Genomic DNA, 57,671 nt, shown 5'->3' with positions numbered 1-57,671 from the left:
ACATCCTGAGGAATATTCTCGTCAATCTTGTGAAGATTGATTGTTGGAGGAATAATTCCATTTTGAATCGCTTTAATAGAAATAATCGCTTCAACGGCTCCTGCAGCACCCAATAAGTGGCCTGTCATAGATTTTGTAGCACTGATGTCAAGGTTTTTACTTCCTTTAAATAATTTATTAATTCCGTTCAACTCAACCAAATCTCCAAGCGGAGTAGAGGTTGCATGCGGATTAAGGTAATCAATATCATCCACGTTGATTCCTGCTTCATTAAGGGCTAGCTGCATTGCTTTGATAGCTCCAACACCATCAGGATGAGGTGCTGTCATGTGATAAGCATCAGCTGTCATTGCAGCCCCTACTAATTCTGCGTAAATTTTTGCCCCTCTTGCTTTGGCGTGCTCATATTCTTCCAGAATCAATGTTCCGGAACCTTCACCCATTACAAAACCATCTCTGTCTGCATCATACGGGCGGCTGGCTGTTGCAAAGTCGTCATTTCTTGTAGACATGGCTTTCATAATGGAAAATCCACCGATAGAAGCAGGAGAAATAGCCGCTTCAGAACCACCGCTGACGATTACTTTAGCTTTTCCCAGACGAATATAGTTGAAGGCATCCATTAATGCCGTATTTCCGGTGGCACACGCAGAAACAGTTGTATAATTGATTCCCTGCAGACCATATTTCATAGAGATCATTCCCGATGCCATATTGGCAATGAATTTTGGTACAAAGAATGGATTGAATCTTGGAGTTCCGTCTCCGGCTGCAAAATTCATGACTTCACTTTCGAAAGTCCACATTCCGCCTTGTCCGGTTCCCCAGATTACTCCAATATCGAAAGGATCCATATTTTCCAGTTCAAGACCAGAATCTTTTAGAGCTTCCGCAGTGGAATACATGGCATATTGTGAAAATAAATCACTTCTTTTGATTTCGTTGTGTGTTAAATGAAGTTTTGGATCAAAGTTCTTAACCTCACATGCGAAATGTACTTTAAATTTTTCTGTATCAAAAAGGGTGATTTTATTAGCTCCACTCACTCCGTTGATACTATTTTGCCAAAATTCTTCGACATTATTTCCCAAAGGCGTCACTGCGCCCAGACCTGTAATGACAACTCTTTTCATAATTAGCTATTGATTTTGAATAAATTAGAGGTTCCTCTTGCGATTAAGCGTGTTTTGTCTGCATTCCATATTTCGCATTGTGCATTGACAAATTGCTTACCTCTTTTAATGATTTTAGTTTCAGCTACAATATTATCATTTTCTTTTGCAGTTGAAAAATAATCAATGACATTATTTATGGTGGTAATGAAAGAATTTTCATTTAAAGAAAACATGGTGGCACCAATGATATCGTCTACTATTGCGGCTGTAACTCCACCATGAAGATTTCCTATGGGATTCAGCCATTCCGCTCTTACCGTATACTGAAATGCCAGTTGTCCCTCATCTGCAGAAAGAACGATGGGGTTTAGCCATTTCATAAAAGGGGATGGTGACTGATGGAATTCTTTTCCAATGAATTGCTGTAATTGTGCTAATCTATCCATACTTTCAATTTTTATTTTTCTAAAATCATGGTTACTCCCTGCCCACGGGCTGCACAGATGGATATGAATCCTTTTCCGCTGCCTTTTTCATGAAGTAATTTTGCCAGGGTTGCAATAATTCTTCCGCCTGTTGCTGCAAAAGGATGTGCCGCTGCAAGGCTTCCTCCTTTTACATTCAATTTACTTCTGTCTATCTTTCCAAGTGCTTTCTCCAGTCCGAATTTTTTGGCAAGTTCCTCATTTTCCCAGATTTTTATGGTTGTTAAAACCTGTGCAGCAAAAGCTTCATGGATTTCATAATAATCAAAGTCGGATAGATTCATCCCTGCTTTTTTAAGCATTCTCTCTGCGGCAAAAACAGGGGCAAGAAGTAGATCCTGTTTATTTTCAACATATTCTATTCCTGCCAGTTCAGAAAAACTGATATAAGCTAAAACAGGAAGATTGTTAGCTTTTGCCCATTTTTCACTGGCCAGTAAAACTGCGGAAGCTCCGTCCGTAAAAGGGGTAGAATTTCCAGCGGTTAACGTTCCGTTCTGTTTATCAAAAGCAGGTTTTAGCTGTGATAGTTTTTCAATACTGCTGTCACGTCTTAGATTATTGTCTTTATCTAAGCCAAAAGCAGGAGTAATCATATCATCAAAGAATCCTTCATCATAAGCTTTAGCCATATTCTGATGACTTTTTAAAGCCAGTAAATCCTGTTCTTCTCTGGGAATATTGTAGTATTTGGCAGTAATTTCTGTGTGTTCGCCCATTACCAGACCTGTTTTAGGCTCCTGTCCTTTGTAAGGAATAGGCATCCAGTCTTTCAGTTTCGGACTTAAAAGCTGTTTTATTTTTCCAAAAGCAGATTTTTCTTTATTGGCTTTTAAAAGCGCTTTTCTTAATCTTGGTGAAGACTCAAACGGAATATTGCTCATTGCTTCCACACCGCATGCAATCCCTGATTCTATCTGGCCCAATGCAATTTTATTTCCGATATAAATAGCCGCTTCAATACCTGTGTCACATGCCTGCTGAAGATCACAGGCAGGAGTTGCAGGATCAAGAGAAGTATTCATTACGGTTTCTCTGATGAGGTTGCTTTCAGAGATGTGTTTAATAACAGCTCCGCCGGCAACTTCTCCGAGGCGTTTCCCCTGAAGATGATAACGGTCTATTAATCCGTTCAGAGAAGCAAGCAGGAGATCCTGATTACCCTGCTCCGAATAAGCGGTATTCATTCTGGCGAAAGGAATTCTGTTGTATCCTACAATAGCCACTTTTTTTGTTTCCATATGATATAATTTATGATGGAAGAATATTGAGTTCATGATCTATCATGCTGGTGATTTTGTCTAAAGCATTGTTTAGAAAGCTTTGATCACCCATTGTTTTTGAAAGCAGGATTCCGCCTTCAATAAGCATGATGAATAGAGATGCGAATTGTTCTGCATTTACATTGCTGTTAATTTCCCCTTTCTTTTGTCCTTCCATAATAGCTGATGAAATTTTTGACATCCATTGTTCAAAAGACTTTTTAACCTGATTTTTTAAAGCAGGGAAAGAATCATCTGCTTCCGTTGCTGCATTCATGATGGGACAGCCTCCGTTTGAGAAAACAAACTTCCAGTTTTTGCGATAGAAATCTACAAAAGCATGAAGCTTATCCAGAGAAGTGGGGAACTCATCACCAAAAGAACGGCTAAGGGTTTTGCCCAGCAATCCGGCATTGTATTTATAGACTTCAATGGCTACTTCATCTTTGTTTTCAAAATTTCCGTAAATACTTCCTTTCGTTAATCCGGTTGCTTGTGTAATGTCGGACAGCGATGTGGAAATATAACCCTTTGTATTAAAAAGAGTTGCTGTTTTCTCGATGATATGCTGTTTTGTTTTTTCGGCCTTCGACATTATAAATGGTTAAATACTATGCAAATATACAAAAATATACCACTCGGTATATTTTATTTTAAAATTTACGGATACAGATCTTCTGTGTCTTTAAGTTTTGGCTAAAGCCAATAGAATTGTTTTAAAATAAAAAACGGGCTAAAGCCCGTTCCTATTGATATTGAAATTAAGATTTTTAATTTTCCAAAGTAGCATTCAATGTAATCTCAAAGTTGAATGCTGCACTTACAGGACATCCTTCTTCGGCGATTTTAGCAAATTTCTGGAATTCTTCTTCAGAGATTCCCGGAACTTTAGCAGTCAAAGTCAGTTCAGATTTTGTAATCTTTCCAATATTGGGATCAAGAGTGATGACCGAAGTTGTTTTTAATTCTTCAGGATTGTATCCGGCTTGTGAAAGCTCAGCATCTAATTTCATGGTGAAACATCCTGCATGAGCTGCTGCCAGTAATTCTTCAGGATTTGTACCTACACCATCCGCAAAACGGCTGTTGAAAGAGTATTGAGTCTGGTTTAAAGTTGTACTTTGTGTTGTTAAATGTCCTTTTCCTTCTTTGATGGTACCGTTCCAAACGGCTGTTGCGTTACGTCTCATAATGTTTGTTTTTTTGTATTTAGTATTGTTTGATTTTGATGTTACAAAGGTATGTCTGCAATGAGGTATATTCAATAGATAAAAAGACTTAAATATTGTACTTTTTTCCCGAAGAGTAATTTTTTTTAAAATTTGCAGGAGTGCTTCCCGTTTTATTGGTGAAAAGGCGGTTAAAATAAGCCGGATCTTCATATCCAAGAGTATAGGCAATTTCTTTAACAGGTTTATCAGTGTAGAATAATAATCTTTTAGCTTCTAACAAAATTCTGTTGATGATGAACTGGTTGGGGGAATCCAGATTTAAACTTTTAAATTTATGGGTTAATGTTTTTGGTGCCATATGAAGCAGGTCTGCATACTCTGCCACATTATGTTTTTTTCTGAAATGAATTTCCAGATGTCTGCTGAAATCTCTGAAAACATCTAGTTCAGTACCCGGAATTCGGACGGCGTTATTGTCTAAATTCTGTTGTTTCCATTTTCTGGTTGCTCGGATGATCATCTGTTTTACATAGGTTCTGATCATTTCCTCGGCAGAAGAATCTTTCCATTCCAGTTCATCCTGGATATTTTGAAACAGTCCTTTTATAAGACTCGTTTCTGAATCATCAAGCTCCACATAAGGTATTTCGAATACATTATGAAAGAGAAGCCCATCACAAGCTACTTCTTTATCATGAATCTGGATACAGTAGAAATCACGGTTGTAGAAAAGAAGAATAGATTCGTCTTTTCCTTTCAGAATGTTCAGATGCTGATTGGTTAGGAAAAACAGTGAGGGTTTCTTTGTTATGTAATGATTAAAGTCTACGGTAAGCTCATATCCTGAAGGAATAAAAAATACTTTGATATCTGTGCTGAACCGGTTTCCATTGAAATTCTCCAGATTTTCTTCTGAAAATACTTCCAGTCCGAGTCTTTTATAGTGGTCTTCGAAAATAAGCTGTTGCGGCATACTTTAACTTTAGTTTAAAGATACAAAAAAGCATGATTTGAACTCTATTAAATTATTGAAACCCAAATTTCTGATGCCTGGCAGAGAGAATTGGGATAAAATAAATGGGAAATATGTTTTTACATTGATATTATTTTATCATTTTTACAAAGATTTGTGCTGCGACCCATATTATTAACCCTTTTTTATAACTGCCTGTATGAGCGAATTAGAAAATATTCTGAGAGAAATAACTCCACTGTCTCCTGAGGATAGTTTTCTCGTATTTGACAGGATTAAAGCATCATTTGACTTTCCCTATCACTATCATCCGGAAATTGAAATCAATTTTATCTACAAAGGAAAGGGATACCGCAGAATGGTAGGAGATCATACGGGAGAGATCGGAAATATAGAATTGGTATTGGTAGGGCCTAATTTACCGCATTGCTGGGCTAATTACAGATGCAAAAACAGAAAAACCCACGAGATCACGATACAGTTTAATCAGGATTTCTTTCACCAGTCTTTGATGGAGAAAAATATTCTTAAACCTATCAATAATCTGATGAAAGATTCCATCAGAGGAATTCTTTTTTCAGCTGAAACTGCTGAGAAACTAAAAGACTCGTTTCTCAATCTGTCAAAGATGAACAGTTTTGAATCATTCATAGAAATTATGAAAATTCTCAATGAACTGGCTGTTGCTGAAAATAAAATACTTTTATCATCCTATAGTATTGAACTGGAGACTTTTGCGGATAATGATAAAATGAAGATCATCCACGATTTTGTTCATAAAAATTTTGAAAATAAAATCACACTGGATAAAGTAGCTTCCATGGTGAATATGAGCAATGTGACTTTCAATAGGTTTATTAAGAAAAGAACCGGAAAGACTTTTATCAATTATCTGAATGAGATAAGAATCAGCTATGCTGCACGCTGGCTGATGGAAAAAAATCTTACGGTCTTTGAAATTGCTTTTGAAGCCGGATTTAATAATATTGCCAACTTCAATAAGGTATTTAAGTCTATTAAAAAGACAACTCCCACTGAATTTAAAGAACAGTTTAAAGGAGTGAAAAAAATTGAATAATATTCTTTTACAACTTACTTTTTCTGTATCATCAGTTCAAAATAAAATACAAAACCGGGTATTCATATCCGATTTTTTTTGGATAAAATGTAAGATAAATCCCCTTTTTTCTACTGATTTTAATGTGGTGTATTTTGTTGATATATAAATGTTTAGTTGCTTTTTAATAAAATTGCTGAAAAAATAATATCGTTTTATGATAAAATAGTATTATATCAGACTGGTTACAAAATTTAGATTTGTGAATGTGAATTAAATCTTAACAAAACTTTAAATTATTTAATACATAAACGATAAAATTTTGCTGAAAAAACAATAATTTTTTTGTATTGAATAACAAAGCAATGTCATTGATTCTCAATTAAATCTAACGAATCTAAACCTTATGAGAAAAGCAGTTATACCTGTTCTGTTCGTTTTTTCACTTTCTGCGAATGCACAGGAGAAAAAATCGGCCGACACTACGAAGACAAACAGTATTGAGGAGGTCGTAGTCACCTCTTTGGGGATAAAAAGGCAGGCCCGCTCTTTGACGTATTCCAGTCAGCAGATTGGTGGAGATGAGCTTACAGAAGTGAAAACTCCCAATCTATTAAATTCGATCAATGGAAAAGTATCCAACGTACAGATCAACAGAACCAATGGTGTAGGAAGCTCCGTAAGGGTGATCATGAGAGGGAATAAATCTGTAAACAATGCACAGCCATTATATGTAATTGATGGTATTCCCATTATCAACGGAACAGGAAAATCAGCAGATATCGGGCAGTATTCCAATATGCCGGATCCGGGAGATGTACTGAGCTCCATCAATCCGGATGATATTGAAAGCATGAACTTCCTAAAAGGAGCTTCGGCTTCTGCACTGTACGGTTCTGCAGGAGGTAACGGAGCTATTTTGATTACGACTAAAAAAGGGCGTGCAGGAAAAAGTTCAATTACTTACAGTTCCAGCCTTACCGTAGACAGAGCGTACAGCCTTCCAAAACTACAGCACAGTTATTTGTCTTATGATCCATCTGTTGCTGGTCAGCAGCCAGGTCAGGCAGTAGATAGCTGGGGTGCAAAAGGATCTTCAAAGGATTATCTTAAAGATTTTCTGCAAACAGGAACTACATGGGTAAACAGTCTTTCTTTCCAGTCAGGAAATGAAAAATCAACAAACTATTTCTCTATCGGAAATACAACCAATAAAGGAGTGGTTCCAATGTCGTATTTTGATCAGTATAATGTCTCTTTCAGAAACTCAAGTAAGTTTTTGGATGATAAACTGACATTGGATGCCAATTTCATCGGATCATTACAGGAAAGTAAGAACAGACAGACTCCGGGAGCTTCTTTTTCTCCTTTGACAAGTTTGTACTGGTTACCGAGAGGAGTAGATTTTGACCAATACGGAGGTGATAATTATTCTTATTTGGATAAAACGAGATTTTTACCAGCTCAAAACTGGTGGGAAGTAAACCCGGATGGAAGTTTCAAAGGAAATCCTGTGACCCAGAATCCTTACTGGATCTTAAACAGAAACCCGGTTACAGTGAGTAACAAAAATACATACGGTGCCCTTTCATTGTCTTACCAGATTAATCCATGGTTGACTGCAAGAGTGAGAGGAAACTACAGCTGGAATATTTCAGACAGCCAGCGTGATATTGCTGCTTTTTCAGCGCCTAGCTTACTGGCTAATGGTATTAATGGTAGAATGCTTAAAAATACCTATGAAAATTCTTCTACTTATGGGGATGTTTTATTAATCGGTAGCCCTAAAGTAAGTGAATCTATCTCTTTAGATTTTACAGTAGGAGGAAGTATCAATACAACAAGAAATAAGATAGGACAAATTGATAATGCTTATCTGGCAAATCCTAATCTTTTCACCTTGAATAACCTTCAGTGGAATGTAAACAGAGCGCCGGGAGATGGATATCATAATACCTATACGAACATGAAAAAACAGGTACAGTCTGTTTTTGCGAGCGCTTCCGTAGGGTACAAAAATATGTTCTATGTAGACATGACTTTCAGAAATGACTGGGATTCTACTTTAGCATTAACAGGAAGAACCGGATTTGATTATGAATCTGTAGGAGCAAATGCTATATTATCTTCTGTTTTCAAACTTCCGGAAGTTATTAATTTCTGGAAAGTAAGAGGGTCTTATGCCACCGTTGGTTTGGGATTACCTACGAATATCACCAATGCAATGGTTGAATATAATAAAGGATATGTTTATGGAGTAGATGCCGGAACGATTGTATATCCTAAGAGTTCTTTTGCTACAGGGGCAGGTTTTGAGGCATTGCTTCCAAAGCCGGAACTTAATAAAACGTTTGAAGCCGGAACTGAGTTGAGAATGCTGAATAACAAACTGAATTTTGATATTACTTATTACAATTCAAATACCAGTAACCAGTTGTTGGAAACTACAATCCCTTCTTATTTAGGAGGTTTGGCTCCGGGATCCTATTATATTAATGCCGGAAAAATCCGAAATACAGGTTTTGAATCTTCATTATCTTATAAAATCTTTGATTCGGAAAAATTCGGATGGACTGCTACATTGAATGCATCGGCCAATAAAAACAAGATCGTTGAATTATTACCAACAAGCATCAATGTTTCTAAAGACCTGACTTTTTCATTAACCGGAGGTGGTGACTATACAAGATTAAAACTGGGAGGTTCTTTTGGAGATCTTTACGGAATCAAATTTAAAAGAGATGACCAGGGCCGTGTTCTTGTGAATGAGAAAGGGGTTCCTTTAGCAGAGAGTACGCCTTCTTATTTGGGTAACCCGAACCCTAAGTTTATTATGGGATTCAATAACTCATTTAATATTGGGAAACTGGGAATATCTTTCCTTATTGATGGGAAATTCGGAGGTAAAGTATTATCACTTACAGAAAAAGCCAATGATTTATATGGGGTAAGTCAGACCACTGCTGATGCTAGAGATGCTGGAGGCGTATCAATCCCAAATGCAGTGTATGCACCGGGAACTCCTAATGCAGGGCAGGCTTATACTGGGTTGACTAACGCTAAAGATTATTATAAAGCAGTAGGAACAACCGAAGGATTTGGAAAAGGAGTTGATGAAGCCTATCTGTATAGTGCTACAACAATACGTTTACGTCAGGCATCTGTTTCATATATGTTTGATGTTAACTCAAAATATTTGAAAAATGCAACGGTAAGTTTAGTAGGAACCAATTTATTTTTCTTCTATAAGAAAGCACCGTTTGATCCTGAGCAGGTATCAGGGAATACACCTGGTGGAGTGGGAGTAGATTCATTCGGTCTGCCAGTTACCAGATCTATCGGTTTATCATTAAAAGCTAACTTCTAACTTTTACAATTACGACAATGAAAATCAATACTATTAAAACATTGGTATTTGGAGCTGCAGTTCTGTTCTCAGCTTCCGGATGTACTAATGACTTTGACCAATATAATCAGGAAAAGCTGGGAGGCCCTGAAAATTTTTACGCTGACTTTATCGCGGTTGTGAACCCTATGAAATCTATCCAGAGAGGGCTGCAGGCAGATTATCAGTTATATCCTAACCTGAGTGCAGATATGTACAGCGGAATGTTCAGTACCGCAACACCATTTAACGGAGGAGTAAATAACCTTACTTATTCTATGATGGACGGATGGAATAACAGAATTATTGCCAGACAGCAGGATATTTTCAATTATTCTATCATTATCGATAATGCTGCCAAAGGAAACTATCCAGGTGTAGATTTTACGGGAACCCTTGCTGTGAAAAAAATTCTGAAAGTTATTACAGCGGCAAGAGTTTCAGACAGCCATGGTCCTGTAGTTTACAGCAAATATGAAAAACCTAACCCTAACGGAGTTACAGATTTTGATTCTCAACAAGAGGCTTACAACTATTTTATTGCAGATCTTACTGCGGCCATTACAGATTTACAGAAAGTAATTGCAATGTCGGCAGCCCAGAATGTTGAAGATAAGACCTCATTGAAAAGTGCAGACTTAGTATATGGAGGAAATATGGCTCAATGGGCAAAATTTGCTAATTCACTAAAGCTGAGATTAGCCATGAGAATGAGTTATGCTGATCCTGCAAAATCTAAACAATATGCAGAAGAGGCTTTGGCTTCACCTGCAGGATTAATTACTGACAATGCAGATAATGCTTTGATCAGTGTAGGACAGTCAGAATTGAGCTTCATCATTTACTCATGGGGAGACTGTTTAATAGGTGCGCCTTTGATGGCTTATATGAACGGATATAATGACCCGAGACTTTCGGCATATGCAATTCCTGCAAAAGATGCTGATGTTCAGGGTAAATATATAGGAGTGCGCCAGGGAATTGATTTATTAAATGGTAAATCTACTTATGGAGCATTCTCACAACCACAGGCAAAATCTGCCAGCGGAGATTATTTTTCCGGAACTGATGGGAAAATGAAATTATTCACTGCTGCAGAAACATGGTTCCTGAAAGCTGAAGCGGCTTTGAGAGGATACGCAGGAGCGGGAGATATTCAAGCCAACTATACTACCGGAGTTCAACAGTCTTTCGGGGAATGGGGGAAAAGTGCTAATGTAGCTTCTTATCTTGCTGATACTACTTCTACAGAAGCTCCTTATGTTGATCCAAAAAATGCAGAAAATAATGTTGCTGTAGGAAATCCTCAGCTAAGTACCATTACCATTGCATGGAATAACGGGGATACCAACGAAAGAAAATTAGAAAGAATTATTACCCAAAAATGGCTTTCACTTTATCCAAACGGACCGGAAGCATGGGCTGAGCAGAGAAGAACAGGCTATCCGATTCTTTTCAAGGTAAGAAAAAATGACAGCGGTGGAGCAATCAGTACGGAAGCAATGATCAGAAGAATTCCTTTCACTATTGATACCAAAACTTCATTATATAACTACCAGCAGGCTGCACAAATGCTGAACGGACCTGATACCGGAGGCACCAAGCTGTGGTGGGATAAGAAATAAAAAATATTCAGAATCACTCATCAGTAAAGAGACATCTCAATATCAGATTTTTATTTGATCCATTCATTAAGACAGGAGAATAGAGTAGAATCTCCAAAAAAATTATAGTTTCGTTTTTAGTCTGAATGAATTTTTGAGATGTTCTCTTTTATTTAGAATCTTATTTTTAAATATGGGAAAAAACAACTCCGGAACCCGTCGGATCCAGCCAATTCTTTGGATTTCCACATTATACTTTGCAATGGGTGTTCCCTTTGTAACCATTAATGCAGTTTCAGGAATCATGTATAAAGATATGGGTGTTTCGGATTCGCAGATTACATTCTGGACAGCTCTTATCCTATTCTCCTGGACTTTAAAACCACTTTGGAGTCCGTTTTTGGAGATCTATAAAACAAAAAAGTTCTTTGTTATTTCTACTCAGTTTGCTATAGGAATTCTGTTTGCGTTAGTTGCTTTAAGTCTTCCAATGCATGACTTTTTCAAATACAGTATTGCGCTTTTTGCCGTAATAGCATTTTGTGGAGCTACCCATGATGTGGTAGCAGACGGAACATATATTGGTTTTCTTACCAATAAAGAGCAGGCGAAATATATCGGCTGGCAGGGCGCTTTTTACAATCTTGCCAAGATCATCAGCAGTGGTGCATTAGTTTATTTTGCCGGTATTTTAGAAAAAACAAAAGGAGTTACTCATGCCTGGATGATCATTATGGTGATCTATGCATTACTGTTTTTTGTATTAGCGATTTATCACTATTTCATGCTGCCAAAAGAAAACAAAGAAGAAAAGAAAGATGAGAAAACAGTAGGGAATGTTCGTACAGAACTGTTAGAAGTGATTACTTCTTTCTTTACCAAAAAGAAAATTCTATGGTGTATCCTCTTTATCATTCTGTACCGTTTTGCAGAAGGATTTGCGATCAAAATAGCTCCTTTATTTTTTAAAGCTCCAAGAACATCAGGAGGATTAGGATTATCCACTTCTGATATCGGACTTATTTATGGAACCTACGGCTCTGCAGCATTTATCTTAGGATCCGTATTGGCAGGATATTTTATCTCAGCCCGCGGACTGAAAAATTCTTTGATATGGCTATGCTGTGCATTTAATATTCCTTTTGTAGTATATGCACTACTGGCTCATTACCAGCCTTCAGATCTAATGCCTGTGGGAATTGCTGTAGTGGTGGAATATTTCGGCTATGGATTTGGTTTTGTAGGATTGATGCTTTACATGATGCAGCAGATTGCGCCAGGAAAACATAAAACTGCTCATTATGCATTTGCAACAGGAATTATGAATCTTGGAGTAATGATTCCCGGAATGTTCAGTGGGATGATCAGTGACTGGATAGGATACAAAATGTTCTTTATCTGGGTCTTGATTGCTACCATTCCTGCATTTTTAGCCACTTTATTCGTTCCTTTCCCTTATCCGGAAAATCAAAAAGAACAACAAATCAATTAATAATAATTAAAAATAAAAAGTAAAAATACTTTATGACAGCTCAATCAGTAATGATCCCTTGGCAGGATCGCCCGGAAGGTTGCAATGATATCATGTGGAGGTTTTCCGAAAACCCGATCATTAACAGATACGCGATACCAACATCTAACAGTATATTCAACAGTGCAGTAATTCCTTTTGAGGATGGATTTGCAGGAGTATTCCGTTGTGATAACAAGGCAGTACAGATGAATATTTTTGCTGGTTTCAGTAAAGATGGAATCAATTGGGATATTAATCATGACCCTATTGAAATGCAGGCAGGAAATACGGATATGATTGAATCCGATTACAAATATGATCCCCGTGTCACTTTTATAGAAGACCGTTACTGGATTACTTGGTGCAACGGATACAATGGACCTACCATCGGTATTGGATATACTTTTGATTTTAAAGAATTTTTTCAGTGTGAAAATGCATTTCTTCCCTTCAACAGAAACGGAGTTTTGTTCCCTGAAAAAATCAATGGTAAATATGCCATGTTGAGCCGTCCTAGTGATAACGGACATACACCTTTTGGTGATATTTATATCAGCTATAGCCCTGATATGAAATACTGGGGGGAGCACCGTTGTGTGATGAAAGTAACCCCTTTTGAAGACAGTGCATGGCAGTGTACAAAGATTGGTGGTGGGCCGGTTCCTATCAAAACAGAAGAAGGATGGCTGCTTTTCTATCATGGAGTAATTAATACCTGCAGAGGATTCAGGTATTCAATGGGAGCAGCTTTGCTTGATCTTGAAGATCCTACAAAAGTATTGTACAGAACGAAGCCTTATCTGTTGGCTCCGGCTGAATTGTATGAACTGACAGGAGATGTACCGAATGTGGTTTTCCCTTGTGCAGCCCTTACAGAAGGTGATAAAGTAACCGTATATTATGGTGCTGCTGATACCGTAGTGGCGATTGCCTTTGGATATATCTCAGAAATCATTGATTTTATGAAAAAGAATTCAATTTAATACAGTAATATAAAGTTTAGGAAAATAGGTTAATCATCTTAATTTTCCCGTTTTCTGGGAATTTTATAATGGTTTTCCTATTTTTAAACAAAAAAATCTCCGATACCTCTCTTATCATGAAAAAAGAACTGATTATCTGCTTTTTTACAACCCTGTTTTCTGTAGCCAGTGCCCAGCAAAATAAAAATGATGTTTTATCCTGGGTAGACCCTTTCATAGGCACAGGAGGACATGGCCATACCTTTCCGGGGGCAACTACGCCTTTCGGGATGATACAGCTGAGTCCGGATCAGAATACAAAAAGTGGCGACTGGGACTGGTGTTCCGGATATCACTACAGCAGTAAAACGATTATGGGATTCAGTCATAACCATCTTAGCGGAACAGGATGGGCAGACCTTGGAGATATTCTGGTAATGCCTACTGTGGGACAGGTAAAAATGGTTCCAGGAACGGAAGAGAATCCTGAAACAGGGTACCGTTCAAAATTCACGCATGATAAAGAAATTGCTTCTCCCGGGTATTATTCCGTAATGCTGGACAGCTATGGAATTAAAGCAGAGCTTACCGCTTCCCCAAGAGTAGGATTTCATAAATATACTTTCCCGAAAAGTAGTGAAGCCAATATCATTATTGATCCCACTAATAAAATCTTCGGAAATATCTACCATACATTAGTAAGTGTAGAAGGTAATAATAAAATCAAAGGATACTGTTACAGCAACGGCTGGGGAGGTAAACGATTTGCTTACTTCGTGATGGAGTTTTCCAAACCGTTTAAGTCTTATGGCGTGTATGCTGACGGAAAAGTCAAAAATGATGAAAAAATTGCCCTTGCTAAGGATGCTAAAGCATTCGTAAGATTTTCAACTGAAGATCAGGAAAGTATTGAAGTAAAAGTATCATTGTCTCCCGTGAGTACAGAAAACGCACAGGAAAATTTCGATACTGAAGCAACAAATGTTGATTTTGCAAAAGCGAAGGAAACTGCACAAAAGACATGGAGAGACCTTATTGGCAGATTCCAGGTGACAGGAGGTACAGACAGCCAGAGAAAAATTTTCTACACAGGAGTTTACCATACATTCATTGCCCCTAACCTTTACATGGACGTGAATGGAGACTATGTTGCCGCTCAGGAAAACATGAATACAAAATGGTTCACGAATTACAGTACCTATTCCTACTGGGACGGATTCAGAGCAACTCACCCACTGTTAACCATTATGGATCAGAAACATACAAAAGAATTTGCCAATTCCTTGATCAGCAGATATACAGATCGTAAAGACCATATGCCAATCTGGGAGCTTTGCGGCTATGATAACTTCTGTATGTTAGGGTATCACAGTGCTTCAGTAATCTGGGATGCCATTTCAAAAGGAGTTTCGGGGATTGATGCGGAAAAAGCATTTGCCGCAATGAAAGATGCTTCTTTAACAGATAAAATGAGCAGCAGCGATGGTGGCGGAGGCCTTAATGATTATATCAAATTAGGATATACACCATCAGAAAACGGAGCTTCAGTTTCAGCAACACTGGAATATGCATATGATGACTGGTGTATCCTTCAATTAGCAGAAAAATTAGGAAAAAAAGACGAAGCAGAAGTATACAGAAAACGTTCTATGAACTTCCTGAATACCTTCAATAAAGAAAACAATCACTTCTGGCCAAGACAAAAAGATGGAAAATTCTTAGCAGATTTCAAACTTAATGACTGGAAAAAACTGCAGCCACACTGGGTTTCCGGAAACATCTGGGCTTACGATTTCTTTGTTCCTCATCAGATTGACGAAATGATGAATCTGTATGGAGGAAAAAAAGGATTTGAAGAAAAACTGGATAAAACCTTTACAGAAGCGCTTCATATGGAAGGAGAGCAGCATGTGGATATCTCAGGATTCATCGGATCTTTAGGATTTGGTGATGAGCCGGGACATCATGTTCCGTATCTGTACAATTATGCAGGGAGCCCTTACAAGACTCAGAAAATGGTAAAATTTATCCGTGACAATATGTACGCCGCTAAACCTGATGGAATTGTTAATAACGAAGACTGCGGTCAAATGTCAGCATGGTATATTTTCTCTTCATTAGGATTCTATCCTGTGACACCGGGGAAACCTGTTTATGCCATCGGAGCACCACAGTTTCCTAAAGCATCATTAAAATTAGAAAATGGTAAAACGTTCACCGTAATTGCAGACAAGATATCCGACAAGAATATCTATGTACAGAAAATGTTCCTGAACGGAAAAGAATACAAAAGCTGGGAGCTGAACCACAGCGATATTATGAACGGAGGTGAGCTGAGATTTGTAATGGGAAGTAAACCGGTAAAATAAGACTAATAAAAATAAACGAAACAAAAGTATCAATGGAAAGGAGAAATTTTATTAAAACAAGTGCACTGGCAGGAGCCGGATTGCTGTTTACTCAAAATGTTTTTGCTAAAAATTTAGTATTGGACGATTTTCCTGTTGTCCGTATCCCTAAAGAAAAAAGACATTTTACCAGCGAATCTGTAGAAAATGCTATTGCAGCGTTTAAAAAGAAAGTGAAAAACAAAGAGCTGAGCTGGCTTTTTGAAAACAGCTTTCCCAATACATTAGATACTACTGTTTTCTATAATGAAACCAACGGAACGCCTGATACGTACGTAATCACAGGGGATATCGATGCTATGTGGCTTCGTGACAGTTCTGCACAGGTTTTCCCTTATCTGCAGTTTTCGAAAAAAGACGAAAAACTACATAAGCTGATCTCAGGAGTAATCCACAAGCAGACTACTTTCATCCTGAAAGATCCTTACGCGAATGCTTTCTACAACGATGATCAGAAGATCAGCAAATGGAAAGAATACGACCATACCGATATGAAGCCGGGAACCCATGAAAGAAAATGGGAAATTGACTCGCTTTGCTATCCTATCCGTCTGGCCTACCACTTCTGGAAAACAACAGGAGATACAAAACCTTTTGATGCCAACTGGCTGAAAGGAATTAAACTTACCCTGCAGACCTTTACAGAACAGCAGAGAAAACATGATCTGGGACCTTACAAATTTGAGCGTACAACAGCATGGGCAACAGATGGAGTTCCTATGGGAGGATATGGTTATCCGACAAAACCTGTAGGATTGATCAGCTCTATGTTCCGTCCAAGTGATGATGCTACCATCTATGGATTCCTGATTCCTTCCAACCTATTTGCTGTGGTAAGCTTACGTCAGGCAGCGGAAATGGTTTCTCAGATTAAAAACGAAAAAACATTGGCTCAACAACTGAACAGCCTTGCTGATGAGGTAGATGCAGCCATCAAAAAATACGGAATTTACAATCATCCTGAATTTGGAAAAATATACGCTTTTGAAGTAAATGGCTTTGGAAGTTATAACCTGATGGATGATGCGAACTGCCCAAGCTTGCTGGGACTGCCTTATCTGGATGCGGTGAAAGCTGATGACCCTGTGTATTTGAATACAAGAAAATTTGTATGGTCAGAAAACAATCCGTTCTTCTTCAAAGGTAAGCTGGCAGAGGGAATAGGAGGTCCACATATCGGATTGGATATGATCTGGCCAATGAGTATCATCATGAAGGCACTCACTACTAAAGACAAAAGTGAGATCAGATGGTGTATAGATACCTTACAGAAAACGCACGGAGGAACAGGCTTTATGCATGAATCCTTCCATAAAGACGATGCCAAAAAGTTCACCAGAGAATGGTTTGCATGGGCAAATACCTTGTTTGGAGAATTGTTATGGAAAACCTTTAACGAAAACCCTGAGCTACTGACATAGCCCACCCTTTTATATGGTGTATTCATCTGAGATTCCTTCCCAAAAAAGAAGGTGTCAGGGGAATGCTATATAAAATTCAGACACCAAAACACCTTAAAAAAATTATACAATGAAAAAAAAATCCATCTTTACCGCACTGATTGCCATGATGCTTCAGTCAGGTTCTCTGATTAACGCACAACAGCTTAGCCCTACAGGAATATGCTATGTGGAAGTGAACAACAACAACATCCTGAATGCAGGAGCGTACAAACTGCAGACATCGAACAGCTACCTGTTCAATGTGGTGAATATTTTTGCGGCTAACATTAATTATGATACCAGCCGTGGAAGAGCTTATCTCTATTCCAATAATAATGTCACGAAAGTTCTTACCAATGCAGATACCTACATAAAACCACTCCAGCAAAAAGGAATGAAAGTAGTGCTGACGATTTTGGGAAATCACCAAGGGGCTGGGATCTGTAATTTTCCTACCCGTGAAGCAGCAAAAGACTTTGCATTACAGCTTGCCAATACAGTGAATACTTACGGTCTTGATGGAATTGATTTTGATGATGAATATTCAGAATATGGAAATAACGGAACAGGGCAGCCTAATGACAGCTCTTTTGTAATGTTGGTTCAGGAGCTCAGAGCTTTATTACCGAATAAAATTATTTCATTCTATTATTATGGACCTGCAGCTTCAAGGCTTTCCTGGAACGGAGCCAGAGTAGGAGACAATGTCAATTACAGCTGGAATGCGATGTACGGAACATTCTCAGCTCCAAATGTACCACCTCTTACCAAAGCGCAAATTTCTCCTGCGGCTGTATGGATGGGAAATACTTCCAATTCTACAACCACCAGTCTGGCTACCCAGACCAAAAATGGCGGATACGGAGTATTCATGTGGTATGATTTACATGGAACTAATGAAACGTCACAACTTTCAGCAGGAACTCAGACGTTGTACGGAGAGCCAACTGTTTTAAGCACTCCTTTACAATCATGGACACAAGGAACTAATTGTGATGCACCTATCGGATTGTATACAAGCAATCTTACGGGAACAAGTGCAAAACTAAACTGGTCAGCCGTAGGAACCAATACTTATGATATTGATTATAAACCAGCATCTTCAACAACTTGGACCAATGCGGTATCAGCAACAAGTTCCACTTCCGTAACCGTTTCCGGATTAACAGCCAATACCGAATATGACTGGAGAATCAGAACCAACTGCAGCGTGAAAAGCGCTTATATGTTTGCTCCAAGATTTACAAGCACTTCAGGAACAACGCCTACAGGTTCTTATGCTCTGTCTCTGGATGGAAGCACGGAATCAGGAGCTGCCGGAAGTATGAATCTAAGCGGTTCTGCATTATCTTTTGAAGGATGGATCAAGCCTTCATCATTCAAATCAGCATCTCCATATATTTCCTCGATCATGGGAACGGAGATCAGCGACAGCAATTCTGCATTCTTACGATTAGGAGATGCAGGTCTGGCAAATAATAAACTGCAGTTTGTCGTAAGTATTAACAATGTACAGCAAAAACTGGCTTCTGCAACGGTTTTAAATGCCAATACCTGGTATCATGTGGCAGCTACTTATGATGGTAGCAATATGAAATTGTATATCAACGGAGTTCTGAATGCCACTAAAGCACAAACCGGAAGTGTGAATTCAAACGGAGCGTTCAATGTAGGATATTTGTACAATACTTCCCGAAACTTCAATGGAAAGATAGATGAGGTAAGAGTTTGGAAACGGGCTTTGAGCCAGACAGAAATCAGTCAGAATATGTGTAATGTATCCGTTCCGGCTACATCACTGGCTGCCTACTGGAAGTTTAACGAAGGCAGTGGTTCTACAGTTCAGGATACTTCCGGAAACGGAGTGACTTTAACATTAACAGGTGTTGATGCGTCTAATTGGGGAACAGATCTACCATGTACAACAGGAAGTTCAGCATTAGCAAGAACTGCAGGCCAAAAGGCGATAAATGTGGGAGAGATAAGCGTTAAAAATCAAATAAAATTATATCCTAACCCGGTAAGCAAATCTTCATCACTTACAGTCTCTGTTCCTGATGAATACAGCAAAGGGAAATTAACGGTTTATGATTTTAACGGAAGAATTGTAGACACAAAATCCCTGAACTCAGGAGACAATCAATACGAATTAAGCAGAATTTCTGCAGGAAATTATATTCTTCAGTTTGAATCTCATGATGGAAGCTTAAAACAATCCGAAAAACTAATTGTAAAATAATAACCACAGTCATTGGGCTTCGGCCCAATGATTTTTCTACTACAAAATTGATATACTATGAGAAAAAAATCCTTTTTTATTCCCCTGATGGCCTTAATGCTTCAGTCGGCTCCATTACTCAAAGCACAGCAGCTTGATCCTTTAGGTGTCTGCTATGTGGAAGTAAATAATAATAATCCGCTGAATGCAGGTTCCTATACTTTGCAGAATACGAACAGACAGCTTTTTGATGTGGCTATTATTTTTGCAGCGAATATCAACTATGATGTTTCCAAAAACCGTGCTTATATCTCAAACAATAACAATGTTACCAAAGTCCTTAATGATGTCAATACCTATGTAAAACCTTTACAGCAAAAAGGGATAAAAGTATTGCTTGATCTTTTAGGAAATCACCAGGGAGCAGGAATTTCTAATTTTCCTAACCGTGAAGCAGCAAAAGATTTCGCTTTGCAGGTGGCTCATACCGTTTATACTTACGGTCTGGATGGAGTAGACCTTGATGATGAATACGCAGGATATGGAAATAACGGAACAGGGCAGCCTAATAACAGTTCTTTTGTAATGCTGCTGCAGGAATTGAAAGCAGCAATGCCGGATAAACTGATTACATTCTACTACTATGGCCCGGCTACCACAAGACAAACTTATAATGGAGATTTAGCAGGAAATTATATTGATTATACATGGAATGCGATGTACAGTACATACAATGCGCCTGTTGTTCCTCCTCTTAATAAATCCAAAATCTCTGCAGCGGCAACATGGATCCAAAATTCGAATCCAAGTTCTACATCAGCAACTACACTGGCAAGCTTAGCAACCAGTACAAAGAATGACCAATATGGTGTATTCATGTGGTATGACCTGGGAGGAACCAATGTAGCCAGCTATCTGAGCACAGGTTCCAATATTCTTTATAATGAAAATACACTTTTAAGCGGTCAATTATACTCATGGTCTCAGGGACAAACCTGTGATCCGCCATTGGGACTTGATGTTTCCAATGTAACAGGAACTTCAGCAAAACTAAACTGGACTTCCAACGCTTCCCAGTCTTATAACATTGATTACAAACCGGCCAACTCTACAGTATGGACAAACGTAGCCAATAATTACTCAGGAAATAATATTGTCATCAATAACCTTACCCTGAACACCAATTACGATTGGAGAATACAGTCCAACTGCTCACCGACATTAACAAGTACTTATATTTTTGCACCAAGGTTTAACTCCGGAAGTGGCTGCACTACGCCATCAGGATTAACTTCCGGAAGTTTCCTTGGTAATACTGCTCAGCTATCTTGGGATGCAGGAAATGCAACTTCATATACACTGCAGTATAAAACTGCAGCAGCCACCACTTGGTCTGAAATTCCGAATATTACAACCAACTCTTACGCCCTTCAAAATCTTACCCCAAATACAAATTATGTATGGAAAGTACAGGCGGGATGTGCCGGAGGAACTACAAGTACCTATTCAGGAGAAGGATCATTCAACAGTGGCTTTGCACCTGTTACAAGTCCCGGAGCAAGATCTCTTTCTTTCAACGGAAGCACGCACTATCTTAACGCAGGACAATTTAACCTGAGCGGAAATGCGATGACATTTGAAGGTTGGGTAAAAGTGAATGCTTTCAAAACAGGATTCCCTTATATTTCATCAGTAATGGGAGTGGAAGTAGGAGATAATAACTCGGCAATGCTTCGTTTCGGAGATGGAAATCTGGCGAATAACAAACTTCAGTTTATCCTGAGCTTTGGTTCATCACAGGTAAAACTTAATACAAATACAGCATTCAATACCAATACATGGTATCATATAGCAGCCACTTATGATGGGGCAGCAATGAAAATTTATGTCAACGGAAACCTTGATGCCAGCTTTGCCGTAACGGGTAACTTTACAGCAAACGGAATCCTTTATCTGGGAAGAAATTATGACAATTCCCGTACAATCAACGGTTTCCTGGATGAATTCAGAGTTTGGAAAAAAGCACTAACACCACAGGAAATATTGAGTAACAGCTGTAATGTTCCTGCCAACTCCACAGGTCTTGAAGCCAATTGGAAAATGGATGAAGGAAGTGGCTTAGGTGCTTTAGATGCTACGGCAAACACTCATTTTGCCACCCTGATCAATATGACAGATGCCAACTGGAGAACAGATGTGGCATGTGCTTCATCTCTTGCCGTGAAAGATATTGAATCGGTAAAAGAGAACAGTACAGTCTATCCAAATCCTGTGAAAAGAGGAAATGATATTCACTTTACCATCAGCGACAACTCTGCAAGTGAAGTGGCATTGTATGATGTTTCAGGAAAATTATTCAAAAAACAGAGCATTAATCAAAATAATAATGCTGTGAATACACAGGATTTAATCAGTGGTACTTATATTTACAAGATTACATCCGCAAACAGTAAAGTAATTTCAACAGGTAAAATTATTGTAAAGTAAGATTCAGATAATGATATAGTTATCAGGATTATAAATATAAAGTCTGAAATACAAAGCAGACAGACAGGGGCATACTTCTGTTTGTCTGTTTTTTCAGTCACAGGGATGTCTTGAATTTAAAATAAAAAAATAATGCAGAATATTGTAGGAATAGATATCGGAGGGTCGCACATCACATTGGCTCAGGTAGATCCGGAAAAACGTGAAATCATTTCTTCTACCTATGTAAGAGAGCATGTAGATGCTTTCGATAAAAAAGAAGTTATTTTCACTGCCTGGGTTTCCGCCATTCATAAAGTGGCTCATGATCTGGTAAAAGAAAATCTTCTCATTGGTATCGCAATGCCGGGACCTTTCGATTATGAAAACGGAATATCGCTGATGCAGCAGGGAAAATTTATTGATATCTATCAGGTCAATATTAAAGAAGAGCTGGCAAAAAGACTGGATATTTCTCAGAAACAGATTCATTTTGTAAATGACGCGGCGGCCTTCATGGAAGGGGAAGTATTCGGAGGTTGTGCTCAGGGATTCGATAGTGCTTTTGGGGTGACTCTCGGTACAGGATTGGGAACTACCTTCTTTAATGGAGAATTTGCTTCCGATGAAGACTTGTGGGATTCTCCTTTCAGAGATTCTATCTGTGAGGATTATCTGGCGACACGCTGGTTTGTGAATCATTATAAAGAACTGACCGGAGAAGAAATCTCGGGAACCAAAGATTTGTTGGATAAACCTACAGAAATACAGACCAGAATGTTTGATGAATATGCAGACTCTTTATCAGAATTTATTGTGAAATATGTAGATCATTACAAACCGAAAGTCTTAGTTATAGGAGGAAATATTGCCAAAGCTTATCCTCATTTTGAGCAAAGATTTATTCAGAATTTAACAAAGAATAATATTAACTTGCAGGTTAAAATTTCGGCTATATTTGAAGATGCAGCCATTCTTGGAGCTGCCAGCTATGCATTAAAAAAGCTTATATAAATTAACAAACGAAAAGATACAATGAAGTTTATATTTTCTACTTGCTTACTGTTATTACAGGCCTGGGCTTTAGGTCAGAATGTATCTCCCGTAGATTATGTGAATCCTCTAATGGGAACACAATCCAAACCCTCTTTATCCAATGGAAATACCTATCCGGCCGTCGGACTTCCATGGGGAATGAATATCTGGACTCCCCAGACCGGTAAGATGGGTGACGGATGGGCATATACCTACGATGCAGATAAAATAAAAGGATTTAAACAAACGCACCAACCCTCTCCCTGGATGAATGATTATGGCGCATTTGCCATCATGCCGGGAGTGGGAAAAGTAAAATTCAAAGAAGACGAAAGAGCAAGTTGGTTCAGCCACAAAGCTGAGGTTACTACGCCTTACTTTTATAGTGTTTATCTGGCAGATATCAATGTCACTACAGAGTTTACCCCTACGGAAAGAGCCTCTTATTTTAAATTTGATTTTCCAAAGACAGACAGCGCTTACGTAGTTGTTGATGCATTAAACAAAGGATCTTATATCAAGATTTTACCGAAGGAAAGAAAAATCCTGGGTTATACAACGAGGTATTCTACCGGGAAATATGAGAATTTTAAAAACTACTTTGTCATTCAGTTTGATAAAGATTTTGAACTGACGAAAACCTGGAAAGATGATAAGCTGGTTAATGATCAGTTGGAAATTACCAGTGATCATACAGGAGCTGTAGTAGGGTTTAAGCTTAAAAATAAAGAAACGGTTTATGCAAAAGTAGCCTCTTCATTCATCAGTTTTGAGCAGGCAGAATTGAATCTGAAAAGAGAAATCGGGACCAGAAATTTTGAACAGGTAAAAACCGATGCTAAAAATATCTGGAATAAAACATTAGGAAAGATTGAGGTAAAAGGAGGAACAGACCAGCAGATGAGAACTTTTTATTCCTCTTTATACAGAACTTTATTCTTCCCGCAAAAATTATATGAAATAGATGCTCAGAACAAAATAAAACACTGGAGCCCTTACAATGGTAAAATTGTTGACGGAAGAATGTTTGCAGGAACCGGATTCTGGGATACTTTCCGGGCTTTGTATCCTTTCCTGAATCTTGTTTATCCAAGTATCAATGTAGAAATGCAGGAAGGATTAGCAAATGCTTACAAAGAAGGAGGATTTTTACCAGAATGGAGCAGTCCGGGATATTCTGATATTATGATTGGAAATAATTCCGCATCTGTAGTGGCAGATGCCTACATCAAAGGACTTCGCGGATATGATACGGAAGTGCTTTGGCAGGCTGTAAAACACGGGGCCAATAACGCAGGTCCAATAGAAGCTGTGGGTCGTGCAGGAGTAGAATATTACAATACATTAGGCTATGTCCCTTACGACGTTAAAATCAATGAGAATGCCGCAAGAACACTGGAATATGCTTATGATGACTTCTCTATTTATCAACTAGGAAAAGCACTAGGGAAGCCAGCTTCTGAAATTGATATTTACAAGAAAAGAGCCTACAACTACAAAAATGTATTTGACAAAGAAACCGGATTGATGCGTGGTAAAAACAAGGATGGAAATTTCCAGAAACCTTTCAATCCTTTCAAATGGGGTGATGCATTTACTGAAGGAAACAGCTGGCATTACACATGGTCTGTTTTCCAGGATATTGATGGTTTGTCTGAATTGATGGGTGGAAAAAAGAAATTTGAAGCCAAATTGGATGAAGTATTCTCATTGCCACCGGTTTTTGATGACAGCTATTATGGAGGAGTGATTCACGAAATCAGAGAAATGCAGATTATGAATATGGGGCAGTATGCTCACGGAAATCAGCCTATCCAGCATATGATTTATCTGTACAATTATGCAGGAGCTCCTTATAAAACACAATATTGGGCAAGACAGGTGATGAATAAACTATATCACGCTACCCCTGACGGATATTGCGGAGACGAAGATAACGGACAGACTTCTGCGTGGTATATTTTCTCAGCACTTGGGTTTTATCCGGTAACCCCGGCAACAGATCAGTATGTATTGGGAGCACCATTATTTAAAGAAGCTACCATCCATCTTGAAAATGGTAAGAAAATTGAAGTAAAAGCTCCGGAAAATAATGCGGAGAATTTATATGTAAAATCTTTGAATGTCAATCAGCAGCCTTATTCCAAAAACTGGTTAAGCCATAAAGAACTGATGAAGGGAGCTGTTCTGGATTTTAAAATGGATAGTAAGCCTAACAAAGAAAGAGGTTCACAGGAAAAAGATTTTCCGTATTCAATGTCAAAAGAAGAATCAAATAAATAATCTTTAATTTAGAAATACAAAACTGTATGAGTACAGAAAAAAAAGAAATATTCGATAGAGTAGAAAGCATACTGCAAGGACAAGGTTTTAACATCGCAGCAAAAGATGATACAAGACCATGGGGAGGATTCTTTGTGATTGATGAAACGCAGGCACAGGATTTTGCCAACCAGTATTTTGATGGGATTGATGTAGACAACCTTAGAATAGGAGGTAAGCTAAGCCCAAAAATTCTTATCGTAGCTCCTGAAGCAAGATTAAGCTGGCAGTATCACCACAGAAGAGCTGAGATCTGGCAGGTAGTGGAAGGAACCGTTGGTATTAAAAGAAGCAACACTGATGAAGAAGGGGAATTAGGAGAATATGGTCCGAAAGATCAGGTAAAACTTCAGCAGGGAGAAAGACACAGATTGATTGGTCTTGCAGGCTGGGGAATTGTAGCCGAAATCTGGCAGCATACCGATGCAACCAATCCTTCAGACGAAGATGATATCGTAAGAGTACAGGATGACTTTGGAAGATAAATAAAAAATCCGCTTCATTGAAGCGGATTTTTTATTGTAAGGAAACTTGAGGCTGGAAGAAGGAAGCTACTGGAGGTTATCAGAACCTCTAAATATCATAATTAAAATTTGTAAGATTTTATTAGAGAATACCTGTAATTTATTCCAATTAAGAATTCCATCGGCTAATAGCACTCCCAGCTTCATTCTTCCAGCTTCCAGCTTTTAAAACGTCACATCCAGTCCTACATAAAAGTTAGCTTTCATAATAGGAGCATACACCATTCCTCCGTCAAAATAATTTCCGAAAGGATTTTTAAAATCAACAATCGCATTTTTCTGATAATAAGAAGTCAGGTTTTCTCCTCCTACGTAAGCTCTGATCTTTTTATTGAAATTTCTTGAAATCTGAGCGTTCAGAACGGCATAAGATTCAGAATATGTTGCTAACTGAAACTCTGCCGGATTACTTGATGTATCAGGAAGTCTCTGTTTTCCAACCCAGTTTAAAGTGGTATCAAAACTCCAGAATCCTCCATTGTTATTTTTATTGGTAGAATACGCTAAATTCACAAAACCTCTGTGTTTTGCCATGAAAGGAACTTCTCTTCTTCCCCCAATATAATCAGCCTGTACATCATAATATTTATAGGCCAGCCTTACTTCAAGATTTTTTATGGGCATAAAATCCCATTGGGTCTGGAATGAATTGGCAAAAGACTTTCCTTCCAGATTATAGAATGTCAGCTGTTGAGGAGATTTGTCTAAATCTACCAATACCTGATCCTGAAAATCTGTTCTGAAGAAATCGGCAACAATGCTGGATTTTCTTCCGAATAATTTAAATTCCTGCTGTAAACTTGCCCCATAGTTCCATGCAATTTCAGGTTTTAAGCCGTAAATATTTCCTCCATTAGATAAAATATTGATAGCTCTGTTTGATGCAAAATACTGCTGGCTTTCCGCAAATACATTGGCTGTTCTGAATCCTCTTCCCGCGGAAAGTCTTACAATAGTCTGAGGGGTAAAATCATACTTGAAATTAAGCCTTGGCGTAAACTGAGTTCCTGCCAGATTATGGAAATCTACTCTGGAACCTGCTACTAACGTATATTTTAAACCAGTTAAAGTATACTCCGCAAAAATACCCGGTACAATTTCATTTCTTCTCATATCGTCTATCAAATACGTTTCTTTATAACCGTCATATAAGAAACTTGCTCCTGCTTTATACTTATGATTGGTATTTCCGATGATGCTTTCAAAAATTAAATTAGAGTAATAGGTGTGCTGCTGCCCCGCATAATTTCTCAATCCGAAGAAACTATCCTGCTGATGATAAACGTACTGGTTCATCCAGCCGATACTCTGGTAAGGTTTTCCTTTAAAAACATATCCTGTTTTATTCCACACCTGGAATCTTGAGATATCAATTCCTACCCCATAAAAAGGCTGTTTGTCCTGACCAAGCTTTTTATCAAAAGCAACCTGTCCTGCAGTTCTTTCATCTCTGATAAAATTAATTCCAAAGTGAGACCCGAATCCTGATTTTTCAAGGTCATTATAATTCAGCAAATAAGCGGCATTGATCTGTGTTCCTTTCGGTCTGTCCAGAAAACCGTCATGATTCATATCCGTATTCCCGAAAGTTCCGTTTCCGTGAAGAAGGAAAGTCTGCGACCATTTATCGTTGATGGGAGAGACGTTGGTAATATTCACTTCTGCTCTTCCGTTGAAATCAGAAAAAAGATTTAATGATGTTTCCGGAGTTTTTGCATTCTTCAAAAGTTCAGTATTAATCTGTCCTGTTATACTTTCATAACCGTTGGTTACAGTACTTCCACCTTTAGTAAGCTGGATACTTTCAATCCATCTTCCCGGAATAAAGTTGAGTCCATATGCAGAAGCCAGTCCTCTGATTTCAGGCAACTGTTCCTTCGTTAGGCTGGTGTATTTTTGATCCAGGCCAAGCATTTTCAGCTGTTTTGTTCCTGTAACGGCATTGCTGAAAGATACATCCACCGTAGCATTGGTCTCAAAACTTTCAGACAGATTACAGCAAGCAGCCTTTAACAGCTCTTTCTTATCAATATTAAAAACAAGTCCGGCTTCTTTTTTGCTTAAAGCTGTCGCTGCTTTGGAACCTGTTACTACCACTCCGTCAATGCTCTTCTCATGCTGGGAATGATCCTCTTTAGCTGAAGAGGTCTCATGATCTTCATGTTTTGCTTCTTCTTCATAATGTACCTTTGGATTAGGTTCACCAAAAGTAAACTCTCTGTCGTACAGACAGCATCCCGGCAGTCCATTATAAACAGCATCTGAAGCTTTGTATTTTTCATTGTCATGACCCGCATCAGCAATTGCTTTTAAAATTTTATCTGATGAGGTTTTTGACGGGTCAAAATTTAAAGTAACCGTTTGTTTTTCTGCATTCCATTCTGCAGCATTTGCACCGGCATCTTTTGATGCTTTTTCTATTCTGGCTTTACATGAAGCACAGTTTCCCCTTACATAGAATTCGTTTTCTTTTTTATCAGAAACATTAGTATTTGTATGGTGTTCGTGATGGGCTTCCGCTTGTGATGGCTGCAGATCTCTGCTATACAGACAACATCCCGGAAGGCTATTATAAACAGTATCCGGAGCTTTGAACTTCTCATTGTCGTGGCCTGCTTCAGCTACTTTTTTCAGAATATCATCTGTGGATACCTTATCTGTTTCTACAGTTAAGGTTTGAAGATCAACAGAGTAAACTGCTGTTTTTGCACCCGCTTTTTTGGCAGCACTTTCAATTCTTGTTTTACACATCTCACAGTTCCCTTTTACTTTGAACTGATTTTTTGAAAGTGTTTGAGCAGATATAAATTGTGTAAATAGGAATAATGCACCAAGTATAAACCTGGAAATAGGTAATTTCATTTTGTTTAAAAGTTTAAATTAATTAAAAAACAGCTCATTACATAGTATAATGAACTCGTGATATTTTAATTAACCTACCTTAGGAGGTTGCCAGATTTCCTTTAAACGGTCTGAAAGATATGGATCTGAATATTGAAACTGAGGATTCTTATTCGCTTTGTAATAAGACAGTTCCAAACGTAGATTTTTTGAGAAAGGAGTTTCAATAAAAGTATAGCAGGCAACGCATGATGAACAGCAGTCATCATTACATGATTTTGTTTTATCATGTTGGCTGTCTTTTTTTGAAGAATGATTTTTGCAGCAGTCCATTTTCTTGGAAGATTCTGCTTTACAGCATGTTTCCTGCATTCCTTGTGCATAGAAGTTATCCTTGGGAATCAAAAAGACTCCCAGGCAAAACACTATTGCAAGTAGGTGAAACAGCTTCATATCTGCAAAAATACAAAATTTATGGTAAAGGATCACCAACTTTTAGAGAACAGCTGTGCCAAGGCTCACCATGTGCCGGATTCAGTTTGGGTTTTTCACCCATTGCCAGATTCTGGGCAGCTGGTGCGGGAGCAGGCGCTGGTGTTGTCTGAATTACATTTTGTGCAGCTTGTGGAGCTGGAGCAGGTTTGCTGTTTAAAGGCTGTCCTACCGGAATATCACAGCGGTGTCCCGGTTGCCCGTGAGGAGGATTCATTCCGGGAGCCGTTTTTACCTGTTTCCCGTTGTTATCAAGGGTAATTTTCCCTGGAGATACTGCATTAGGATCAATTTGAATGGTGTTGGCTCCATTCACGTTTACATTCTGTGTGGTAGGAGTAGCTCCGGCAGGTTTACTGTTCAGCGGCTGTCCTACCGGAATATCGCATCGGTGGCCAGGTTGTCCGTGTGGAGGATTCATTCCGGGAGCTGTAGCCATCGGAGCAGGAGCAGGGCTGGATTGGATGCCTGCCTGATCCATCAGGGCTGTTTTTGAGGAGGTATTAAGGGCCACGTTGGGCTGGCCAGCGTTGGCTTCTTCTTTTAAATAAGTAGCTCTTTCATCCTTTTTACAAGAGGCAGCTAATAGTGATACGGCGATCAAACCTATAAATGTATTCTTCATATCCATGGGTATGAAACAAAATTAGCAAAACATTTTCAATTGTTTTGCTAATTTTATACTTATAATTTGATTTTTGGATTAATTTTTTACCAAAAGTCTAAATCCTTCTCCGTGAACGTTGATAATTTCCAATCCTTCGTCGTCTTTTAATAATTTACGAAGCTTCGCAATATATACGTCCATACTTCTTGCTGTAAAGTAATTCTCTTTTTTCCAGATCTTTCTTAACGCAAGATCTCTCGGCATGAAATCATTTCTATGGATGCAAAGAAGTTTTAATAATTCATTTTCTTTAGGAGAAAGTTTGTATTCTTTATCACCTACTTTCAGCTGTCTCAACATAGAGTCGAAGAAAATATTGCTGATTTTGAATTGCTCCTGCTCCTCATTTTCCAGTGTAGAACTTCTCTGAAGAATTGCTTTGATTTTATACAAAAGAAGTTCAGTATCAAATGGTTTTGTGATATAATCATCAGCACCCAGCTGATATCCTTTCAAAATATCTTCTCTCATATTTCTTGCTGTAAGGAATATGATGGGTGTATTTTTATCAATCTTTTTTACATCTTCAGCTAATGAAAACCCATCTTTTTTAGGCATCATTACGTCAAATATGCAGATATCGAATTCATTTTCTGTAAATTCTTTAAGTCCCTGCTCCCCATCAGTGGCAAGAGTTACTTCAAAATTATTGATTGTCAAATAATCTTTAAGCACCGCCCCGAAACTCTGATCGTCCTCTACTAATAATATTCTGTTGCTCATAACTTTTAATAATTAATAATTAACATTAAGAATGAACTTCCTCACTCTATCTTCTATATTTTGATATTTGGTTTAACCTTTTTTATAATTGATAAATGATTATTGATAATTGATGTTTTTATCACTTATCATTCATCGTTTATTTCCTAACCCATCGGCAGTTTTATCGTAAAAATACTTCCTTTTCCTTTATGAGAATCTACGATAATCTGTCCTTTGTGCAGTTCTACAATTTTCTTAACGTAGGAAAGGCCTAATCCCTGTCCTTTTACGTTGTGAATATTTCCGGTTTCTTCTCTGAAGAATTTTTCGAAAATTTTGGTTTTATTCTGGGTGTCCATTCCCATTCCTTTGTCGGAAATTTCAATGATATACCAGTGTCCTTCGTTTCTTGTTTCCACATGTATTTCCGGTGCTTCAGGAGAATATTTATTGGCATTGTCCAGTAAGTTGACCAGCATATTCGAGATATGGAACTCGTCTATTTTAAAATTATAATGAGTGGCATTGAATTTCTGAGTAAGAGAACCGTTTCTTTGCTGTACAATCAGATTGAAAGATTCGGTTGTTCTTTTAATCAATTCCCTTACATTGGTTTCTTTTAAGAATAGTTCTACTTCATTCCTTTCAAGCTTAGACATATTGAGTACGTTTTCCACCTGCTTTTTCATCCTTAAGTTCTCCTGCTTGATCAGTTCGGAGTAATATTTTACCTTATCCGGATTGGTGGCTATTTTGTCATTAGCTAATGAATCCGTAGCCACAGAAATGGTTGCCAATGGTGTTTTAAACTCATGGGACATATTGTTGATGAAGTCTGTTTTTACTTCAGCAAGTTTCTTCTGCCTCATCATATAATTGATGGAAATAATGTAAATCCCAAGAATCGTAAGAAGGGACAGGAATGTTCCCAGAAGCATTGGCCAGTTGTTCATCGCAAGGGAATATTCTTTTTTAGGGAATACTAAGGCGAGGCTGTATAACGTATTTTTCTTATCGGCAAAAAGAGGAAAGCTGTAGGTATTACTGTCTTTTTTCTCTTTGTAAGCCTTATTGGCAATGCTTGTAAGCTTATTGTTGCTGTCCAGAACTCCATATCCGAATTTAGCTGTTATACCTCGTATTTTAAGTTCTTTTGCAATAACAGAGTCCAGGGTTTTCGGATCCACTCTTTTAGTAATAGGAAGGTTGTTTCCATATACTTTGACGAATTCTTTCATGGAGTAATCTCCAGTCTCAATCTCCTGATTGATATCTTGCGTCAGAAGTTCGCGATTGGTGGTATCTCTTTTTATTTTATAGGCGGCTTCATCTGTATATAAAGTGGTCAGCTTAATAGAATCTCCTTTTTGGGAAATGGGAAGCTGTGTTTTTTCAATAATATTTTTAGAATAGATAATCTGTCTCTGAGTACCGGAATCCGCCACCTGCTGGATGGTGGTTAAAGATGGCTGTTTGCTGTTGGCAAGAATATTTTTCCTGAAATCTTTATAATCCTGATTCAGGTATTTGTCAGCCTCAATTTCTTCAATACTTTTTGAAGTACTTTCCAAAACTGCATACACTTTATTTGAAAAATCCTGTTCCAGTACGCCGTAATAGCCTTTCAGCCAATAAAATTGGAGCGTTACAAAGACAATCAGTGAGATCGTCATAAACACTGAAATTATTGGGATGAATTTGTTATTCATTATTTAATTATATAGGTTTTGGAAAAATGAATGTTAAAATTAATTGTTTTAAGAGTACATAAACAAAAAACGAGCCAAAAAATTGTTTTTTTTCTCTTAAAAGAGTGTTTTTTAACAATTTTTTATGAATTATCTTTTAGTTGTCATATGAAAAGTCCCTTTCTATAAATAAAGTGCTAACTTTATTAAAAATAAATATTTATGGAATCTAATATCATTTTCAACAAAGATTTTGATGCAGCAAGTACTTATGTCATGAAGATTTATAAAGCTGATGTTTCAACAGTGTGGAACTATTTTACCCAGGCTGAATTACTGGATCAGTGGTGGGGTCCCAAACCATGGAAATGCGAGACGATAAGTCAGGATTTCAGGGAAGGAGGAATCTGGATGTATGCAATGGTAGGACCCAACGGAGAAAAAGGACCTATGTATTCTAAAACTCAGTATGGGGAGATAATGGAACACAGAAGCCTTGACTGGCTAAGTGCTTTCGCGGATGAAGAAGGAAATATCAATGAAGATTTTCCAAGGTCAAAATGGCTGATCGGTTTTACCGGAATAGAAGAAGGAACCAAAGTGACTATTAATATTCATTACCATTCTCCTGAAATTATGAAAAAGCTCATGGATATGGGATTTGAAGAAGGATTTAAAATGGGGCTGAATCAATTGGAAGAATTAATTGGATGAATTTGAACATGTTAAAAAATACTTATTTATAAAAAAGAGGATTTTCCATTGGAAAACCCTCTTTTTATTTATCGACAGGATTAACTTCCTGTTTCATTCTTCAAACTTCCAGCCTTTATAAAAGCTCTTCTTCCTGGAAATACTGAATAATTGCCTTTTTCATAAGAAGGGTCTGCTCATTGGGTCTTAATTCCGGAAGTTCTTCCAGACTTTCAAACTGTGGCCATCCGTCTTCATAATGCGTAAACTTATAATATCCAAAAGGCTCAAGCAACCTGCATACTGCAATGTGAATCAGATTTACTTTATCTTCTTTCGTGTATTTTTGCTGGCCGCTTCCCAGCTCCTGTAGCCCTATCAGAAATAAAAGGGTTTCAATGGGCGGATTCTTCTCAGTCTGAAAATTGTCTTCGAAGAACTGTTCTATCTTTTTCCAATATTCGGATTCGTTCATATAATTGATAAATGATAATTAATAATTGATGTTTTAACGCTTTAATTCTTTACCTAATTTCCTTTTATAGGCAGAGGTCACTTTCAAAATTTCGGTGGCTTCTTTAATAAGAACATCTAAACTTTCTTTTTCAAGTAAATGTAGCTCCTCTATTAACTCCAGCCAAAATAAAGTTTTGTCAGCTTCTTCTACGACAATGCATATTTTAGAATACTTTTCTTTGCTGGATCTTGCTCTGCATATCGCTCTATAGTTACTTGCTGTTGAGGAAACAGATCTGAAAACTTGTTTTCTTATATTTGATATTTTATCAGAATATGAAATGTTAGACAACTCATTAATGATTGCTATGGTTAAAGATTTAGTCTTTTGTGCAAACATCTGATTGTAATTGTTGTCCATATTCATATCAATTATCTTTTATCATTGATCATTTATCTTTAATAGAAATGCATACTCCAGTGCATCTTCTTTCAGAGACTCAAATCTTCCACTTGCTCCTCCGTGTCCTGAGCTCATGTCCGTTTTAAAGACTAAAATATTGTCGTCTGTCTTTAATTCTCTTAGTTTTGCTGTCCATTTTGCAGGTTCCCAATACTGTACCTGAGAGTCATGGAACCCTGTAGTGATGAGCATGTGCGGGTAATCTTTAGCTTCCACATTATCATAAGGAGAGTAGTCTTTCATATAATGATAATATTCCTCATCATTTGGATTTCCCCATTCATCATATTCTCCTGTTGTCAAAGGAATTGTATCATCCAGCATGGTGCTCACAACGTCTACGAAAGGGACTTGTGCTACAATTCCATGGAATAACTGAGGTTCGTAATTAACCACAGCTCCTACCAACAGACCGCCTGCACTTCCTCCCATTGCATACATGTGCCTTGATGAAGTATAATTTTCCTTAATTAAATGCTTTCCTGCATCAATAAAGTCGAAGAATGTATTTTTCTTGAACAGCATTTTCCCATCCTCATACCATTCTCTTCCCAGATATTCTCCACCACGGATGTGAGCGATCGCGTAAATAAAACCTCTGTCAAGCAAGGATAGTCTTACATTTGAAAAACTGGCATCAACAGTATGTCCATAACTTCCATATCCATACAAGAGAAGTGGGGTATCTGCTGATTTTTTGGTGTCTTTATGATATACTAAAGAAATAGGGACTTTTGCTTCCCCATCTCTGGAGTCTGCCCAGATTCTTTCTGAAATATAATTTTCAGGGAAAAACTTTCCACCCAGCACTTCCTGTTGTTTCAGAAGCTTCGTGGTTTTGTCCTTCATATTATATTCATACGTGGAACTCGGCTGTGTAAGAGAGGTGTAGCCATAACGTAGAATCTCTGTATCAAATTCCAGATTGATTCCGATATAAGCCGTATAAGTAGGATCGGAGAAAGGTAAATAATAAGATTCCTGGGTCTTCTCATCAATAATTTTGATCTGAAGTAATCCTCTTTCTCTTTCCTCAAGAACAAGATAGTCTTTGAAAATTTCAAAGCCTTCCAGTAGAACTTCTGCACGGTGAGGGATAACATCCACCCAGTTTTCCATACTGCAGTTGTCAATCTTCGTTTTTACAATTTTGAAATTGATCGCATCATCAGCATTGGTAATGATGTAAAATTCATCTTCATAATGCTCTACAGAATACTCAAGATCATCTATTCTGGGCTGAATTACCTTCCATTCTTCAAATACATTATCAGAAGGGATAAAGCGGTGCTCATCAGAAATTGTACTTGAACTTGCAATGAAAATATACTGTAAAGATTTTGTTTTAAATACATTCACATCAAAAGTATCATCCTCTTCGTGGAAGATCAATACATCGTCTGCAGAATCTGTTCCCAGCTGATGCCTGTATACCTGGAATGCACGCAGACTCTTATCTTTTCTAATATAAAAGACATGCTGATTATCATTTGCCCAAACTGCTTTTCCTGTTGTATTCGGAATTGTGTCTGTAAGAATTTCGCCTGTCTTTAAGCTTTTGAAGTTAAGAGTATAAATTCTTCTTCCCACATCATCTGAAGAAAAAGAAGCCAGCTCATTATTGGGGCTTACTGCTACGCTTCCTACTTCAAAAAATTCTTTGCCTCCTGCCAGAATATTAACGTCAAGCACAATCTCTTCTTCGTTGTCAAGACTTTTGTGTTTTCTGCAGAAAATAGGATATTCTTTACCTTCTTCATAACGTACAATATACCAGTACTCATTAAAAAAGTAAGGCAGAGATTCATCATCCTTTTTATAACGGGCTTTCATCTCTTCAAAAAGCTCTTCCTGAAGGGCTTCCGTATCTTTCATGATGAATTCTTCGTAGGCATTTTCTTCCTCAATATATTTGATGACTTCAGGGTTTTCCCTTTCATTCAGCCAAAAGTAATTATCGGTTCTTTTATCGCCGTGGGTTTCTAATATTTTTTCTATTTTTTTTGCCTGTGGAGCTTTCATCCGGGTATTTTTATTTTTTTTTATTGAATGGAATCTTATACTTTTTCTTCTGAAAGTAAGTAATTTAAGCAGAAATCAATTCAATATTAATTTTTGTTCAAATTTAGGTAAAAAAAAACCATCTTTCCTTTATTGAAAAGATGGTTGATCGTATTTTTATAATTAAAGACTATTTATGAAGTGCTTTAATATACTTTTCAAGGGCCATTGTCATAGAAGGTGTTTCCTTCGTAGGGGCCATTAAATCTACTTTTAATCCTGCTTCTTCTGCGGCTGCCAAAGTCGTGTTTCCGAAAACTCCGATCTTTGTTTCATCCTGCTTGAAGCCAGGGAAGTTTTGTTGTAACGATTTGATACCCTGTGGACTGAAGAAAATCAGCATGTCATAATCTTTGACATTGATATCTGTAAGGTCGCTGCATACGGTACGGTACATAATTGCTCTTGTCCAGTCTACATTAGATGCATCCATGGTTTTTACAATATCCGGACTTAAAACATCTGAAGAGGGCAGCAGATATTTTTCAGTTGGGAATTTTTTGAAAAGAGGAAGCAGGTCTGAGAAGTTTTTCTCCCCAAAGCTGATTTTTCTTTTTCTGTACACAATATGCTTTTGAAGGTAGTTGGCAATTGCTTCCGACTGACAGATGTATCTCATTGTATCCGGAACAGCGAAACGCAATTCCTCTGCTAGTCTGAAGTAATGGTCAATCGCATTTTTACTGGTAAAAATAATACCGGTATACTGCGTCAGATCTATTTTCTGTGTTCTGAGCTCTTTATTGTCAACCCCTTCGACGTGGATAAATGGACGGAAATCAATCTTTATTTTTTCCTTCTTCGCTATATCCAAATATGGAGAAGACTCACTAGGCGCTGGTTGAGAAACCAATATAGACTTTATTCTCATCATTGACATTTATTAAAAAAATAACAACTTCCAAAGCAATAATAATGGTGCGATTTGGAGGGTGCAAATATACAAAAATTTATAATACCATTTCTCGGGAAGAATCTTGTTCTTGTGAAATAAATAGAAAAAAACTTTGAAAATGAATACAAAAGTGAAGAAGCAGAAATAATATAAAAACATTTTATTTCTGTCTATCGGGAAGTAATAATGGGCTACACAAAGAATTATTAGCAAAAATGAAAGAATGAAATAAAATTTTGTGGAGGTAAAATAAAAAATAGTCCATTTTTTTCCGTCTCCTATACTTTGATAAAATAAAAAACCTAATGTTGATTTTATTAAATAAAAAAATAGCACTGCCAGCAAAGTATACCCGAATTTATTAAGCTGATATCCAAAAAGCTGAAGATCGGCAATATATTTCGGGACAATAGGAACGTATTGTGAAATCAAGACGGACAGTGTAAGGGTGGTTACACATGAGGTGATAATCCAGCTGGGAAGGTTATTGCTCGCATCAAAATATTTCTGAAGCAGAAAATCTTTGAGACTGGCATCCCTTTCTATGACGTTCATCATAAAAACATACAAAAATATACAGCCCACGAGGATAAAAATTACCCAGTCATTATTCTCAGGTATTCTTACGTGATTGACAAAGTGTTGTGATGATGGCAAAATTTAAGTTTTTTATTTATTATTTAACTTCATATAACACAATACGGCACAGATTTTCCTGTCACCTGATTCGTGAATTTGCAGTTAAAATATTTGCTCTCACAGATTTTACAGAGTGTTCAGATCTATTGAATAAAAGTTTCTGTTTCATCCGCTTAATCCCTGAGAAATATTTTTGCAAAATTATAGATTATTTTGTATAAAATAAAAAGGTTAAATAAACTATCTTTGCAAACTGAAATGAAAAAACTCGTCATCATCCCAACATACAACGAAAAGGAAAATATTGAAAATATTATTTCCGCAGTTTTTGCATTGGAGGACGACTTTCATATCTTAGTGGTAGATGATTCTTCTCCGGATGGAACTGCAGAGATTGTAAAAGAGTTGCAGAAGAAAAATCCGCATTATCTTCACCTGTCGATAAGACATGTGAAAGATGGCTTGGGAAAGGCATATATTCATGGTTTTAAATGGGCAATTGAAAATAAATATGATTATATTTTCGAGATGGATGCCGATTTCTCACATAACCCGAATGATCTTCCAAAACTTTTTGAAGCCTGTAAAAATGCAGATATGGCCATTGGTTCCCGTTACTCAAAAGGAGTGAATGTGGTGAACTGGCCAATGGGAAGAGTATTATTGTCTTACTTTGCCTCAAAATATGTAAGGTTTGTACTGGGACTTCCCATTCATGATACAACAGCAGGATTTGTGTGCTTTTCAAGAAAAGTATTGGAGGAAATAGGATTGGATAATGTGAAATTAAAAGGCTATGGGTTTCAGATAGAAATGAAATTCAGAGCATTTAAAAAAGGTTTTAGAATTGTAGAAGTTCCTATTATATTTACCAACAGAATTTTAGGAGAAAGCAAAATGAACGGAGGAATTATCCATGAAGCCGTTTTTGGAGTACTGAACTTAAAATGGAAATCAATCATCAACAGATTATGAAACTGATGAAAAAGCTAATCTTTATTTTCGTTTTGCTGGGTCTGTTTTCGTGCGGAGATTATATTGATAAGCCTAAAAATCTGATCGATAAAGAGATGATGGCAGAAATTATTGCCGATCTTGCGATCAATGATCAGGCTATCTTTGTATATCCTGATAAGAATATGGAAGCAGGTACAAGAGCTGTGCTGAAGTCTCATAAAGTAAAATCTGATGACTTTGTAGACAGTTTCAAATACTATGTGATTAAAGAAGAAATGGATGGGATTACCAATGATGCACAGGAAATATTGCTGAAAAAAGATCCCAAAGCAGATAAATACATAAAGGATAAACTGAAACAAAATGGTGTTGTAATGCCTGTCGTAAGGTAAAATGACCCGGAAGTTTCTGCCCTACAAGAATCACTGGTAAAACAGTGTTTTAAAAAAGTATAGAGATGAAATTTTTTAATATAGAAAAAACCTCTGAAGGAAAAGCCAGAGCAGGGGAAATTACCACAGATCACGGGAAGATTCAAACTCCCATTTTTATGCCTGTGGGAACTGTAGCAAGTGTGAAAACAGTTCATCAGAGAGAATTAAAAGAAGACATTAAAGCTCAGATTATTCTGGGAAATACTTACCACCTCTACCTTCGTCCCGGAATGGAGACGATGCAGGATGCCGGTGGTTTACATAAATTCATGAACTGGGATCTTCCGATCCTTACCGATTCCGGAGGTTTTCAGGTGTTTTCACTGGCGAGCAACAGAAAGATGACAGAAGAAGGTGCGAGATTCAAATCTCACATCGACGGTAGTTACCATATGTTCTCTCCGGAAAGATCAATGGAGATTCAAAGACAGATCGGAGCCGATATTTTTATGGCTTTTGATGAATGTACTCCTTATCCTTGTGATTACAACCAGGCAAAATCATCTATGGAGCTTACACACCGTTGGCTGAAAAGATGTATTGAATGGACGAATGATAACCCTGAATTATACGGGTATAAACAAAGACTTTTCCCAATTGTTCAGGGATCTACCTATTCCGATCTTAGAAAAATTTCTGCAGAAGTAATTTCTGAAGCAGGAGCAGAAGGAAATGCCATCGGAGGACTTTCTGTTGGAGAGCCGGAAGAAGAAATGTACAGAATTACAGATGAAGTAACAGACATTCTTCCAAAAGAAAAACCAAGATATTTGATGGGAGTAGGAACTCCATGGAATATTCTTGAATCCATCGGGCTGGGAATTGATATGATGGATTGTGTAATGCCAACAAGAAATGCAAGAAATGCAATGCTTTTCACATGGCAAGGGGTGATGAACCTTAAAAACGAGAAATGGAAGCGTGATTTTTCGCCTTTGGACGAATTCGGAACCAGTTTTGTGGATCGTGAATATTCAAAAGCGTATCTTCGCCACCTGTTTGTATCCAAAGAATATCTGGCAAAACAGATTGCTTCGATTCATAATCTTGCATTCTACCTGGATTTAGTAAAAGTAGCCAGAGAACATATTATTGCAGGAGATTTTTATGAATGGAAAAACTCTGTAGTACCAATTCTTAGACAAAGACTGTAAGAAAATATGCTTAAAATTGTAGACAGATATATCATTAAAAAATACCTTGGAACTTTTAGTTTCATGTTGGTATTATTGTCTATAGTCGTATTGGTTATTGATGTTCAGCAAAAGATTCCAAGGATAGAAAATGCCAAGGCCATTGATCCGAAACTGGATCTGACCTATTTCCTTATCCATTTTTATCCCTTCTGGATCATCAATCTTGTAGTGACTTTCCTTTCCATTCTGGTATTTATATCGGTGATTTATTTTACCTCCAGGATGGCAAATAATACTGAAATTGTTGCTATTATCAGTAGTGGAGCCAGTTTCCACAGATTTTCCAAGCCTTATCTGGTTACCTCTATTTTTATTGGATTGATTGCTCTTGTGGTGTATCATATGGTGCTGCCATGGGCTAATATCAAGAAAAATGAACTGGAAGCTTATACCTATAATGCAGCCAATAAAGAAAAGATTTTAGGAACAGCACCCGCTTCTTCACAGCTGAGTAAAACGGAATATATTTTCGTTGATTCATGGAATAAAAGAGAAAAAAGAGGATCGAGTTTTGTCTATCAGAAATATGATAAAGACAGAAAAATGACCTACGAGCTGAAAGCAAGCGAAGTATATTGGGATAAAACAAAAAAACAGTTTGTTCTTAATAATTATCTTGAAAAAACCATCAATAAAGACAATACCGAAAAACTAGGAAACGGAATAGAATTAAGAAAAAATTACGGCCACTCACCGGAAGAGCTTTTTCCTAACGAGCTTTTGGGGCAAAATAAAACCACACCGGAACTTCTGAAATTTATTGAAAGAGAAAAGGCAAGAGGAAACAGTAACCTGAATTCCTATCTGAATGAGCTTCACCAAAGAACATCAATGCCTGTTTCCATCATTATTCTTACTTTCCTGGCGCTTTCCCTGTCATCACAAAAGAAAAGGGGAGGATTGGGAGTTAATCTGGCCATAGGGATTTCGTTAGCCTTTATTTTCGTGTTTTCATTTGAAGCTTTAAAAGTAGTTTCAGAAAATAAAAGTTTGTCTCCGGCTGTAGCGATGTGGCTGCCCAATCTGGTATTCCTTCCGCTTACTCTTTACCTTTATATCAAAAGAGCCAATCAGTAAAGTAATTTTACTTCCTTGTGATAAAAGGAATGCATTCCGTCTTCCAGTTCGATCCAGAGTTCACCCTTCTCATCTGCATTTCGGATAATGCCATTTTGTCGCTCTTTTTCAATTTCAAAGACAGATACCTGATCTTTTCTGAAAAGGTTTTTATTAAACCCATCCAGAATTTCCTGGTCAGAAGGAATGTTTTTTAGTTTTTCAGACAGGAATTCATGGAGATTTAAAGCCAGTTCTTCAAGGTCAAATTGTATTCCCGTCTGGGTCAGAAGTGATCCGGCATTGGATATTTTATCAAAATCTTCCTGGAGAATGTTGATTCCTGCTCCTATGATGAAATAATTATTTTGATTAATTTTTTTCTTTTCTATTAAAATTCCAACGATTTTTTTACCTTTAAGGATGATATCATTCGGCCATTTGATTTTTACCTCAGAGTCAGACAATTTGGCAAGGAAATCCCGGATCACCATTGCGGTATAATAATTGAATATAAAGTCGGAGCACAGGATGTTCTGAGTACTCACTGCCAGCGTATAAGCCAGGTTTTTTCCGGCAGTCTGAGTCCAAACATTTCCATACTGACCACGGCCTTTAGTTTGATTAAAAGTATGAAGCCCTATAAAATTTGAATTTCCGTAAAGTAAAAACTTTGATATTTCGTCATTAGTAGAAGAACATTCTTTCAGGTAGAAGAGTTGGCTCATTTAAGAAAAATTTAAGACATTAGGAGGGTAAAAGTAAGGTTAAAGTAAAGAAAAAACAATAAATTTGCAGATTATAGTATTTTTTTAATGAATAAAACAGCAGAAAAACAAGCGTTAATAGATAAAATCGTTGAAGCTATCCAGGATGTAAAAGGAGAAGACATTATGATCTTTGATCTTTCCAACATCGAAAACTCCGTAGCAGAAACGTTCGTGATATGTAGCGGAAACTCAAATACACAGGTAGCTGCATTAGCAGGAAGTGTAGAGAAAAAAGTAAGAAACGAACTGCAGGACAGACCTTGGCACGTAGAAGGTACTGAAAATGCGATGTGGGTATTGGTGGATTACGTTTCAGTGGTGGTTCATATATTCCAAAAACAGGTACGTGAGTACTACGATATAGAAGAGCTTTGGGGTGACGCAGTCATTACCAAAATTGAAAATGAATAATAAAAATTTAAAAAGTCTAAATGAATAATAAAGGATTCAACTGGTTCTTTCCTATTGCAATCATAGCTCTTTTGCTTTTCTTTGGCTCCAATTTCCTTGGAGGCGATACTGCAAAATCTATTGATGAAGATGGTTTCTTTAGAGAAATGCAGGCGGGCAAAGTCCAGAATATAATTATATACAAAGACATAGAGAAAGCGGATGTTTTCCTAACAAAAGAAGCAAAATCGGCAATGGTGTCCAAAGCCGGAAAAGAAAACAACCCACTTTCCGTCCTGGACATGGCTCCTAAAGCAGATTTTTCTGTGAAATATGGAGACCTTCAACTTTTCCTTCAGAAATTTGAGCAGGTCAAAGCCAGCAATCCGGTTATTAAAACAACTAAAGATTACGGTACTGGAAAAAGCGCATTAATGGATATTTTAATTCCTGCGCTGGTTTGGATTTCTATCTTAGGATTATTCTACTTCCTTCTTTTCAGAAAGATGGGCGGAGGCGGAGGCCCTGGCGGACAAATCTTCTCTATCGGAAAATCTAAAGCAAAACTTTTCGACGAAAAAGAAAGAATTCAGGTAACATTTAAAGATGTTGCAGGATTGGAAGGTGCTAAAGAAGAAGTTCAGGAAGTAGTAGATTTCTTGAAAAACTCTGAAAAATATACAAAACTGGGAGGTAAAATCCCTAAAGGAGTTCTTTTGGTAGGCCCTCCGGGAACAGGTAAAACCTTATTGGCAAAAGCTGTTGCAGGTGAAGCTAAAGTTCCGTTCTTCTCCCTTTCAGGATCAGATTTCGTTGAAATGTTTGTTGGGGTAGGAGCTTCCAGAGTAAGAGATCTTTTTGCTCAGGCTAAAGCAAAATCTCCGGCAATTATCTTCATTGATGAGATTGATGCTATCGGACGTGCAAGAGGAAAGAATAATTTCTCTGGCGGAAACGACGAAAGAGAAAATACATTGAACCAGCTTCTTACCGAAATGGACGGTTTCGGAACAGATGTCAATGTCATTGTAATGGCGGCTACCAACAGAGCGGATATTCTTGATAAAGCATTAATGAGAGCAGGTCGTTTTGACCGTTCTATCTATGTGGATCTTCCGGAACTTCACGAAAGAAGACAGATCTTTGATGTTCACTTGAAAAAAATCAAGCTTGATGATAATGTAGATAGAGATTTCTTAGCAAAACAAACTCCTGGATTCAGTGGGGCAGATATTGCTAATGTTTGTAATGAAGCAGCATTAATCGCAGCAAGATATAACCATACTTCTGTTACGAAACAGGACTTCCTGGATGCGGTAGACAGAATTATCGGTGGACTTGAGAAGAAAAATATGGCCATCAAACCATCTGAAAAGAGAAGAGTTGCTTATCATGAAGCAGGTCACGCTACAATTTCCTGGTTAGTAGAACATGCATCACCACTTTTAAAAGTAACAATTGTTCCAAGAGGACGTTCTTTAGGGGCAGCATGGTATCTTCCGGAAGAAAGACAGCTTACCACTACTGAGCAAATGCTGGACGAAATGTGTGCAACATTGGGAGGTAGAGCCGCAGAGCAGGTAATCTTCAACAATATCTCTACAGGAGCACTTTCTGATCTTGAAACAGTAACGAAGAGAGCTCAGGCTATGGTAACAATCTACGGATTAAGTCCGAATATCGGTAATATTTCTTATTATGACAGTTCAGGACAGTCTGAATACTCATTCGGAAAGCCTTACTCTGAAGAAACAGCTACCAAAATTGATGCAGAGATCAAATTGATTATCGAAAATCAGTACGAAAGAGCTGTAAGAATTCTTGAAGAAAATAAAGATAAACTGGATGCTCTGGCAAATAAATTGTTGGAAAAAGAAGTGATCTTCCGTGAAGACTTAGAAGAAATATTCGGTAAGAGAGCATGGGATCCTGAATTGACAGAGAAACCTGTTACCAATACTATTCCTGAAAAAGATCAGCCAATAGCAGAGGAAACACCTCAGATCAAAGAAAAAGAAGAAGAAAGCGAAATTCAGGCTCCAGAAAGCCCAACACAGCTTTAAGACTCTAAAAAATAGAATTAACAAAAACCTGACAACTGCAAAATTGTCAGGTTTTTTCATATTTGAAGAGATATTTTGGACACTATTGTAATTTATTTTCTATTTTTGTATAAAGTTGACTAAAAATAGATTAAGTTGAATTTATTCAAGAGGATTGTAAGCAAACTTACCAACCAGCCTGAAGAAGAGGACAAACAGAGCCTGGAGAAGCTTGGGGATTCGCTGAAAAATGCGGATCTTGACTATAAGTTTGCGCAATTATTTACGCATTCGGGGGGATTTTTTAATTATTGTGCAGATGAAGCGGAAGCTCTACAAACTTTAAATCAAATTATCAAAATAGAAGGTATTAACAACCTTTTCTGTTGGGATAAAGAACTTCAGAACTTTTTGAATGTTGTGAAGTCTACTTATACTTCAGAACTGCAGTCTTCTAATGAGGCCGCATTCATTACTTGTGAATACCTGATTGCCTATGATGGCAGAATCATGCTTTCTCATAATAATATCCTTCATTATCATTCTTCAAGGCTTCCTGACAAAATTATTATCATTGCCAATGTTTCTCAGATTGTGAACAACCTGAATGATGCAATGGGGAAAATAAAAAGAAACGGAAATATCAAGAACCTTACTTCCATCAGCGGAAGCCAGTCAAAAATGGACAGTTCTTCCAATGCCAATACAAAGCTGTTTTTATTGCTGCTTGAAGATTAAGCAACCACTTCTAAATTTTAAATTTTGGACAAAAACCTCATTCAAAGAACCGTATCAGGGATAGTGTATGTAGCCGTCATTATTCTTTGTTCTACTCCGTTGGGAGCACAGCTGCTGAACAGTATTGTACCTGGTCTCATTAAACAGCAGTATCTTTTTTATGGCTTAATGAGTCTGTTGCTGATTGTGGGAACCTGGGAATGTGTCAAAATCATGAAATTTGGAAACGGATATGAAAAATGGGTGGTATTCCCATTAGTCATGTTTATTTTCTATATTTTTTCCAAAAGATATTTTAATCACGATTTCTTTTTTGATTTCAGGCTTAGTGAAATACTGGCACTGGCGCTTATTGGGATTGCTGTGGTTACTTTATTCAAATATCCTAACGAATTATACTTCGACAGTGGGAAACTCATTTTTACCGTTATTTATGTAGCTCTGCCGTTCAGTTTCGCATTGGGGCTTCCAAAGTTCTCCAGCTATACAGACGGTTTCTCCCTGGAGGTTCTGTTTCTGTTTATCCTAATCTGGAGTAGTGATACCTTTGCGTATCTGGTAGGGAAGTTTTTCGGTAAACATAAAATGGCTCCTAAAATTTCTCCTAAAAAAACATGGGAAGGATATGCCGGAGGTGTAGTTCTTACATTGGTTCTGTCTTACTTTATTGAACATTATCAGCCTGAGCTGAGAGGAAATTGGATGATTGTAGGATTTCTGGTTGCTGCCTTTGCTCCTTTGGGAGATTTGGTAGAAAGCCAATTGAAAAGAAATTTCGGTGTAAAAGACAGTGGAAACATCATTCCTGGCCATGGTGGAGTTTTAGACAGGCTGGATAGTTTTATTATCTGCGTTCCTGTCGTATATTTGTACTTTATTTTAGAAAAATTTATTTAGTCTCATGAAATTACATAGAGAATCAAAAGGAACGATTACCGTTGCAACCCTGCTTTTTATTATTCTGGGTGCGTTAGCAATTTATTTCCTTGAAATATGGTCACTGGTGATCATTATGCCTTTGTTGGTTATTTACGGTTTAGTTTTCTGGTTCTTCAGAGTTCCGGATCGTAATATCCTTGATCACAAAGAAAACGTAATAGCTCCGGTAGACGGAAAAGTGGTAATGATCAAAGAAGTGGATGAAGATGAATTTATAAAAGGAAAAGCCATCCAGGTTTCTATTTTCATGTCTCCACTGAATGTTCACATCTGCAGGTATCCGGTTTCGGGAGAAGTGATTTATAAAAAATATCACCCGGGAAAATATCTGGTAGCATGGCATGAAAAGTCTTCTACGGAGAATGAAAGAACTACGGTAGCCATACAAACGATGACCAATCATAAAGTAGTCTTCAGACAGATTGCCGGATATGTGGCAAGAAGAATCGTTTTCTACTGTAACGAAGGTGATAAAGCAAAAGCCGGGCATGAGTTCGGATTTATTAAATTTGGCTCCAGAATGGATGTATTCCTGCCATTGGATACTGAGATCATCTGCAAGATTGGTGATATTACAAAAGGAGGTGAAGATATAATCGCCAAACTGAAAGAAAATTAATAGTATTATCGTATATAAGATCAAAAGAGAGCCTTTATAGCTCTCTTTTTTATTGAGTAAACATGAATCTCATTTGAGTGTTTTAAGTTTAAATTACGCATGAGTAATATTGCGTATCAGAAGATAGATGCTTTTTCGTTGAGATCAATAATTTTGCATGCTTAAAAACACAAGCTCATGCTTTTAAGTGATGTGAGGTAAATGCTTATTAATTTCTTGTTAAAAATGGTATTTCATTTGATAATTTTAATAAATTGTAGCTAGAAAACACCTTAATCATATCCTTTTTAATGCTGAAAAAGACGATACATTTCGTGTTGTAGATTTTTTTATTTTGCATGAAAGGTTGTTAATATTGGAAAATTTATGCTTTCAGGAGTACAAATACCAACTTAAGCTTGTGAAAGCATAAAAAAACAACAAGATGATTTATAAGTTTTTCTTTAAGATGATCAACGATGAAACAGAGAAGATGGATGACGATTTTGACAGTAATTATCTGCATCTTATCAATCGTTATCTGCTTTTACTGTTTTTCATATTTCTGTTTTATTCCATTTTTATTATTGCTTTTTTCGGAGATATGTTGATCTCAACATTTCTTACCGTAATTACCTTTTTCTGGCTGTTTCTTATGGCTATAAAAGGAAAGACCAGGCGCTTTAAAAAGGTTTTGAAAACTTCTATTATCGGTACATTCGTTTTACTGACTTTTATTGTCAACTTTTTTAATATTTATACTTACAAGAATGCAGGGGTAGAATATTTCTACTTTTGTCTTCTGTTTGCGGTTCCTTTCTTCCTGAATTATAAAAAAGATTCTTTTTCCATCTTCTTTATTACTTTCATGATCAGCATCAATTTTATAGTGTGTCTGTATTTTGATTTTGATTTTCTGCCTAAAAGCCGATTTATAGAAAAAGAAGATTTTAAAACAATAAAACTGTTGAATATTTTATTTTCTATTGCTTCCTTTTTGATGGATATTGTCTTTATTACCCAGAAGGATGCCCTTATCCATGGCTTAATTACGGACAGAAAAGAAAAAGATTCTACCATCAAGGATCTGGTGAAAACAAATACGGAACTTATGAAGCACCAGATGCTTATCAATCATCTTTCAGAAGAAAATATCCAGGAAATTTTAAGTCTGGCTGAAAATAATTCGCCTATGTTTTTTGAAAAATTTCAGGTGTTTTTTCCTCATTTTATTCCTGATATTTTAAAAATAAATCCTAACCTTATCCATTCTGAACTGTATTTCTGTGCTTTGATGAAGCTTGATTTTGATACCAAGAAAATAGCACAATGTACCAATAACAGTATTCGTGCGGTAGAAAGTAAAAAATACAGAATCCGGAAAAAACTGAATATTTCCTCAGAAATCAACGTTAATAGTTTTCTTATTAAAATTTAAACAAAATTCCGATTTTTGTTACTTATACGTAGTGTTGAGTAGTATTTGATGGCATTTTTTGTTTTTCTTGTCGATATTTTTACTTAAAAATATTGTGATGAATATTAAGAACATTCATATTGGGAGTCTGATCAAATCCAAAGTAGAAGAACATCAGATTTCAATGGAAAGAATTTCCCGATTTTTAAACAGAACGGAAGATGAAATAGAAATGATGTATCATGCAAGAAGCATGGATACCGATGTTCTGTTGAAATGGTGTAAGCTTTTAAAATTTGATTTCTTTAGGTTTTATACCAGCCACCTGATTTTATATGCTCCTCAGTCAAGAATTGATAATACAGCCATCCAAAAGGGAAAGGCGATGGTTTTCCGGAAAAGTATCTATACCCAGGAAGTAAAAGATTTTATACTTGAAAAAATCGAAAGCAGAACAATGACGGCTAACGATGTTGTGGAACGGTATAAGATTCCTAAAACCACCTTATATAAATGGATGAAAAAAATATAATATGATGCCTGACTATAAGCAGATTTATACTGATATTCTTCAAGAAAAATTCCCTGAAAAATTAATAGACAACACCATCCGGTTTAAGCTGGAAACACTCCATTCTGCCATTAATATTCTGAAATTTAATCAAATAATTTTTGGTGAACCTGAATATACGGTGGGACGCAACAGCCAAAGACTCCGTTCTTATGACGAAGAATCTATTTTGAATATTCTTAGTTATCAGAAAAGAAATGAGCTTACCAATCTTCAGCTGAGTCATCATTTTAAAATAAGCCGAAATACCATTGCCAAGTGGAAAATCATTTTTAAAGTATGAGTAATTGTGTTTCATTTAATCTCTTGGTGTTATGATTTTAAATAAATAATCAATAATGATATTTGTGTTGCTTTTGTTCTTGTTTTTGAATTTATGTTTGATATTTGTTGAATAATTCAACTTTTTCTTAGTGCTTTTTTACGATTGTAAGTTGTTGACTTTTTGTGAGTTTTACTACGCGTGAGTAGTATTGCGTAGTGGGAATTAATTAGTAATGGTCTGTGAATGATAATTTTGTGATGGTTAAATGACTGAACTGCTTAGTTGAAATTTTAATCATTAAACAATTATAATTCATACAATGATGGACACAAAATTTACAATGTTCCCAATCAAAGTCTTGCTGATAGCAATGCTCTTTGCTTTTGGAAAAATTTATTCACAGGCTAATAATGGAGCGGTAGGAATTAATACTACTGTGCCCAATTCAAACTCTGTTTTGGATGTTGTTTCAGGAAATAATAACAAAGGAGTACTTATTCCGAGGCTAACTGAAACAGAACGAAATGCAATTGTAGTTAATCAATCCAAAGATGATGGCTTGACAATTTACAATACCACCGAAGATTGTTTTAATTACTGGAGCCTTGCTGACAACGAATGGAAAAGTGTCTGCGGACAAATGGGGAAAGCTGTTTTTACCATAGACTGTTCCTCTTCCAAAGCAATGGGAAGCTACGTGAAAGGGAAAGAACTTACCAATTCGAATTACCTGAGCATTGCTGTTAATGTTACAAAACCAGGGAATTATACCATTTCCGGAACGACAACAAACGGATATAACTTCTATGGAACCGGAGTATTCCTTAATGCCGGAACACAAACCATACAGATTCCGGGACAGGGTGCTCCTCAGAATATTCAGACTGATAATGTAGCCCTTGAAGCCAACGGAACTGCTGTTACCTGTACTCCTGCCATTTCTATTGCGGTACTGAGCCCTTCAGGAACCTATACTATGAGCTGTGGAAGTGCAACGGTAAACGGAGTCTATAAAGTAGGAACAGCTCTTACAGCTTCCAATACGATTACTTTGCCAGTGAATGTTTCAACACTTGGAAGTTACACCATTACCACCAATACTGTTGATGGAATTTCTTTCAGTGGATCAGGAGTATTTGCTGCTACAGGAAATCAGAATGTTACACTGCAAGGGACAGGTACACCTTCCTCCACCACTGTAAAAACAATGACCATTACTTCTGACAGCCAGGGAGGAGTTTCCACCACATGTACTGTCAATGTGATTGTGGTGGTTCCCAAGAAAAAACTTTTAACCATTGGTACAGCTCCAAATGGTTGTGGATATAATGTATCAGGAACTTCACCATCGGGTATGGTGACTAAAGCTGCCGCTAATTTTGGAACACTGGCAAACAGTATTGTAAAATATGAAGGATGGGATCAGATCATAGACGGTACAGACAGTCCAAATGCCACACAGCTGACAACCTGGACAACGGGAGCAAATCCTGTAGATATTATTGTTATTGGATATGCATGGGGAATGAATGCTGCAGAAGCTCAGGTATTAAAAAATTATCTGGCAAAAGGAGGGGTAATCGTTGCTTATTCTGAAAGTAATAGCGGAATGCAGAACCTTTTCAGAAATGTTTTTGACGGATCAGTAAATACCGGAAGTGTAAACAGTGCGGGAGCTATCTATAAACTTCCACTTACCAATGACGAAATACTGAATGGTCCTTTTGGTGATATAAGAGGATTACAATGGGGTGAAGATGCTTCTTCCACAACATATGCAACAGGGCTGCCTTCCAGTGAAATTACTGTATATTCAGGAGATACAAATATTTCTACAGCTTCACCCACTGGAAATGTAGGTCGTGTAACAGCATTTAAGCATAACACGCTGAACTTTATCTGGGTAGGAGATGGAGGATTTAACTCTCAGTGTGGAACTGTTACTTCTCCCAATACTTCAGATACGATATGTCCATTCTATGCAGATACGAACTATAAACCAATTCCTAAACCCAACTATGGAAATGGGGCAGCTGCCTATGAAATGAATGTATATAACTCAATATTCTATGCAAATGCTCTTGCCTGGGCAATTAAAAAGGCAGAATTCAGTGGAATAAACACAAAATGATAAGGTTTTTTAAAGATGGCTCCGGCACGATTATTCGTGCCGGAGTTTTTTATTTTATATATCTTTTAACCTCCTGTGTCAGGTGTAATATAAATTCCACAGGGATATCCTCTTCTGTATCGATAAGTAGAATTTTGAACTTCTTTCTGCCATCCTGAATCAGTTCAGGATAATCAAGTCTGTCGCCGTGATAAAAACTCAGATAGTGTTTTTGGTATTTTTTGCTGTAATAGAAGTAGCACAGCATTTTCTTTTTGTATTTAATAAACGGAAGTCCGAAACTGAATGTTTCTGTTATATTTTCCGGATCTGAGGCTAAAATAGTATCGCGCAAAAACAAAAGAGTACTTCTTTCAGGCTCTTCGATTCTGTAGAAATACTCTTGTATGGGGTTCATTTTATTCAGTTAAATGATTAGTCAAAGTTTTGAAGTTCAACCAGTTTGTGGTATACGCCTCTTTTAGCAATCAGATCATGGTGTGTTCCTTGTTCTACAATGTCACCTTTTTCCATTACCACAATCCAGTCTGCTTTCTGAATGGTTGAAAGACGATGGGCAATAACTAAAGAAGTTCTGTTTTCCATCATTTTTTCCAGTGCATCCTGTACAAATCTTTCAGATTCCGTATCCAGTGCAGAGGTGGCTTCATCCAGAATCATAATAGGTGGGTTTTTCAACACTGCTCTTGCAATAGAAACCCTTTGTTTCTGACCTCCGGAAAGCTTTCCGCCATCATCACCGATATTGGTATCATATCCTTCTGGAAGATTGGTGATGAAGGTGTCTGCATTAGCAATTTTAGCGGCTGCAATCACTTCTTCTCTGGTGGCATCAGGTTTACCCATCAGGATATTGTTGTAAACGGAATCATTGAATAATACAGATTCCTGTGTTACCATTCCCAGAAGTTTACGGTATTCCTGTAATTTTAAATGCTTAATGTCTGTTCCGTCAATCAGAATTTCTCCTTCCGAAACATCATAGAATCTTGCTAAAAGATTGGCAATAGTTGTTTTACCACTTCCGCTTTGCCCAACAAGAGCAACCGTTTTTCCTTTTTGGATGGAAAGTGAGAAGTTTTTAAGAATCGTATGATCTTTATCGTAGTAAAAACCAATATTATTAAACTCGATTGATTTATTTAATGTTGAGATGGAAACAGGGTTCGCTATTTCGTCAATTCTTACATCAGCATCAAGAATTGCCAACACCCTTTCAAGAGATGCTTCCCCTTTCTGCACATTCGAAATAGACTGGGATAAACTTTTTACTGGAGGTAAAATCTGGAAGAAAATACCCAGGAAAACCAGGAAATCTGCAGGTGAAATGCTTTGTTCTACAATGATTTGCTTTCCACCGTACCAGGCAATAATTAAAAAAGTAACGGAGCCCAAAAATTCGCTCATTGGAGAGGCTAATTCCTTTTTTCTTCCTAATCTTATTGAACTGTTAATCCATTTCTGCATAGACTGCATAAAACGGTTGTCCATTATTTTTTCTGCACTGAAAATCTTAATCACCTTTGTAGATTTTAATGTTTCGTCTACAATGGAGAAAATATTTCCCATCTCATTTTGAGCCTCGTGAGAATCTTTTTTCAGACTTTTTCCTATTAAAGCAATCATTGTTCCCATTACAGGTAGTACTAAAAGCGAGAAAAGAGTCATTTCTGTACTTAAAAAGAAAAGAGTTACCAATGTGCTTATCAGCATAAAAGGAGCGTTGATTAATTCAACTAAACTTCCCAAAATATTCCCTTCAACTTCACCCACATCATTTGACATACGAGACATCAGATCTCCTTTTTTGCTTTCTGTAAAAAAAGAAACAGGTAGAGAAAGAATCTTTCTGTACATCGCTCCACGCAGGTCTTTAGTAACACCCACACGATAATTGATCAATAAAAATGAACCTAAATATCTGAAAAGGTTTCTCAGTAAAAACATAAAAGCCGTTATCACGCAAAGCCAGGCCAAAACGTTAAGCGCTCCATGTTCGGTTACTAAACTCTGAACATAATAATTGGCATATTCTTTTGCATAAGAGAAAAAATCTAAAATTTCTCCCGAATATACGGGGGCATGGCTGTATTTTTTAGCCTCAATGGTGCCGAAAAGCATTCCCAAAACGGGTAGAATAGTTCCCAAAGAAGCAATTTGAAATACAGAATACAGGAGATTAAAAAATAAACTTCCGTAGATGTATTTTTGGTGGGGTCTTGCGAACTTTAGTATTTTAATATATTGGTTCATTCAATGAAAAAATTGGATAGCAAAATTACGTAAAATTAAAAGATAAGACGTTCTTAATCCTGTTTTACTTTAATGGATAAGTTTCAAAAAATGTCTTTTTGTTACAACTCACAACTATTGAATCTTATTTTTTGAATCAATAAGACTAAAGAACAGGAAGTAAAAGACTAAGGCTGTTTAATGCAAAAACCGCTATCTCAGCGGTTTTCATATAGGGTTTAATTAAAATTTCACCTGGTCATTATATTTCGGAGCAAAGTTTTTAGGATTCAGTTTATCCAGTGTTTTTCCAAAATTATTGATGATGTGGGTCATATTATCAAAATCTACAATATTGATATCATCATTTTCGTGGTGATAATGAGATGCTTTGGTCATATCAACTGTTGAAAATGAATGGGCAATGATTTTCTTTTTTACAAAACTCACATTGTCTGAACGGTAGAAAAGCTGTTGTTTTGCATAAGGATCTGCATTAATTTTTAATCCATTCACAGCATTTTGATTGAAAAGTTCATCAAGATCCGAGAATCCGTCTCCGGTCATATATAGTGCGTTTTTTCCCCATTGAGATTCTGTAGCCACCATTTCAAAATTGAAAAGGGCAGTCATCTTATTATAAATAGGATCCAGATTTTTATCCGTTGAAATAGCTCTTGAGCCCAGCATTCCTTTTTCTTCCCCATTGAATGCCATGAACACCATAGAGAATTCCGGTTTTTTGTTTTTGAAATAATCGGCAATGCCTACCAGGGTGGTAATTCCGCTGGCATCATCATCTGCTCCGTTGTAGATATTGTCTCCGCTTTTATCACTGGTTCCGATATGATCAAAATGCCCTGAGAATCCAAGATATTGATCCGTTTTTCCTTTTTTGATTCCACAGACATTATATACCGTTTTTCCATTATAATCAAAAGGAACCAGATAAGATTTTCCGGTACAGTATTCCAGGTTATTTTCTTTGAAAAGCTTTGCAATATAGTTGGCAGCATTTTCATTTTCCTGAGTTCCGATTTCACGGCCTTTCATTTCATCTGAAGCAAGAGTGGAAAGAACTGTTTTTACTCTTTCTTTGGAAACCTCCTGTGCAAAAGTAAGTATGGAGAATAGTGATAATGTAAGATACGTTAGCTTTTTCATTGTCTTTTATTAAAAGTTATATGATCTGTCGTATTTCTGATCAAAAAGTTGCAATGAAATTACATAAATTAAATAAGAATTTGGGGTAAATAAAAAACAGCTCCTTAAAAGAAGCTGTTCTCACTCAAAAAATCGTTGTAAGGCTATCGAAGTCTGTCTACAGATTTTACGAGCCTCTCATCTTTGCGGGTGTAAATATTTGCAATAAGCAGACAGATCACCGCAAGCAATGGGAAAATCGGCTCAATACCCTTCTCAGGAAAATGAATTCCTCCGGATAAGTTTAGTAACCAGTACGCCAATACACCAATCAACAAAACGTTTATAATGATGCTGATGGTATTCAGCAAAATTTGTCTTTTTCTGTTTTTGAAACTAAAAATACTTAATGCTCCTGTAATAACAAGCACTATACAGCTTATATTAAGCAAGGGAATACTGTCAGAAATGACAACATCCTGTCCTGTTATGAAAAGGAACACTGCAGCTAAAACTGCTAATAAAGTCCATATAGTTTGTATTCTCTGTAGCATTGAATATTAAATTCTTGGCAAAAATAACATAAATTTTGCACAATTCAAAAATAAGTGTAGATTTGCATTATACAATGTACTTGAAAACCAAAGTCACCGGACTTACTTTTCTTACTCACAATTAATTACATTTTTACATAAATATGTTTAACATAGAAACGTTAAGGTCAAAATCCGTAACGGAACTGACTAAAATCTTAAAAGATTTGGGCGTTAAAGTTGCAAGAACCAGCAATGAAAATGACAAGATCTTTGCTATTCTTGACTTTCAGGCTTCTAACCCTAAAGTTGCAAAAGATTATTTCAACGCCACAGAAACCGCCAGTATAAATACTGAAGAGGCCTCAGCAGAAAAACCTGCTAAAGCCCCGGCAAGAAAAGCTGCCCCAAAAAAACCGGCAGCCCCCAAGCCAAAAGCAAATACAAAAGCTCCGGTAGAACCTAAAGAAGAGGAAAAAATAGAAGAAAAGGTTCCTGCTGCTGAAGAAATAAAACAGGAAGAGCCCAAAGCTGAAGCCACTGCAATCGTAACAGAAGATACATCAGCCGCCGCTCAAGCTAAAAAGAAAAGAAAAAGAGTTTCTACCAATACAGGTAATACTGAAGTATCTCAGGAAAAACCAGAAGCTCCAAAAAACACAGATTCTCAAGAGCCTGCCCAGGCCGAAGAAAAGCCTAACAATCCTCCTCAACAACAGGCTAACAGACCTCAAAAAGGACATAACCATCCACAGAACAGTGGAAACCAACATAAAAATCAAAACCAGAACCAGAACCAACATCAGCATCAAAACCAAAATCAGAATCAAAATCAAAACAGACATTCTGAAAAGGCAGAGGAGCAGCATGACCATAAAAAAGAATTTAATTTCGATGGATTGGTAAGCATTGAAGGGGTGTTGGAAATCTTACCCGATAACTACGGATTTTTACGTTCCTCAGATTTTAGCTATATCTCTTCTCCGGATGACGTGTATGTATCTACAGCACAGATCAGGAATTATGGGTTGAAAACCGGAGATACAGTTAAAGGAATTGTAAGACTTCCGAAAGAAGGGGAGAAATATTTTTCATTATTGAAACCTACAGAAGTTAACGGGCGTGACCTTGCATTCATCAAGGACCGTGTAGCTTTTGAATATTTGACTCCGCTTTTCCCGGAAGAAAAATTCAATTTGGCAGGAAGTAACTCCACGATTTCGACAAGAATTGTAGATTTATTTGCACCTATTGGAAAAGGACAAAGAGCAATGATTGTTGCACAGCCTAAAACAGGTAAAACAATGTTGCTTAAAGATATCGCTAATTCTATTGCTGCCAACCACCCGGAAGTTTATATGATGGTTCTTCTGATCGATGAACGTCCGGAAGAAGTTACAGATATGGAAAGAAGTGTAAATGCAGAAGTAATTGCATCTACATTTGATGAAGCGGCAGAAAAACATGTGAAAGTAGCTAATCTTGTTCTTGCAAAAGCACAAAGAATGGTAGAATGTGGACATGATGTGGTGATTTTACTGGACTCTATTACAAGATTGGCAAGAGCATACAATACGGTTACTCCGGCATCAGGTAAAGTTCTTTCCGGTGGGGTAGACGCTAATGCGCTTCACAAGCCAAAAAGATTCTTTGGAGCTGCAAGAAAAATTGAAGGTGGAGGATCTTTAACAATTATTGCAACAGCATTGATTGACACAGGATCTAAAATGGATGAAGTGATCTTTGAAGAATTTAAAGGTACAGGGAATATGGAGCTTCAGTTAGACAGAAAAATTGCTAACAGAAGAATCTATCCGGCTATCGACTTAATTTCTTCCAGCACTCGTAGAGATGATCTTCTTTTAGATGAAGTGACTTCTCAGAGAATGTGGATCTTCAGAAAATATCTTTCTGAAATGAATCCTGTAGAAGCTATGGAATTTGTTAATAAGAACATCAAAGGAACTCTGAATAATGAAGAATTCCTGATGTCTATGAATAAATAAATTTAATTTAATATTGTTAAATAAAAAGCACGGATCATTAGGTTCGTGCTTTTTGTTAGTATTCAGTAAAAAAATAAAACTTAATTCATTCTAAATCAATATATCAATGTTAAAGATTTATTAAAGTAATCCACAATCCTTGATAATCCCTTAAATATTGGCTAATTTTGAATTATAACATTAAAAATAAAGATTATGTCATTTGAATTACCAAAACTAGGATATGCATACGATGCATTAGAGCCAACGATCGATGCAAGAACTATGGAAATCCACCATACAAAACACCACCAGGCATATATTGACAATTTAAATAAAGCAATTGAAGGAACTGAACTAGCAGGAAAAACGATTGAAGAAATCTGCCAGACAGGAACTGACAAACCAGCAGTAAGAAACAATGGTGGAGGTCACTTCAACCACTCTTTATTCTGGGAAATTTTAACTCCAGGAGGAAGCAAAGAGCCAGTAGGGAATGTAAAAGCTGCTATTGAAAACTATGGTGGTCTTGACAAATTCAAAACTGATTTTTCTGATGCTGCTAAAACAAGATTCGGTTCAGGATGGGCTTGGTTAGTAAAAAATGCTGACGGTTCTGTATCGGTTTCTTCTACACCTAATCAGGATAACCCATTAATGCCTGTAGCAGACGTTAAAGGAACACCTGTTTTAGGATTAGATGTTTGGGAGCATGCTTATTATTTAAACTA

At 37.1% G+C, this 57,671-nt stretch carries 49 protein-coding genes (2 of these 49 only partly in view); 28 read left to right on the top strand and 21 right to left on the bottom strand.

The genetic code is table 11. The annotated features are described in order from the left end of the window. From fabF to JOE44_RS15950, 6 genes are all read right to left on the bottom strand, one after another. Positions 1-1,133: the 5' portion of a beta-ketoacyl-ACP synthase II gene (gene fabF, locus JOE44_RS15975; RefSeq protein WP_209786323.1), read on the bottom strand. It extends 109 nt beyond the left edge of the window; 1,133 of the gene's 1,242 nt are visible here — the first part of the coding sequence; its start codon is at positions 1,131-1,133; its stop codon lies off the left edge, out of view. 2 nt (positions 1,134-1,135) lie between these two features. Next, the gene (locus JOE44_RS15970) at positions 1,136-1,561 is read right to left on the bottom strand and encodes a PaaI family thioesterase (RefSeq protein WP_209786322.1); all 426 of its coding nucleotides are present in this window, start codon (positions 1,559-1,561) and stop codon (positions 1,136-1,138) included. Positions 1,562-1,572: 11 nt separating this feature from the next. After that, positions 1,573-2,841 carry an acetyl-CoA C-acetyltransferase gene (locus JOE44_RS15965; RefSeq protein ID WP_209786321.1) on the bottom strand — a complete coding sequence of 423 codons (1,269 nt, stop codon included), beginning with the start codon at positions 2,839-2,841 and terminating at the stop codon, positions 1,573-1,575. Positions 2,842-2,851: 10 nt separating this feature from the next. Then, positions 2,852-3,457 (bottom strand): TetR/AcrR family transcriptional regulator, encoded by a 606-nt coding sequence (locus tag JOE44_RS15960; protein WP_209786320.1) that lies wholly within the window; start codon positions 3,455-3,457, stop codon positions 2,852-2,854. Positions 3,458-3,632: 175 nt separating this feature from the next. Continuing rightward, a complete protein-coding gene (locus tag JOE44_RS15955; protein WP_002982623.1) occupies positions 3,633-4,052 on the bottom strand; it encodes an OsmC family protein in 420 nt (139 codons plus the stop codon). 88 nt (positions 4,053-4,140) lie between these two features. Continuing rightward, entirely contained in the window at positions 4,141-5,007 is an 867-nt protein-coding gene (locus JOE44_RS15950) for an AraC family transcriptional regulator (protein ID WP_209786319.1), read from the bottom strand. A gap of 199 nt (positions 5,008-5,206) precedes the next feature. Between JOE44_RS15950 and JOE44_RS15945 the strand changes: the two genes are divergently transcribed. The 12 genes from JOE44_RS15945 (at position 5,207) to JOE44_RS15890 (ending at position 25,904) form a co-directional block, all read left to right on the top strand. Further along, the gene (locus tag JOE44_RS15945) at positions 5,207-6,085 is read left to right on the top strand and encodes an AraC family transcriptional regulator (RefSeq protein WP_105683159.1); all 879 of its coding nucleotides are present in this window, start codon (positions 5,207-5,209) and stop codon (positions 6,083-6,085) included. 385 nt (positions 6,086-6,470) lie between these two features. Next, positions 6,471-9,431 carry a SusC/RagA family TonB-linked outer membrane protein gene (locus tag JOE44_RS15940; RefSeq protein WP_209786318.1) on the top strand — a complete coding sequence of 987 codons (2,961 nt, stop codon included), beginning with the start codon at positions 6,471-6,473 and terminating at the stop codon, positions 9,429-9,431. Positions 9,432-9,448: 17 nt separating this feature from the next. Next, the gene (locus JOE44_RS15935) at positions 9,449-11,074 is read left to right on the top strand and encodes a SusD/RagB family nutrient-binding outer membrane lipoprotein (protein ID WP_209786317.1); all 1,626 of its coding nucleotides are present in this window, start codon (positions 9,449-9,451) and stop codon (positions 11,072-11,074) included. A gap of 172 nt (positions 11,075-11,246) precedes the next feature. Continuing rightward, the gene (locus JOE44_RS15930; protein WP_209786316.1) at positions 11,247-12,545 is read left to right on the top strand and encodes an MFS transporter; all 1,299 of its coding nucleotides are present in this window, start codon (positions 11,247-11,249) and stop codon (positions 12,543-12,545) included. 32 nt (positions 12,546-12,577) lie between these two features. Then, positions 12,578-13,549 (top strand): glycoside hydrolase family 130 protein, encoded by a 972-nt coding sequence (locus JOE44_RS15925; RefSeq protein ID WP_047376309.1) that lies wholly within the window; start codon positions 12,578-12,580, stop codon positions 13,547-13,549. 116 nt (positions 13,550-13,665) lie between these two features. After that, entirely contained in the window at positions 13,666-15,897 is a 2,232-nt protein-coding gene (locus tag JOE44_RS15920; RefSeq protein ID WP_209786315.1) for a GH92 family glycosyl hydrolase, read from the top strand. A gap of 32 nt (positions 15,898-15,929) precedes the next feature. Then, a complete protein-coding gene (locus JOE44_RS15915; protein ID WP_209786314.1) occupies positions 15,930-17,357 on the top strand; it encodes a glycoside hydrolase family 125 protein in 1,428 nt (475 codons plus the stop codon). Positions 17,358-17,466: 109 nt separating this feature from the next. Then, positions 17,467-19,617, top strand: coding sequence for an endo-beta-N-acetylglucosaminidase H (locus JOE44_RS15910; RefSeq protein ID WP_209786313.1), 2,151 nt, complete (start codon positions 17,467-17,469; stop codon positions 19,615-19,617). 57 nt (positions 19,618-19,674) lie between these two features. Next, complete coding sequence (locus tag JOE44_RS15905; RefSeq protein ID WP_209786312.1) at positions 19,675-22,083, top strand: endo-beta-N-acetylglucosaminidase H; 2,409 nt, start codon at positions 19,675-19,677, stop codon at positions 22,081-22,083. A 132-nt stretch (positions 22,084-22,215) separates the two neighbouring features. Continuing rightward, positions 22,216-23,076, top strand: a complete 861-nt coding sequence (locus JOE44_RS15900; protein ID WP_209786311.1) for an ROK family protein — start codon at positions 22,216-22,218, stop codon at positions 23,074-23,076. 21 nt (positions 23,077-23,097) lie between these two features. Next, the gene (locus tag JOE44_RS15895) at positions 23,098-25,380 is read left to right on the top strand and encodes a GH92 family glycosyl hydrolase (RefSeq protein WP_209786310.1); all 2,283 of its coding nucleotides are present in this window, start codon (positions 23,098-23,100) and stop codon (positions 25,378-25,380) included. A 26-nt stretch (positions 25,381-25,406) separates the two neighbouring features. Beyond that, the gene (locus tag JOE44_RS15890) at positions 25,407-25,904 is read left to right on the top strand and encodes a phosphoheptose isomerase (protein ID WP_209786309.1); all 498 of its coding nucleotides are present in this window, start codon (positions 25,407-25,409) and stop codon (positions 25,902-25,904) included. 204 nt (positions 25,905-26,108) lie between these two features. Here the strand turns inward: JOE44_RS15890 and JOE44_RS15885 are convergent, their stop codons facing one another. From JOE44_RS15885 to JOE44_RS15865, 5 genes are all read right to left on the bottom strand, one after another. Further along, the gene (locus tag JOE44_RS15885) at positions 26,109-28,805 is read right to left on the bottom strand and encodes a TonB-dependent receptor (RefSeq protein ID WP_209786308.1); all 2,697 of its coding nucleotides are present in this window, start codon (positions 28,803-28,805) and stop codon (positions 26,109-26,111) included. Positions 28,806-28,874: 69 nt separating this feature from the next. Continuing rightward, on the bottom strand, positions 28,875-29,237 hold the full coding sequence (locus JOE44_RS15880; protein ID WP_209786307.1) for a hypothetical protein: 363 nt from the start codon (positions 29,235-29,237) through the stop codon (positions 28,875-28,877). A 19-nt stretch (positions 29,238-29,256) separates the two neighbouring features. Then, a complete protein-coding gene (locus JOE44_RS15875) occupies positions 29,257-29,901 on the bottom strand; it encodes a hypothetical protein (protein WP_245169796.1) in 645 nt (214 codons plus the stop codon). Positions 29,902-29,979: 78 nt separating this feature from the next. Next, positions 29,980-30,666, bottom strand: a complete 687-nt coding sequence (locus JOE44_RS15870) for a response regulator transcription factor (RefSeq protein ID WP_002982671.1) — start codon at positions 30,664-30,666, stop codon at positions 29,980-29,982. 146 nt (positions 30,667-30,812) lie between these two features. After that, positions 30,813-32,357, bottom strand: a complete 1,545-nt coding sequence (locus JOE44_RS15865; RefSeq protein ID WP_209786305.1) for a HAMP domain-containing sensor histidine kinase — start codon at positions 32,355-32,357, stop codon at positions 30,813-30,815. Positions 32,358-32,558: 201 nt separating this feature from the next. On the opposite strand from JOE44_RS15865, the gene JOE44_RS15860 reads away from it, so the two are divergent. Continuing rightward, positions 32,559-33,050 (top strand): SRPBCC domain-containing protein, encoded by a 492-nt coding sequence (locus JOE44_RS15860; RefSeq protein ID WP_209786304.1) that lies wholly within the window; start codon positions 32,559-32,561, stop codon positions 33,048-33,050. Positions 33,051-33,165: 115 nt separating this feature from the next. Here JOE44_RS15860 and JOE44_RS15855 read toward each other — a convergent pair whose 3' ends face one another. The 5 genes from JOE44_RS15855 to JOE44_RS15835 form a co-directional block, all read right to left on the bottom strand. Beyond that, positions 33,166-33,504 carry a hypothetical protein gene (locus tag JOE44_RS15855; protein ID WP_209786303.1) on the bottom strand — a complete coding sequence of 113 codons (339 nt, stop codon included), beginning with the start codon at positions 33,502-33,504 and terminating at the stop codon, positions 33,166-33,168. Between the two features lie 33 nt (positions 33,505-33,537). Then, positions 33,538-33,906, bottom strand: a complete 369-nt coding sequence (locus tag JOE44_RS15850) for a four helix bundle protein (protein WP_209786302.1) — start codon at positions 33,904-33,906, stop codon at positions 33,538-33,540. 21 nt (positions 33,907-33,927) lie between these two features. Further along, positions 33,928-35,970, bottom strand: coding sequence for a S9 family peptidase (locus tag JOE44_RS15845; protein ID WP_209786301.1), 2,043 nt, complete (start codon positions 35,968-35,970; stop codon positions 33,928-33,930). Between the two features lie 169 nt (positions 35,971-36,139). Then, a complete protein-coding gene (locus JOE44_RS15840; protein ID WP_105683416.1) occupies positions 36,140-36,880 on the bottom strand; it encodes a uroporphyrinogen-III synthase in 741 nt (246 codons plus the stop codon). 12 nt (positions 36,881-36,892) lie between these two features. Then, positions 36,893-37,561, bottom strand: coding sequence for a DUF4271 domain-containing protein (locus tag JOE44_RS15835; protein ID WP_209786300.1), 669 nt, complete (start codon positions 37,559-37,561; stop codon positions 36,893-36,895). A gap of 240 nt (positions 37,562-37,801) precedes the next feature. On the opposite strand from JOE44_RS15835, the gene JOE44_RS15830 reads away from it, so the two are divergent. The 4 genes from JOE44_RS15830 to JOE44_RS15815 all read left to right on the top strand — a co-directional run bounded on the left by JOE44_RS15830 (position 37,802) and on the right by JOE44_RS15815 (position 41,207). Then, the gene (locus JOE44_RS15830; RefSeq protein ID WP_105683176.1) at positions 37,802-38,518 is read left to right on the top strand and encodes a polyprenol monophosphomannose synthase; all 717 of its coding nucleotides are present in this window, start codon (positions 37,802-37,804) and stop codon (positions 38,516-38,518) included. A 5-nt stretch (positions 38,519-38,523) separates the two neighbouring features. Further along, positions 38,524-38,892, top strand: coding sequence for a DUF4296 domain-containing protein (locus JOE44_RS15825; protein WP_228421735.1), 369 nt, complete (start codon positions 38,524-38,526; stop codon positions 38,890-38,892). 65 nt (positions 38,893-38,957) lie between these two features. Continuing rightward, the gene (tgt, locus tag JOE44_RS15820) at positions 38,958-40,088 is read left to right on the top strand and encodes a tRNA guanosine(34) transglycosylase Tgt (protein ID WP_105683178.1); all 1,131 of its coding nucleotides are present in this window, start codon (positions 38,958-38,960) and stop codon (positions 40,086-40,088) included. A 6-nt stretch (positions 40,089-40,094) separates the two neighbouring features. Further along, on the top strand, positions 40,095-41,207 hold the full coding sequence (locus JOE44_RS15815; protein WP_209786299.1) for an LptF/LptG family permease: 1,113 nt from the start codon (positions 40,095-40,097) through the stop codon (positions 41,205-41,207). Here the strand turns inward: JOE44_RS15815 and JOE44_RS15810 are convergent. Then, the gene (locus JOE44_RS15810) at positions 41,201-41,914 is read right to left on the bottom strand and encodes a biotin--[acetyl-CoA-carboxylase] ligase (RefSeq protein ID WP_209786298.1); all 714 of its coding nucleotides are present in this window, start codon (positions 41,912-41,914) and stop codon (positions 41,201-41,203) included. The two genes, JOE44_RS15815 and JOE44_RS15810, sit on opposite strands and share 7 nt — an antisense overlap. Before the next feature lie 87 nt (positions 41,915-42,001). On the opposite strand from JOE44_RS15810, the gene rsfS reads away from it, so the two are divergent. The 9 genes from rsfS (at position 42,002) to JOE44_RS15765 (ending at position 51,047) form a co-directional block, all read left to right on the top strand. Beyond that, positions 42,002-42,367 carry a ribosome silencing factor gene (rsfS, locus tag JOE44_RS15805; protein WP_047376360.1) on the top strand — a complete coding sequence of 122 codons (366 nt, stop codon included), beginning with the start codon at positions 42,002-42,004 and terminating at the stop codon, positions 42,365-42,367. A 20-nt stretch (positions 42,368-42,387) separates the two neighbouring features. After that, positions 42,388-44,409 carry an ATP-dependent zinc metalloprotease FtsH gene (gene ftsH / locus JOE44_RS15800; protein WP_209786297.1) on the top strand — a complete coding sequence of 674 codons (2,022 nt, stop codon included), beginning with the start codon at positions 42,388-42,390 and terminating at the stop codon, positions 44,407-44,409. A gap of 135 nt (positions 44,410-44,544) precedes the next feature. Further along, positions 44,545-45,126, top strand: coding sequence for an LUD domain-containing protein (locus JOE44_RS15795; RefSeq protein ID WP_165791670.1), 582 nt, complete (start codon positions 44,545-44,547; stop codon positions 45,124-45,126). Between the two features lie 24 nt (positions 45,127-45,150). Next, on the top strand, positions 45,151-46,023 hold the full coding sequence (locus JOE44_RS15790; RefSeq protein ID WP_209786296.1) for a phosphatidate cytidylyltransferase: 873 nt from the start codon (positions 45,151-45,153) through the stop codon (positions 46,021-46,023). Between the two features lie 4 nt (positions 46,024-46,027). Then, the gene (locus tag JOE44_RS15785; RefSeq protein WP_209786295.1) at positions 46,028-46,684 is read left to right on the top strand and encodes a phosphatidylserine decarboxylase family protein; all 657 of its coding nucleotides are present in this window, start codon (positions 46,028-46,030) and stop codon (positions 46,682-46,684) included. A gap of 424 nt (positions 46,685-47,108) precedes the next feature. Continuing rightward, the gene (locus JOE44_RS15780; protein WP_209786294.1) at positions 47,109-48,101 is read left to right on the top strand and encodes a Two component regulator three Y domain-containing protein; all 993 of its coding nucleotides are present in this window, start codon (positions 47,109-47,111) and stop codon (positions 48,099-48,101) included. Between the two features lie 97 nt (positions 48,102-48,198). After that, entirely contained in the window at positions 48,199-48,612 is a 414-nt protein-coding gene (locus JOE44_RS15775) for a transposase (protein WP_209786293.1), read from the top strand. A 1-nt stretch (position 48,613) separates the two neighbouring features. Continuing rightward, on the top strand, positions 48,614-48,934 hold the full coding sequence (locus tag JOE44_RS15770) for a helix-turn-helix domain-containing protein (protein WP_209786292.1): 321 nt from the start codon (positions 48,614-48,616) through the stop codon (positions 48,932-48,934). Positions 48,935-49,235: 301 nt separating this feature from the next. After that, positions 49,236-51,047, top strand: coding sequence for a hypothetical protein (locus tag JOE44_RS15765; RefSeq protein WP_209786291.1), 1,812 nt, complete (start codon positions 49,236-49,238; stop codon positions 51,045-51,047). 49 nt (positions 51,048-51,096) lie between these two features. Here the strand turns inward: JOE44_RS15765 and JOE44_RS15760 are convergent, their stop codons facing one another. From JOE44_RS15760 to JOE44_RS15745, 4 genes are all read right to left on the bottom strand, one after another. Further along, positions 51,097-51,444 carry a DUF1801 domain-containing protein gene (locus JOE44_RS15760; protein WP_209786290.1) on the bottom strand — a complete coding sequence of 116 codons (348 nt, stop codon included), beginning with the start codon at positions 51,442-51,444 and terminating at the stop codon, positions 51,097-51,099. A 17-nt stretch (positions 51,445-51,461) separates the two neighbouring features. Next, positions 51,462-53,300 (bottom strand): ABC transporter ATP-binding protein, encoded by a 1,839-nt coding sequence (locus JOE44_RS15755; RefSeq protein WP_209786289.1) that lies wholly within the window; start codon positions 53,298-53,300, stop codon positions 51,462-51,464. 222 nt (positions 53,301-53,522) lie between these two features. Further along, positions 53,523-54,443, bottom strand: a complete 921-nt coding sequence (locus tag JOE44_RS15750; protein ID WP_209786288.1) for a M28 family peptidase — start codon at positions 54,441-54,443, stop codon at positions 53,523-53,525. Between the two features lie 143 nt (positions 54,444-54,586). Next, positions 54,587-54,976 carry a DUF4293 family protein gene (locus JOE44_RS15745; protein WP_209786287.1) on the bottom strand — a complete coding sequence of 130 codons (390 nt, stop codon included), beginning with the start codon at positions 54,974-54,976 and terminating at the stop codon, positions 54,587-54,589. A 143-nt stretch (positions 54,977-55,119) separates the two neighbouring features. Here JOE44_RS15745 and rho point away from each other — a divergent pair, with 143 nt between their 5' ends. Both rho and JOE44_RS15735 read left to right on the top strand, forming a co-directional pair. Then, the gene (gene rho, locus JOE44_RS15740) at positions 55,120-56,961 is read left to right on the top strand and encodes a transcription termination factor Rho (RefSeq protein WP_209786286.1); all 1,842 of its coding nucleotides are present in this window, start codon (positions 55,120-55,122) and stop codon (positions 56,959-56,961) included. A gap of 195 nt (positions 56,962-57,156) precedes the next feature. Further along, positions 57,157-57,671, top strand: the 5' portion of a protein-coding gene (locus JOE44_RS15735; RefSeq protein WP_034691558.1) for a superoxide dismutase. Its footprint extends 82 nt past the window's final position; only the first 515 of its 597 coding nucleotides appear in the window; its start codon is at positions 57,157-57,159; the stop codon falls past the right edge of the window.

Source organism: Chryseobacterium sp. PvR013 (assembly GCF_017833095.1).
In the GTDB taxonomy this organism is placed as follows: domain Bacteria; phylum Bacteroidota; class Bacteroidia; order Flavobacteriales; family Weeksellaceae; genus Chryseobacterium; species Chryseobacterium culicis_A.
This window is presented reverse-complemented; position numbering and strand designations above follow the sequence as displayed.

Excerpts from the sequence above, each read along its gene's own strand:
- JOE44_RS15810 (WP_209786298.1), bottom strand. The coding sequence starts at position 41,914 with ATGAGCCAACTCTTCTACCTGAAAGAATGTTCTTCTACTAATGACGAA.
- JOE44_RS15815 (WP_209786299.1), top strand. The coding sequence starts at position 40,095 with ATGCTTAAAATTGTAGACAGATATATCATTAAAAAATACCTTGGAACT.
- JOE44_RS15850 (WP_209786302.1), bottom strand. The coding sequence starts at position 33,906 with ATGGACAACAATTACAATCAGATGTTTGCACAAAAGACTAAATCTTTA.
- JOE44_RS15930 (WP_209786316.1), top strand. The coding sequence starts at position 11,247 with ATGGGAAAAAACAACTCCGGAACCCGTCGGATCCAGCCAATTCTTTGG.
- JOE44_RS15855 (WP_209786303.1), bottom strand. The coding sequence starts at position 33,504 with ATGAACGAATCCGAATATTGGAAAAAGATAGAACAGTTCTTCGAAGAC.
- JOE44_RS15890 (WP_209786309.1), top strand. The coding sequence starts at position 25,407 with ATGAGTACAGAAAAAAAAGAAATATTCGATAGAGTAGAAAGCATACTG.
- JOE44_RS15830 (WP_105683176.1), top strand. The coding sequence starts at position 37,802 with ATGAAAAAACTCGTCATCATCCCAACATACAACGAAAAGGAAAATATT.
- ftsH (WP_209786297.1), top strand. The coding sequence starts at position 42,388 with ATGAATAATAAAGGATTCAACTGGTTCTTTCCTATTGCAATCATAGCT.
- JOE44_RS15915 (WP_209786314.1), top strand. The coding sequence starts at position 15,930 with ATGGAAAGGAGAAATTTTATTAAAACAAGTGCACTGGCAGGAGCCGGA.
- JOE44_RS15895 (WP_209786310.1), top strand. The coding sequence starts at position 23,098 with ATGAAGTTTATATTTTCTACTTGCTTACTGTTATTACAGGCCTGGGCT.
- JOE44_RS15875 (WP_245169796.1), bottom strand. The coding sequence starts at position 29,901 with ATGAAGAATACATTTATAGGTTTGATCGCCGTATCACTATTAGCTGCC.
- tgt (WP_105683178.1), top strand. The coding sequence starts at position 38,958 with ATGAAATTTTTTAATATAGAAAAAACCTCTGAAGGAAAAGCCAGAGCA.
- JOE44_RS15775 (WP_209786293.1), top strand. The coding sequence starts at position 48,199 with ATGAATATTAAGAACATTCATATTGGGAGTCTGATCAAATCCAAAGTA.
- JOE44_RS15840 (WP_105683416.1), bottom strand. The coding sequence starts at position 36,880 with ATGAGAATAAAGTCTATATTGGTTTCTCAACCAGCGCCTAGTGAGTCT.
- JOE44_RS15920 (WP_209786315.1), top strand. The coding sequence starts at position 13,666 with ATGAAAAAAGAACTGATTATCTGCTTTTTTACAACCCTGTTTTCTGTA.
- JOE44_RS15885 (WP_209786308.1), bottom strand. The coding sequence starts at position 28,805 with ATGAAATTACCTATTTCCAGGTTTATACTTGGTGCATTATTCCTATTT.
- JOE44_RS15760 (WP_209786290.1), bottom strand. The coding sequence starts at position 51,444 with ATGAACCCCATACAAGAGTATTTCTACAGAATCGAAGAGCCTGAAAGA.
- JOE44_RS15780 (WP_209786294.1), top strand. The coding sequence starts at position 47,109 with ATGATTTATAAGTTTTTCTTTAAGATGATCAACGATGAAACAGAGAAG.
- JOE44_RS15905 (WP_209786312.1), top strand. The coding sequence starts at position 19,675 with ATGAGAAAAAAATCCTTTTTTATTCCCCTGATGGCCTTAATGCTTCAG.
- JOE44_RS15865 (WP_209786305.1), bottom strand. The coding sequence starts at position 32,357 with ATGAATAACAAATTCATCCCAATAATTTCAGTGTTTATGACGATCTCA.
- JOE44_RS15770 (WP_209786292.1), top strand. The coding sequence starts at position 48,614 with ATGATGCCTGACTATAAGCAGATTTATACTGATATTCTTCAAGAAAAA.
- JOE44_RS15765 (WP_209786291.1), top strand. The coding sequence starts at position 49,236 with ATGATGGACACAAAATTTACAATGTTCCCAATCAAAGTCTTGCTGATA.
- JOE44_RS15750 (WP_209786288.1), bottom strand. The coding sequence starts at position 54,443 with ATGAAAAAGCTAACGTATCTTACATTATCACTATTCTCCATACTTACT.
- JOE44_RS15970 (WP_209786322.1), bottom strand. The coding sequence starts at position 1,561 with ATGGATAGATTAGCACAATTACAGCAATTCATTGGAAAAGAATTCCAT.
- JOE44_RS15940 (WP_209786318.1), top strand. The coding sequence starts at position 6,471 with ATGAGAAAAGCAGTTATACCTGTTCTGTTCGTTTTTTCACTTTCTGCG.
- JOE44_RS15910 (WP_209786313.1), top strand. The coding sequence starts at position 17,467 with ATGAAAAAAAAATCCATCTTTACCGCACTGATTGCCATGATGCTTCAG.
- JOE44_RS15785 (WP_209786295.1), top strand. The coding sequence starts at position 46,028 with ATGAAATTACATAGAGAATCAAAAGGAACGATTACCGTTGCAACCCTG.
- JOE44_RS15955 (WP_002982623.1), bottom strand. The coding sequence starts at position 4,052 with ATGAGACGTAACGCAACAGCCGTTTGGAACGGTACCATCAAAGAAGGA.
- rsfS (WP_047376360.1), top strand. The coding sequence starts at position 42,002 with ATGAATAAAACAGCAGAAAAACAAGCGTTAATAGATAAAATCGTTGAA.
- JOE44_RS15880 (WP_209786307.1), bottom strand. The coding sequence starts at position 29,237 with ATGAAGCTGTTTCACCTACTTGCAATAGTGTTTTGCCTGGGAGTCTTT.
- JOE44_RS15860 (WP_209786304.1), top strand. The coding sequence starts at position 32,559 with ATGGAATCTAATATCATTTTCAACAAAGATTTTGATGCAGCAAGTACT.
- JOE44_RS15745 (WP_209786287.1), bottom strand. The coding sequence starts at position 54,976 with ATGCTACAGAGAATACAAACTATATGGACTTTATTAGCAGTTTTAGCT.
- JOE44_RS15945 (WP_105683159.1), top strand. The coding sequence starts at position 5,207 with ATGAGCGAATTAGAAAATATTCTGAGAGAAATAACTCCACTGTCTCCT.
- JOE44_RS15825 (WP_228421735.1), top strand. The coding sequence starts at position 38,524 with ATGAAAAAGCTAATCTTTATTTTCGTTTTGCTGGGTCTGTTTTCGTGC.
- rho (WP_209786286.1), top strand. The coding sequence starts at position 55,120 with ATGTTTAACATAGAAACGTTAAGGTCAAAATCCGTAACGGAACTGACT.
- JOE44_RS15870 (WP_002982671.1), bottom strand. The coding sequence starts at position 30,666 with ATGAGCAACAGAATATTATTAGTAGAGGACGATCAGAGTTTCGGGGCG.
- JOE44_RS15965 (WP_209786321.1), bottom strand. The coding sequence starts at position 2,841 with ATGGAAACAAAAAAAGTGGCTATTGTAGGATACAACAGAATTCCTTTC.
- JOE44_RS15755 (WP_209786289.1), bottom strand. The coding sequence starts at position 53,300 with ATGAACCAATATATTAAAATACTAAAGTTCGCAAGACCCCACCAAAAA.
- JOE44_RS15935 (WP_209786317.1), top strand. The coding sequence starts at position 9,449 with ATGAAAATCAATACTATTAAAACATTGGTATTTGGAGCTGCAGTTCTG.
- JOE44_RS15925 (WP_047376309.1), top strand. The coding sequence starts at position 12,578 with ATGACAGCTCAATCAGTAATGATCCCTTGGCAGGATCGCCCGGAAGGT.
- JOE44_RS15950 (WP_209786319.1), bottom strand. The coding sequence starts at position 5,007 with ATGCCGCAACAGCTTATTTTCGAAGACCACTATAAAAGACTCGGACTG.
- JOE44_RS15960 (WP_209786320.1), bottom strand. The coding sequence starts at position 3,457 with ATGTCGAAGGCCGAAAAAACAAAACAGCATATCATCGAGAAAACAGCA.
- JOE44_RS15845 (WP_209786301.1), bottom strand. The coding sequence starts at position 35,970 with ATGAAAGCTCCACAGGCAAAAAAAATAGAAAAAATATTAGAAACCCAC.
- JOE44_RS15900 (WP_209786311.1), top strand. The coding sequence starts at position 22,216 with ATGCAGAATATTGTAGGAATAGATATCGGAGGGTCGCACATCACATTG.